At 64.8% G+C, this 57,671-nt stretch carries 53 protein-coding genes and 1 pseudogene (1 of these 54 running past the window's edge); 13 read left to right on the top strand and 41 right to left on the bottom strand.

What is annotated here, in order from left to right:
• The 4 genes in view from whiA to uvrC are tightly spaced (each overlapping or abutting the next) and all read right to left on the bottom strand, a layout consistent with a single transcriptional unit that may run on beyond the window.
• Window positions 1-117 carry the start of a DNA-binding protein WhiA gene (gene whiA / locus MLB1_RS11010; protein ID WP_180750332.1) on the bottom strand. It extends 861 nt beyond the left edge of the window, so only the first 117 of its 978 coding nucleotides appear in the window; its start codon is at window positions 115-117; the stop codon falls past the left edge of the window.
• Complete coding sequence (gene yvcK, locus MLB1_RS11005; RefSeq protein ID WP_180749872.1) at window positions 114-1,190, bottom strand: uridine diphosphate-N-acetylglucosamine-binding protein YvcK; 1,077 nt, start codon at window positions 1,188-1,190, stop codon at window positions 114-116. Before yvcK ends, whiA begins: the two co-directional genes overlap by 4 nt.
• On the bottom strand, window positions 1,187-2,089 hold the full coding sequence (rapZ, locus tag MLB1_RS11000; protein WP_180749871.1) for an RNase adapter RapZ: 903 nt from the start codon (window positions 2,087-2,089) through the stop codon (window positions 1,187-1,189). Before rapZ ends, yvcK begins: the two co-directional genes overlap by 4 nt.
• A complete protein-coding gene (gene uvrC, locus MLB1_RS10995) occupies window positions 2,061-4,178 on the bottom strand; it encodes an excinuclease ABC subunit UvrC (protein WP_180749870.1) in 2,118 nt (705 codons plus the stop codon). The genes rapZ and uvrC overlap by 29 nt, the downstream gene beginning before the upstream one ends.
• Window positions 4,179-4,379: 201 nt before the next feature.
• On the opposite strand from uvrC, the gene MLB1_RS10990 reads away from it, so the two are divergent.
• The 3 genes from MLB1_RS10990 to MLB1_RS10980 are packed head-to-tail and all read left to right on the top strand — an operon-like array spanning window position 4,380 to window position 7,308.
• Window positions 4,380-4,664: a hypothetical protein gene (locus MLB1_RS10990; RefSeq protein WP_180750331.1), complete on the top strand. Its 285-nt coding sequence runs from the start codon at window positions 4,380-4,382 to the stop codon at window positions 4,662-4,664.
• A gap of 18 nt (window positions 4,665-4,682) precedes the next feature.
• Window positions 4,683-5,321 (top strand): hypothetical protein, encoded by a 639-nt coding sequence (locus tag MLB1_RS10985; protein WP_180749869.1) that lies wholly within the window; start codon window positions 4,683-4,685, stop codon window positions 5,319-5,321.
• Window positions 5,322-5,367: 46 nt separating this feature from the next.
• Window positions 5,368-7,308 (top strand): gamma-glutamyltransferase family protein, encoded by a 1,941-nt coding sequence (locus MLB1_RS10980; protein WP_180750330.1) that lies wholly within the window; start codon window positions 5,368-5,370, stop codon window positions 7,306-7,308.
• A 10-nt stretch (window positions 7,309-7,318) separates the two neighbouring features.
• Here the strand turns inward: MLB1_RS10980 and eutC are convergent, their stop codons facing one another.
• The 11 genes from eutC to MLB1_RS10925 all read right to left on the bottom strand — a co-directional run bounded on the left by eutC (window position 7,319) and on the right by MLB1_RS10925 (window position 19,667).
• Window positions 7,319-8,092, bottom strand: a complete 774-nt coding sequence (gene eutC, locus MLB1_RS10975; RefSeq protein WP_180749868.1) for an ethanolamine ammonia-lyase subunit EutC — start codon at window positions 8,090-8,092, stop codon at window positions 7,319-7,321.
• Window positions 8,089-9,504, bottom strand: a complete 1,416-nt coding sequence (locus MLB1_RS10970) for an ethanolamine ammonia-lyase subunit EutB (RefSeq protein WP_180749867.1) — start codon at window positions 9,502-9,504, stop codon at window positions 8,089-8,091. Before MLB1_RS10970 ends, eutC begins: the two co-directional genes overlap by 4 nt.
• The gene (gene eat / locus MLB1_RS10965) at window positions 9,501-10,928 is read right to left on the bottom strand and encodes an ethanolamine permease (protein WP_180749866.1); all 1,428 of its coding nucleotides are present in this window, start codon (window positions 10,926-10,928) and stop codon (window positions 9,501-9,503) included. Before eat ends, MLB1_RS10970 begins: the two co-directional genes overlap by 4 nt.
• A gap of 74 nt (window positions 10,929-11,002) precedes the next feature.
• Window positions 11,003-12,526 carry an aldehyde dehydrogenase family protein gene (locus MLB1_RS10960; RefSeq protein ID WP_180749865.1) on the bottom strand — a complete coding sequence of 508 codons (1,524 nt, stop codon included), beginning with the start codon at window positions 12,524-12,526 and terminating at the stop codon, window positions 11,003-11,005.
• Window positions 12,527-12,630: 104 nt separating this feature from the next.
• On the bottom strand, window positions 12,631-13,923 hold the full coding sequence (locus MLB1_RS10955) for a GAF domain-containing protein (RefSeq protein WP_180749864.1): 1,293 nt from the start codon (window positions 13,921-13,923) through the stop codon (window positions 12,631-12,633).
• Between the two features lie 111 nt (window positions 13,924-14,034).
• Window positions 14,035-16,020 carry an acetate--CoA ligase gene (gene acs, locus MLB1_RS10950; protein WP_371750606.1) on the bottom strand — a complete coding sequence of 662 codons (1,986 nt, stop codon included), beginning with the start codon at window positions 16,018-16,020 and terminating at the stop codon, window positions 14,035-14,037.
• A gap of 162 nt (window positions 16,021-16,182) precedes the next feature.
• Entirely contained in the window at window positions 16,183-16,641 is a 459-nt protein-coding gene (locus tag MLB1_RS10945; protein ID WP_180749862.1) for a PH domain-containing protein, read from the bottom strand.
• Window positions 16,642-16,644: 3 nt separating this feature from the next.
• Entirely contained in the window at window positions 16,645-17,127 is a 483-nt protein-coding gene (ribH, locus tag MLB1_RS10940) for a 6,7-dimethyl-8-ribityllumazine synthase (protein ID WP_180749861.1), read from the bottom strand.
• Window positions 17,124-18,377, bottom strand: a complete 1,254-nt coding sequence (locus tag MLB1_RS10935) for a bifunctional 3,4-dihydroxy-2-butanone-4-phosphate synthase/GTP cyclohydrolase II (RefSeq protein ID WP_180749860.1) — start codon at window positions 18,375-18,377, stop codon at window positions 17,124-17,126. The genes ribH and MLB1_RS10935 overlap by 4 nt, the downstream gene beginning before the upstream one ends.
• A gap of 94 nt (window positions 18,378-18,471) precedes the next feature.
• Window positions 18,472-19,068, bottom strand: a complete 597-nt coding sequence (locus MLB1_RS10930) for a riboflavin synthase (protein WP_180749859.1) — start codon at window positions 19,066-19,068, stop codon at window positions 18,472-18,474.
• 29 nt (window positions 19,069-19,097) lie between these two features.
• Entirely contained in the window at window positions 19,098-19,667 is a 570-nt protein-coding gene (locus tag MLB1_RS10925; protein ID WP_180749858.1) for a hypothetical protein, read from the bottom strand.
• A 449-nt stretch (window positions 19,668-20,116) separates the two neighbouring features.
• On the opposite strand from MLB1_RS10925, the gene MLB1_RS10920 reads away from it, so the two are divergent.
• The 3 genes from MLB1_RS10920 to MLB1_RS10910 all read left to right on the top strand — a co-directional run bounded on the left by MLB1_RS10920 (window position 20,117) and on the right by MLB1_RS10910 (window position 22,303).
• Window positions 20,117-20,794, top strand: a complete 678-nt coding sequence (locus MLB1_RS10920) for an MspA family porin (RefSeq protein WP_180749857.1) — start codon at window positions 20,117-20,119, stop codon at window positions 20,792-20,794.
• 62 nt (window positions 20,795-20,856) lie between these two features.
• Window positions 20,857-21,537 (top strand): MspA family porin, encoded by a 681-nt coding sequence (locus tag MLB1_RS10915; RefSeq protein ID WP_180750329.1) that lies wholly within the window; start codon window positions 20,857-20,859, stop codon window positions 21,535-21,537.
• A 43-nt stretch (window positions 21,538-21,580) separates the two neighbouring features.
• Complete coding sequence (locus tag MLB1_RS10910; RefSeq protein WP_255485822.1) at window positions 21,581-22,303, top strand: hypothetical protein; 723 nt, start codon at window positions 21,581-21,583, stop codon at window positions 22,301-22,303.
• On the opposite strand, the gene MLB1_RS10905 is transcribed toward MLB1_RS10910, so the two are convergent.
• The 4 genes from MLB1_RS10905 to MLB1_RS10890 form a co-directional block, all read right to left on the bottom strand.
• Window positions 22,304-22,966, bottom strand: a complete 663-nt coding sequence (locus tag MLB1_RS10905) for a methionine ABC transporter permease (protein WP_180749856.1) — start codon at window positions 22,964-22,966, stop codon at window positions 22,304-22,306.
• On the bottom strand, window positions 22,963-23,994 hold the full coding sequence (locus MLB1_RS10900; RefSeq protein ID WP_180749855.1) for a methionine ABC transporter ATP-binding protein: 1,032 nt from the start codon (window positions 23,992-23,994) through the stop codon (window positions 22,963-22,965). The genes MLB1_RS10905 and MLB1_RS10900 overlap by 4 nt, the downstream gene beginning before the upstream one ends.
• Window positions 23,991-24,857 (bottom strand): MetQ/NlpA family ABC transporter substrate-binding protein, encoded by an 867-nt coding sequence (locus tag MLB1_RS10895; protein WP_180749854.1) that lies wholly within the window; start codon window positions 24,855-24,857, stop codon window positions 23,991-23,993. The genes MLB1_RS10900 and MLB1_RS10895 overlap by 4 nt, the downstream gene beginning before the upstream one ends.
• A gap of 153 nt (window positions 24,858-25,010) precedes the next feature.
• Window positions 25,011-25,742: a hypothetical protein gene (locus MLB1_RS10890; RefSeq protein ID WP_180750327.1), complete on the bottom strand. Its 732-nt coding sequence runs from the start codon at window positions 25,740-25,742 to the stop codon at window positions 25,011-25,013.
• Window positions 25,743-25,913: 171 nt separating this feature from the next.
• Here MLB1_RS10890 and MLB1_RS10885 point away from each other — a divergent pair, with 171 nt between their 5' ends.
• Both MLB1_RS10885 and MLB1_RS10880 read left to right on the top strand, forming a co-directional pair.
• Window positions 25,914-26,588, top strand: a complete 675-nt coding sequence (locus tag MLB1_RS10885) for an LppX_LprAFG lipoprotein (RefSeq protein ID WP_180749853.1) — start codon at window positions 25,914-25,916, stop codon at window positions 26,586-26,588.
• The gene (locus MLB1_RS10880; protein WP_371750605.1) at window positions 26,585-28,117 is read left to right on the top strand and encodes an MFS transporter; all 1,533 of its coding nucleotides are present in this window, start codon (window positions 26,585-26,587) and stop codon (window positions 28,115-28,117) included. The genes MLB1_RS10885 and MLB1_RS10880 overlap by 4 nt, the downstream gene beginning before the upstream one ends.
• Here the strand turns inward: MLB1_RS10880 and ribD are convergent.
• Genes ribD through fmt form a run of 4 tightly spaced genes read right to left on the bottom strand, consistent with a single transcriptional unit; the run spans window position 28,085 to window position 32,153 of the window.
• Window positions 28,085-29,107: a bifunctional diaminohydroxyphosphoribosylaminopyrimidine deaminase/5-amino-6-(5-phosphoribosylamino)uracil reductase RibD gene (ribD, locus tag MLB1_RS10875; RefSeq protein ID WP_180749852.1), complete on the bottom strand. Its 1,023-nt coding sequence runs from the start codon at window positions 29,105-29,107 to the stop codon at window positions 28,085-28,087. The two genes, MLB1_RS10880 and ribD, sit on opposite strands and share 33 nt — an antisense overlap.
• Window position 29,108: 1 nt before the next feature.
• Entirely contained in the window at window positions 29,109-29,774 is a 666-nt protein-coding gene (gene rpe / locus MLB1_RS10870; RefSeq protein WP_180750325.1) for a ribulose-phosphate 3-epimerase, read from the bottom strand.
• Window positions 29,775-29,820: 46 nt separating this feature from the next.
• Window positions 29,821-31,224, bottom strand: coding sequence for a transcription antitermination factor NusB (locus MLB1_RS10865; protein ID WP_180749851.1), 1,404 nt, complete (start codon window positions 31,222-31,224; stop codon window positions 29,821-29,823).
• Window positions 31,221-32,153: a methionyl-tRNA formyltransferase gene (gene fmt, locus MLB1_RS10860; RefSeq protein WP_180749850.1), complete on the bottom strand. Its 933-nt coding sequence runs from the start codon at window positions 32,151-32,153 to the stop codon at window positions 31,221-31,223. Before fmt ends, MLB1_RS10865 begins: the two co-directional genes overlap by 4 nt.
• 179 nt (window positions 32,154-32,332) lie before the next feature.
• Here fmt and MLB1_RS10855 point away from each other — a divergent pair, with 179 nt between their 5' ends.
• Window positions 32,333-32,899 (top strand): TetR/AcrR family transcriptional regulator, encoded by a 567-nt coding sequence (locus MLB1_RS10855; protein ID WP_180750324.1) that lies wholly within the window; start codon window positions 32,333-32,335, stop codon window positions 32,897-32,899.
• 11 nt (window positions 32,900-32,910) lie between these two features.
• Here the strand turns inward: MLB1_RS10855 and MLB1_RS10850 are convergent, their stop codons facing one another.
• Window positions 32,911-34,914 carry a primosomal protein N' gene (locus tag MLB1_RS10850; RefSeq protein WP_180749849.1) on the bottom strand — a complete coding sequence of 668 codons (2,004 nt, stop codon included), beginning with the start codon at window positions 34,912-34,914 and terminating at the stop codon, window positions 32,911-32,913.
• Between the two features lie 56 nt (window positions 34,915-34,970).
• On the opposite strand from MLB1_RS10850, the gene MLB1_RS10845 reads away from it, so the two are divergent.
• On the top strand, window positions 34,971-35,942 hold the full coding sequence (locus MLB1_RS10845) for an alpha/beta hydrolase (protein ID WP_180749848.1): 972 nt from the start codon (window positions 34,971-34,973) through the stop codon (window positions 35,940-35,942).
• Here the strand turns inward: MLB1_RS10845 and MLB1_RS10840 are convergent.
• The 10 genes from MLB1_RS10840 to mihF form a co-directional block, all read right to left on the bottom strand.
• Complete coding sequence (locus tag MLB1_RS10840; RefSeq protein ID WP_180749847.1) at window positions 35,920-37,371, bottom strand: NCS1 family nucleobase:cation symporter-1; 1,452 nt, start codon at window positions 37,369-37,371, stop codon at window positions 35,920-35,922. The genes MLB1_RS10845 and MLB1_RS10840 overlap by 23 nt on opposite strands.
• 2 nt (window positions 37,372-37,373) lie before the next feature.
• A complete protein-coding gene (locus MLB1_RS10835; RefSeq protein WP_180749846.1) occupies window positions 37,374-38,393 on the bottom strand; it encodes a TIGR03842 family LLM class F420-dependent oxidoreductase in 1,020 nt (339 codons plus the stop codon).
• A 25-nt stretch (window positions 38,394-38,418) separates the two neighbouring features.
• Entirely contained in the window at window positions 38,419-39,840 is a 1,422-nt protein-coding gene (gene hydA / locus MLB1_RS10830; protein WP_180749845.1) for a dihydropyrimidinase, read from the bottom strand.
• 8 nt (window positions 39,841-39,848) lie between these two features.
• Window positions 39,849-40,691, bottom strand: a complete 843-nt coding sequence (locus MLB1_RS10825) for a nitrilase-related carbon-nitrogen hydrolase (protein ID WP_180750323.1) — start codon at window positions 40,689-40,691, stop codon at window positions 39,849-39,851.
• A gap of 88 nt (window positions 40,692-40,779) precedes the next feature.
• Window positions 40,780-41,640, bottom strand: coding sequence for an alpha/beta fold hydrolase (locus MLB1_RS10820; protein ID WP_371750604.1), 861 nt, complete (start codon window positions 41,638-41,640; stop codon window positions 40,780-40,782).
• Between the two features lie 65 nt (window positions 41,641-41,705).
• Entirely contained in the window at window positions 41,706-42,908 is a 1,203-nt protein-coding gene (gene metK, locus MLB1_RS10815; RefSeq protein ID WP_180749844.1) for a methionine adenosyltransferase, read from the bottom strand.
• 76 nt (window positions 42,909-42,984) lie between these two features.
• Window positions 42,985-44,265, bottom strand: coding sequence for a bifunctional phosphopantothenoylcysteine decarboxylase/phosphopantothenate--cysteine ligase CoaBC (gene coaBC / locus MLB1_RS10810; protein ID WP_180749843.1), 1,281 nt, complete (start codon window positions 44,263-44,265; stop codon window positions 42,985-42,987).
• 17 nt (window positions 44,266-44,282) lie between these two features.
• On the bottom strand, window positions 44,283-44,591 hold the full coding sequence (rpoZ, locus tag MLB1_RS10805) for a DNA-directed RNA polymerase subunit omega (protein WP_180749842.1): 309 nt from the start codon (window positions 44,589-44,591) through the stop codon (window positions 44,283-44,285).
• Between the two features lie 68 nt (window positions 44,592-44,659).
• Window positions 44,660-45,229: a guanylate kinase gene (gmk, locus tag MLB1_RS10800; RefSeq protein ID WP_180749841.1), complete on the bottom strand. Its 570-nt coding sequence runs from the start codon at window positions 45,227-45,229 to the stop codon at window positions 44,660-44,662.
• 10 nt (window positions 45,230-45,239) lie between these two features.
• Entirely contained in the window at window positions 45,240-45,557 is a 318-nt protein-coding gene (gene mihF / locus MLB1_RS10795; protein ID WP_180749840.1) for an integration host factor, actinobacterial type, read from the bottom strand.
• Between the two features lie 479 nt (window positions 45,558-46,036).
• Here mihF and MLB1_RS10790 point away from each other — a divergent pair, with 479 nt between their 5' ends.
• Window positions 46,037-47,362, top strand: a complete 1,326-nt coding sequence (locus tag MLB1_RS10790; protein WP_180749839.1) for an acyltransferase — start codon at window positions 46,037-46,039, stop codon at window positions 47,360-47,362.
• Here MLB1_RS10790 and pyrF read toward each other — a convergent pair.
• The 7 genes from pyrF to pyrR form a co-directional block, all read right to left on the bottom strand.
• Window positions 47,344-48,171 carry an orotidine-5'-phosphate decarboxylase gene (gene pyrF, locus MLB1_RS10785; RefSeq protein ID WP_180749838.1) on the bottom strand — a complete coding sequence of 276 codons (828 nt, stop codon included), beginning with the start codon at window positions 48,169-48,171 and terminating at the stop codon, window positions 47,344-47,346. The genes MLB1_RS10790 and pyrF overlap by 19 nt on opposite strands.
• An 85-nt stretch (window positions 48,172-48,256) precedes the next feature.
• A complete protein-coding gene (gene carB, locus MLB1_RS10780; RefSeq protein ID WP_180749837.1) occupies window positions 48,257-51,595 on the bottom strand; it encodes a carbamoyl-phosphate synthase large subunit in 3,339 nt (1,112 codons plus the stop codon).
• Window positions 51,595-52,770, bottom strand: a complete 1,176-nt coding sequence (gene carA, locus MLB1_RS10775; RefSeq protein ID WP_180749836.1) for a glutamine-hydrolyzing carbamoyl-phosphate synthase small subunit — start codon at window positions 52,768-52,770, stop codon at window positions 51,595-51,597. The genes carB and carA overlap by 1 nt, the downstream gene beginning before the upstream one ends.
• A complete protein-coding gene (locus MLB1_RS10770; protein ID WP_180749835.1) occupies window positions 52,767-53,264 on the bottom strand; it encodes a transporter in 498 nt (165 codons plus the stop codon). The genes carA and MLB1_RS10770 overlap by 4 nt, the downstream gene beginning before the upstream one ends.
• A complete protein-coding gene (locus MLB1_RS10765; protein WP_180749834.1) occupies window positions 53,261-54,562 on the bottom strand; it encodes a dihydroorotase in 1,302 nt (433 codons plus the stop codon). Before MLB1_RS10765 ends, MLB1_RS10770 begins: the two co-directional genes overlap by 4 nt.
• Window positions 54,559-55,512 carry an aspartate carbamoyltransferase catalytic subunit gene (locus MLB1_RS10760; protein WP_180749833.1) on the bottom strand — a complete coding sequence of 318 codons (954 nt, stop codon included), beginning with the start codon at window positions 55,510-55,512 and terminating at the stop codon, window positions 54,559-54,561. The genes MLB1_RS10765 and MLB1_RS10760 overlap by 4 nt, the downstream gene beginning before the upstream one ends.
• Window positions 55,509-56,084: a bifunctional pyr operon transcriptional regulator/uracil phosphoribosyltransferase PyrR gene (gene pyrR / locus MLB1_RS10755; protein ID WP_180749832.1), complete on the bottom strand. Its 576-nt coding sequence runs from the start codon at window positions 56,082-56,084 to the stop codon at window positions 55,509-55,511. The genes MLB1_RS10760 and pyrR overlap by 4 nt, the downstream gene beginning before the upstream one ends.
• A gap of 114 nt (window positions 56,085-56,198) precedes the next feature.
• Here pyrR and MLB1_RS10750 point away from each other — a divergent pair, with 114 nt between their 5' ends.
• Both MLB1_RS10750 and MLB1_RS10745 read left to right on the top strand, forming a co-directional pair.
• Window positions 56,199-57,419 carry a serine hydrolase domain-containing protein gene (locus tag MLB1_RS10750; RefSeq protein ID WP_180749831.1) on the top strand — a complete coding sequence of 407 codons (1,221 nt, stop codon included), beginning with the start codon at window positions 56,199-56,201 and terminating at the stop codon, window positions 57,417-57,419.
• A gap of 98 nt (window positions 57,420-57,517) precedes the next feature.
• Window positions 57,518-57,671: pseudogene (locus MLB1_RS10745) on the top strand (acyl-CoA carboxylase subunit beta); the annotation flags it as partial.

Genomic DNA, 57,671 nt, shown 5'->3' with positions numbered 1-57,671 from the left:
GCCGCTGACGATGTGCAGTCCGCCGGCGAATCGCAGCAGCGACGCGACCTCGGCGCGACGGCTACTGACCTGAGTCACCACTAGGCGGCTCAGTTCGTCCTTGACCTCGGCGGTCATCGCCACGTGGCGTCCCCTCTCTGGCTTCCGTGCTGCGTGTGTCCGCCGCCCGTTGTCAGGCGCGCCGTGGATTCGGCATCTACTGCTGCGGCCGGAGCCGCACTACTCGTCCGTATTCGATCCAAGACCGCCGCCAGTTTCGCGGGGTCATGTAAATGTGTACCAGGACGCGCAACATCAGCGAACTGAACCTGCGCATTGAACAAGGCGGCCGCTCTGGTCAAGTGGTCACGCTCGGTGTTGTCCGCTGACGCGGATTCGACGACGATGTCGTGCACGCCGAACTCGGGAGCGTGCTGCGAGAGTACGTGCAAATGGCGCTCGGCGGAAAAGCCCGCCGTCTCCCCCGGCTCCGAGGCAAGGTTCAAGATCAGGGCCTTGCGGGCTCGTGTCTGCTGCAACGCCGCAAAAAGATCGGGCACCAGGACATGCGGGATAACGCTCGTGAACCACGAACCAGGTCCCAGAACCACCAGGTCGGCGGCCATGATCGCCTCCACGGCCTGCCGGGTGGCGGGTGGATCGCCCGGGTACAGACGCACCCGGCGCACCTTGCCCGGCGTAGTCGCCAGGGCCACCTGTCCACGGATCACCCGGCTCATTCGTGGGTCGGACTCCAGGCCCGATACATCTGCCTCGATCTGCAGGGGAATCGGACACATGGGGAGGACGCGCCCGGTGATGCCGAGCATGCGACCCATCTCGTCGAGCGCGGTGACCGGGTCGGCGAGCATGTCGGTGAGCCCGGCCAGGATCAAGTTGCCAATCGGGTGCCCCGCCAACCCACCGCTGCCTCCCAGCCGGTGCTGAATGGCGGTCGCCCACATGCGGCCGCGCGGGCTGTCGGAGGCGAGCGCCGCCAACGCCATGCGCAGATCACCCGGTGGCACGATCCCGAGCTCGGAGCGGATTCTCCCGGACGATCCGCCATCGTCGGACACCGTGACCACGGCGGTGATGTCGTGGGTGAGCCGTCGCGCTGCCGATAACGTCGCGTACAGACCGTGCCCGCCACCGAGGGCAACGATGCTGGGTTCTCGTCGTGCAAACGGCTGATCGATGCCGGGGTTCATTCGCGCCCCAGGTCCCGGTGCAATACACGTACCGACAGGTCTTCGGAAACAAGGAGCCTCGACAGGGCCTCCGAGACAGCGACACTGCGATGCTTGCCGCCGGTACAGCCGACCGCAATTGTCATGTAGCGCTTTCCCTCTCGCCGGTAACCGTCGATCACGAGGTTCAGCAGCCGATGGTAGGTGTCCAAGAACTCGTCCGCACCGGGTTGGCTCAATACGTATTGGCTGACCGACGGATGCTGCCCGGTATGCGGTCGCAGCTCGTCCACCCAATGCGGGTTTGGCAGGAAACGGACATCGACGACCATATCGGCGTCCATCGGCAGCCCGTATTTGAATCCGAAGGATTCCACGGTAACGCTCAGATGCGCCACCGTCTCGGTGCTGAAGGCACGTTCGATGGCGGCGCGCAGCGCGGGCACAGGTAGCGAGGAGGTGTCGATGACCAGATCGGCCGAGGCCCGCAGGGTTGAGAGCAGCGCGCGTTCGGCGGCTATGCCCTCGGCAAGTGTTTGACCGCCCTGTAGGGGGTGGCTACGCCGGTTCTGTTCGTAGCGACGCACCAGGCTTTCGTCGGATGCCTCCAGGAACAGCACACGCGGGTTGATCCCCCGGGTAGCCAGGTCGGCACGCACCGACTCCAGGTCACCGTTGAAACCCCGGGACCGCACGTCCATCACAACCGCCAGCTGGGTGATGCGTGAACCGGCGGCAAGGCCGAGGTCGACCATGCGGGTGATCAGCTCGGGCGGCAGGTTGTCGGCGACGTACCACCCGAGGTCTTCGAGGACCTTGGCGGTGGTGCCTCGTCCCGCGCCGGATAGGCCCGTGACCAGGACGACGTCGATATCGGCGTTCGCGGTCTCGCTAGGGGGATGGAATGTCATCGACTCCATTTTCGACCATGGCGGGCGCCGGCGCTTCGGTTGCACCAGAAGTTGCACGCGAACTTGTCCTGAAACCGGCACCCGAAGCCGCACCTGTGTTGCCGACGAGTGCTTCACGAACTGCGAGCGCGGTAGCGGCGCCGATACCCGGCACCGTCGTGATCTCCTCAACGCTGGCCTTCTTGAGCTGCGCCACGGAGCCGAAGTGGGAGACGAGGGCCGCACGCCGGGCCTCGCCCAAACCCGGTATGCCGTCGAGTACCGAGGCCGTCATCCGCCTGGACCGCTTGCTGCGGTGGAACGTGATGGCGAACCGATGCGCCTCGTCGCGGACTCGCTGCAGCAGGTACAGCGCCTCACTCGTTCGGGGCAGGATCACCGGATCGGGCTCGCCCGGCACCCACACCTCTTCGAGTCGCTTGGCCAGACCGATCACGGCGACGTCGGTGACACCCAATTCGCTCAGTTCCGCGGCGGCAGCATTGACCTGCGGCGCACCGCCGTCGACCACAAAAAGGTTCGGCGGATAAGCGAATTTGCGTGAACGTCCTTCCGGAGCCGCGAAGCCGGCCACGTCCGACCCCGAAGCCGCGAAGCCGGCGACATCCGACGCAGCGGATATTTCCGCACGATCCTGTTGCTGATCCTGGACATGCCGGGCGAATCGTCTCCGGGTGACCTCCGCGATCGAGGCGACGTCGTCGGAGCGACCTTCGCCCGCAGCCTCTTTGATGCTGTAATGGCGATAGTCGGTCCGACGGGACAGTCCATCCTCGAAGACGACCAGCGAGGCCACCACATCGGTGCCCTGGACGTGGCTGATATCGATGCATTCGATGCGCAGCGGTGCCTGCTCAAGGCCCAGTGCATCCTGAAGCTCCTGCAACGCGGCAGATCTCGTGGTCAGATCGCCCGCACGCTTGAGCTTGTGCTGGGACAGGGCCTCTTTCGCGTTGCGCTCTACCGTCTCCGCGAGCGCCTTTTTGTCGCCGCGCTGCGGGACGCGCAGGCTGACCCGTGAACCCCGAAGACCGGTCAGCCAGGAGGTCATACCCTCGGCATCGCGCGGCAGTACCGGCACCAGGACCTCGCGCGGCACCGGCGCCAGGTCCGTGTTGTCCGTGTCCGTGTCGGCAACGTGGGCGAGATCGGCCTGGTCCCCGTAGAACTGGGTGAGGAACTGTTCGACCAGCCCCTTGAGATCGGAATCACCTGGGTCGCCGGATTTTTCGACGATCCAGCCGCGTTGACCACGAACCCGCCCGCCACGAACATGGAACACCTGTACGGCGGCTTCCAGCTCGTCGTCGGCGAAGGCCACCACATCGGCATCGGTGCCATCGCCGAACACCACGGTCTGGCGCTCCAGAGCACGCTGCAGCGCAGAGATGTTGTCCCGCAGTCGCGCGGCCCGCTCAAAATTGAGTTCCTTGGAAGCATGATTCATTTCACGTTCCATGTCGCGGACCAAGCGATCCGTCTTGCCCGCCAGGAAATCACAGAAATCAAGCACGATCTCGCGGTGCTCTTCGGCGCTCACCCGCCCGACACAGGGCGCCGAACACTTCTCGATGTATCCCAGCAGGCAGGGTCGATCAATCTGCTTGTGCCGCTTGAACACTCCGTTGGAGCAGGTACGCGCCGGGAACACCCGGGTGAGCAGATCGAGGGTCTCCCGGATGGCCCAGGCGTGCGAGTACGGACCGAAGTAACGCACCCCCTTGCGTCGGGGTCCGCGATAGACAAACAGCCGCGGATACTCCTCGTTCAACGTGACGGCCAACACCGGATACGACTTGTCGTCGCGGTAGCGGACATTGAAGCGCGGATCGAACTCCTTTATCCAGTTGTATTCCAGCTGCAGAGCTTCGACCTCGGTGCCCACCACGGTCCACTCGACGCTGCCCGCGGTGGTGACCATCTGCCGGGTGCGCGGATGAAGGCTCGCGATATCAGCGAAATACGAGGTAAGCCGGCTGCGAAGGCTCTTGGCCTTACCGACATAGATGACCCGTCCGTGCGGATCGCGGAATCGATAGACCCCCGGCTCGACGGGTATCGAGCCGGGAGCCGGTCGATAGGTCGAGGGATCGGGCACGTATCAAGGCTAGTCCGGCGGTCCGACGCCCAAGCCCACCGACAGATCGGGAAGCACGATCATTCGGTCCCCGATAGACGGACTTCCCTGGAATCTCAAGGAAGTCGCCTGACGTCGATTTCATGATCCGCTAATCTCAGAGAATCCCATCAACGCCGAGGCTAAGGAGCGACAACGGTGCGTAGATTGCCCACGGGAGTCATTCCCGCACTAGCCGCCGCGGCGGCAGTCCTATCCCTGGCCACCGCGATTCACGCCCTGGCCCGGCCGTCCAACGATGCCGATGCCGTCATCAACAGCCTGCAGTCCAGCGGCTATCGCGTGACCGTGACGCGGCTTGGCTCGGGACATCCCGACAATTGTGTCGTCCAATCCGTCAATCAACAGTCGCCGGTCTCCAATGTCGCCAGTGCCCGCGATATGCGAAACAGGCCAACATCGGTTCCCGTCTCCACCAAGGTCGCCCACGTCACGCTGGCGTGCTAACAGATAAGGACGAGTTGGATGAAAATCAGCGTTAGCGCCCTGGCAGTCGCCCTAGTCGCGATGAGCGGAATCGCGGTGTCTCCTGCGATCGCCGCCGCCGCCGACCCCGATACCCCGGCGCCGACACCAGAATCTGAAACCTCCTCTCGGACAGCGATACTCCCGGTCTTCCCACATGAGGGTATCCGCGTCAGGACCGGGAAACCCGGAGAGCTGCTGACGATCCGGCTGCCCGATCAAACTCCCCTGACGCCCGCAGAATGGGGTCCAGACGGGGAGGCGACCTACCGATCGGCGGACACCGACTACACCGTGACGCCTCTTGTCGACGGTGGCGAGTACTTCACCATCGTCAAGAAGAATCCGTCCGACTCGTTCGATTACGACCTGCACCTGGGACTCCCCGCGGGCACGCACTGGGTGCGCCATAACACCACCCTGCTGATCGAATCCGATGGCGCCGGACCGGATCAGCCGGCCCTGCTGATCGGAATGTTCGCATCACCCAAGGTGACCACCGGCAAGGGCGCCGAGATTCCGTTGACCGTCAAGATCGATCCCGAAGGCGAGGTGGAGTTCTCCGCCCAGAGCCCCGAGCTCGTCAACACGCCCGTCGAAATCGGATTCTCTTACCACCCGGTGGATACCGCCCCCTAGCCGCTAACGTCATGGAACTGTGAGGACTCCGACGGGACCATTGGCCTTGCCGCTAGCCCGACCAATAGCACTAGCCGCTGTCGCGCTTCTCGCCGTCGCTGGCTGCTCGACCGATCATGCGACGCGGCCGGGCACCGGATTAGAGCCGTGCAGCATCGTCACCAATGGCACCCCCGTGACGAAAACCGCTGTCGCCGGCACCACGACGGCGCGCAATATCTCCACCAATCCCGAGGTGGCCACCGGTTATCGCCAGGGCATGTCAGCGGTCCGCACCGCGAGCTACGCCGTCGCGACCGCCAACCCGCTGGCCACCCAGGCCGCCTGCCGGGTGTTGCGTGACGGCGGATCGGCCGCCGACGCTCTGATCTCCGCGCAAGCGGTGCTCGGGCTGGTCGAACCGCAATCCTCCGGTATCGGCGGCGGCGGGTTCCTCGTCTACTACGACGCCGCAACGGGCGCTGTCGAGGCATTCGACGGCCGAGAGGTCGCACCCGCCGCGGCCACGGAGAACTATCTACGTTGGATCGACGATGCCAACAGGGCCGAACCCGCACCCGACGCACGATCATCTGGCCGTTCGATCGGCGTGCCCGGAATTCTCCGAATGCTCCACGACGCGCATGCCGAACACGGCACCGTGCCCTGGCGCGACTTGTTCACTCCGGCAGTTCAGTTGGCCGATGAGGGTTTCGAGATCAGTCCACGACTTGCGGCCGCGATCACCGATTCCGCGACCAGCCTTGCCGTCGACCAGGAAGCCGGAACGTACTTTCTCAATTCCGACGGATCGGCGAAATCCGCCGGGACAAAGCTCACCAATCCCGCCTATGCGAAAACCCTTGGCGCCATTGCCACCGACGGACCGGATGCCCTGTACCGGGGTGCGATTGCCGAGGACATCGTCGCCGCGGCAGCGGACACCTCCGCGGGACGCACCCCGAGCCTGATGACGACCGCAGACTTGGCCGGGTATACGGCCAAGAAGCGTGAATCTCTCTGCACCACGTACCGCGACCACCAGATCTGTGGAATGCCGGCGCCCTCTTCGGGCGGTATCGCCGTCGCCGCCACCTTGGGCATCCTGCAGAACTTTCCAATGGCCTCGTACCGACCCACCGATATCGATCTCGACGGCGGAAAGCCGACCGTCGACGGCGTCCACTACATCGCCGAGGCCGAGCGGCTGGCCTACGCGGACCGCGACAAGTACGTCGCCGATACCGATTTTGTTGCACTGCCCGGGAATTCACCAGACGCGCTGCTCAACCCGACCTATTTGGCGGGACGCGCCAAGCTGATCTCCGGCGAGAAGACCATGGGCACAGCGAAGCCCGGTGAATTCGATATCCCGCTGTCCGAAGCAGTCTCCACTCCAGAGCACGGCACCAGCCAGATCACCGTCGTCGATGCACGTGGTAACGCGGCATCGCTCACCACCACAGTCGAATCCGCCTTCGGCTCCTTCCACATGGTCGATGGCTTCATCCTCAACAACCAGCTCACCGATTTCTCGGCCGAGCCGGTGGGTAAGGACGGGCTTCCGATTGCCAACCGCCTGCAACCAGGCAAACGGCCGCGCAGTTCCATGGCCCCTACCCTGGTCTTCGAACGCGCAGAGTCCGGCAAGCGTGGTGCGCTGCTGTTGGCACTCGGATCACCGGGTGGTGCGGTGATCATCCAATTCGTCGCGAAAACCCTGGTTGGCATCCTGGATTGGGGACTCGACCCGCAGCAGGCGGTATCGATGGTGGATTTCGGCGCCAACAACTCCACCAAGACCAATGTCGGCGGTGAGCACCCCGGAGTCGACGCCCGCGACAACGGCGCCGACGATCCACTGGTCCAGGGGCTGCGCACGCGCGGCCATGCCGTTGACGTCTCCGATCAGTCCAGTGGCCTGTCGGCGCTGGTGCGGCGGGGGCCCGGATGGATCGGCGGCGCGGATCCGCGCCGCGAGGGCCTCGTCATGGGCGACACCGGCTAGGAAACCGAAGTCAGCCCAGCTCTCTCTGGCCGGCATCGTCGATCGCGTAGGCGCGCGAGGTGTCCTTGAGCGACACGCCGGAACGGCCTAACCGATGCGCGCCGCTGACCAGGCTCGCCGCGATGTGCGCGGCCTCCCGGTAACTGAGCCCGTCGGGCGGGTGGATGTTGGAGATGCAATTGCGGTCGGCGTCGGTGCACCCCGTACGCGGCAGATGCGTGAGGTAGATACCGAGACTATCGACGACACTGAGTCCGGGCCGCTCGCCGATGATCACAATCAGCGTGCGGTACCTCCCCTGCGCGGCGATGTGGTCGCCCAGCGCTACCCGGGCCTGCGTAGCGATCACCGGAGCAGCCAGGGTGTATGAGTCGGCGAGCTGCGAAACGAGTTCGCGCACGAGCGGGACAGCATGACGCATGAGGGCCGTAGGCGACAGACCATCGGCGAGCACGAATCCGATATCTGGCGCACCGCGCGGCACCGCAGACAAATCGGAGGGCAACCTGCCGAGGTCAGGTCTGCGCAAATACTCTTCGCGAGAGCTCACTTGGCTGGTAACCACCGTGGGCGTCCCCAGCCCGACCCGGCCGACTTCGGCGGCCAAACGCTCCGCGTCCAGGGGCACATGCACAGCATCACGGGCCGCCGCGTGGGCAGCCGCCAAGTCCAGGACGTCCCGAGTGTGCAGCCCATTGCCGGCCCGGTCCAAACCGATCCGGGCTTGGGTGTTCAACCGCAGTTCTTTCCAAAACTTCTGGCGGGCAACATCACCGGTCGTCATTGGGTGCCCGACGTGGTCAGTGCACGCAACGGCGAGCTCGCCACGTCGAAAGGTGTGAGACGGCCGCCCTCGTCGATCATTCCGATATCGTGCAGCCACTGCTCGAACTCTGGTGCCGGACGCAGGCCCAGCGTCCGGCGCGCCTGCAGGACATCGTGAAACGACAGACTCTGATAGCCGAGCATGACATCGTCGGCACCGGGGACGGTGATGACAAACGCCACTCCCGCGGCGGCAAGCAGGATCAGCAATGCATCCATATCGTTCTGGTCGGCCTCGGCGTGGTTGGTGTAGCAGACGTCGACACCCATCGGCAGGCCGAGCAGCTTGCCGCAGAAGTGGTCCTCCAATCCAGCGCGGATGATCTGTTTGCCGTCGTAAAGGTATTCCGGCCCAATGAATCCGACGACGGTGTTAACCAAGAACGGCTCTAGGTCGCGGGCCACGGCGTAGGCGCGGGCCTCTAGTGTCTGCTGGTCCACTGGTTTACCGCCGGTACCCATATGGGCGTGGGAGCTCAACGCCGACCCCTGCCCCGTTTCGAGATACATGACGTTGTCACCGACGGTCCCCCGGCGCAGCGACCTGGTCGCATCGCGGCCTTCACGCAGCAGCGCAATGTTCACTCCGAATGCAGAATTGGCGCCCTCGGTGCCGGCGATCGATTGGAACGTCAAGTCGACCGGCGCTCCCCGTTCGATCAATCCGATCGTCGTGGTGATGTGCGAGAGAACGCACGACTGGGTTGGGATGTCGTAGCGCGATCTGATGGAGTCGAGCAGGTAGAGCAGATCCGATGTGGCGTGCGGTGAATCGGTCGCCGGGTTGATACCGATGACTGCGTCACCGCAACCAAGAAGCAGCCCGTCAAGCACGGCCGCAGCGACTCCGCGGGGGTCGTCGGTGGGGTGATTCGGCTGCAGGCGGGTGGCCAGCGTGCCCTTGCCGCCGACGGTGGTGCGGAAGGCGGCGGTCACCTGGATGGCGGCCCCGACCGCTATCAGATCTTGATTGCGCATGATCTTGCTAACCGCTGCCGCCATCTCAGGGGTTATCCCTGCGGTCACGGCGGCGATCCGCTGGGCACCGTCATCGTGGGAAGCTCTCTCCAACAACCAGTCCCGAAAACCGCCGACGGTCAGATGTGAGATGGCAGCGTAGGCCTGGCGGTCGTGGCCGTCGATGATCAGCCTGGTGACCTCGTCGGTTTCATAGGGCACCACCGTCTCGTTGAGAAAAGTACCGAGTGGCAGGTCCGCGAGAACCCATGCCGCAGCTGCCCGTTCGGCATCGGAGTCCGCCGCGCACCCGGCAAGTTGGTCACCTGAACGCAGCGGAGTGGCCTTGGCCATCACGTCCACGAGCCCGTCGAAGGTGTAGTTCACCCCAGCGACCTGCTGCCGGTATTTCACGTGAGCTCGCTCTCTGCCTCCGCGAGCATCGCGAACTCCTCATCTGGCGAATTCGCCACCAAACGATGGCGGCTATAGAGCGCGAAGTACACCATGAAGGCCGTGAACACGGCGAGGCACAGGCCCGCGGCCACCGGATTGACCAGGAATGTCGCGATAACGGCCAGCACCGCGATGAACAGGGCGAAGCCGGTGGTGACGATGCCACCCGGCGTGCGGTAGGGCCGCGGCATATTCGGTTCGCGCACCCGCAGCACGATGTGGCTGACCATCATCAGTACATAACTCAGGGCAGCACCGAAAACCGCCATGTTCAACAACAGATCGCCGTGCCCGGTCAGCGACAGCGCGAATCCGATGATGCCGGGGACGATCAGCGCCAGCGTCGGCGCTTTCCGGGAGTTGGTTACCGACAGAATCGTCGGGAGATAGCCCGCGCGGGAGAGCGCGAACAGCTGTCGTGAGTATGCGTAGATGATTGAGAAGAAGCTCGCGATGAGCCCGGCCAACCCGATGTAGTTGACCAACTTGGCGGCGGTGCCGTGACCGAGCGCCTCGACGAGTGGATTGCCTGAATCCGAAATCTGTTCCGCACCACCGGCTCCAGTGGTCAGAACCAGCGCCGCCGCACAGGTCACCAGCAGCACGCCGATCGCCGCGATGATCCCGCGCGGCACATTGCGTTCCGGGTTGGCGGTCTCCTCGGCGGCCAGCGGAACGCCCTCGACGGCGAGAAAGAACCAGATCGCGAACGGAATGGCGGCCCAGATGCCCAGGTAGCCATGCGGCAGGATGCTGGAAGCCCCGGCCGCACTTTCGTCCACCGCGATATTGGTCAGGTTGTGGATGTCGAAATGGCCTGCCGCGGCGACCGCGAAGATCAGCAGGCCCACCAGGGCAATCGTGGTGATGGCGAACATCACCTTGAGCGCCTCACCGACACCGGACAGGTGAATCCCGATGAACAGGGCGTAGGCGGCCAGGTAGACCCACCATCCGTTGGTGATGCCGAACAGCCCGAGCGACTGTACGTACGCGCCGATGAAGGTGGCGATGGCGGCCGGGGCGATCGAGTATTCGATGAGAATCGCGGTGCCCGTTGCAAATCCGCCCCACGGGCCAAGCGCGCGGCGCGCGAAGGTGTAGCCGCCGCCCGCTGTCGGGAGCGCCGAAGACAGCTCCGCCATACCCAGTACCAGCGCCAAGTACATGCCGGCGATCACCACGGTGGCGATCGCCAGCCCGCCGAACCCGCCTTGGCCGAGGCCGAAGTTCCAGCCCGAATAGTCGCCGGACACCACATAACTCACCCCGAGGCCGGCCAGCAGCAGCCAGCCCGCACTCCCCGATCTGAGTTGGCGCTTGCGCAGATAGTCCGCGCTCTCCCGATGCTCCTCGACTATGCCGTGCTTGGTGGTCGCCATATCGTTTCCTTGCTCTCTGCAGTTCAATTCAGTGGGGTGACTTCACTTTCGGGGTGATGCCGAGATGGCAATGGTCAGAAGAATCCCTGGGCCTTGGAGCTGTAGGACACCAGCAGGTTCTTGGTCTGCTGGTAGTGGTCGAGCATCATCTTGTGGTTCTCGCGGCCGATGCCTGATCGCTTGTAGCCGCCGAAGGCGGCGTGCGCGGGGTACTGGTGGTAGCAGTTGGTCCACACGCGGCCCGCCTTGATATCTCGCCCGGCGCGGTAGGCGATATTGCCGTTGCGGCTCCACACTCCCGCACCCAGCCCGTACGGGGTGTCGTTGGCGATGGCGATCGCGTCGTCGTAATCGGCGAAGGAGGTCACGGCCAGCACCGGCCCGAAGATCTCCTCCTGGAAGATCCGCATCGAGTTGGTCCCGGCGAAGACCGTCGGTGTGACGTAGTAGCCGCCCGACAGGTCGCCGCCGAGTTCGGCACGCTCGCCGCCGGTAACCAGCCGTGCCCCTTCGGATTTGCCGATCTCGATATAGGACAGGATCTTCTCGAGCTGCTCATGGGAGGCCTGCGCCCCCATCATTGTCTCGGTGTCCAGCGGGTCGCCCTGGCGGATGGCCTTGGTGCGGATGGCGGCCAGCTCCAGGAACTCGTCGAAGATATCGGCCTGTATCACGCTGCGCGAAGGACAGGTGCAGACCTCGCCCTGGTTGAACGCGAACATCGTGAACCCTTCCAGGGCCTTGTCCTGGAAATCGTCACCGGCGGCCATCACATCGGAGAAGAAGAGGTTGGGGCTCTTACCGCCGAGCTCCAGTGTCACCGGGATCAGGTTCTGGCTGGCGTACTGCATGATCAAACGGCCCGTGCTGGTTTCTCCGGTGAACGCGATCTTGGCGATCCGGCTGCTGGATGCCAGCGGCTTGCCCGCCTCCACCCCGAACCCGTTGACGATGTTCACCACACCCGGCGGCAGGAGATCGCCGATGAGCGAGAACAGGTACAGGATCGACGCCGGGGTTTGTTCGGCGGGCTTGAGTACCACCGTGTTTCCTGCGGCGATCGCCGGGGCGAGTTTCCAACTTGCCATCAACAGCGGAAAGTTCCACGGGATGATCTGTCCGATGACACCGAGGGGCTCGTGAAAGTGGTAGGCGACGGTGTCCTCGTCTATTTGCGATAGTGAACCCTCTTGCGCCCGAAGGACACCGGCGAAGTACCGGAAGTGATCGACGGCAAGCGGGATGTCGGCGTTGAGGGTTTCGCGGATGGGCTTGCCGTTGTCCCATGACTCGGCGACGGCGATGGACTCCAGGTTGGACTCCATCCGGTCGGCAATCCTGTTGAGGATCAGTGCCCGATCGGCCGGTGAGGTCTTGGCCCAGCCGGTCGCCGCGGCGTGTGCGGCATCAAGCGCCTTCTCGACATCGGCTTCATCGGAGCGGGGTATCTCGCAGAACACCTGCCCCGTCACCGGGGTGCGGTTCTCGAAGTATCGCCCCTGGGCCGGGGGAACCCATTGCCCACCAATGAAATTCTCGTAGCGGGACGCAAAGGTCATCAGCGATCCCTCTGCACCCGGGCGGGCATAAACAGTCACGGCGGTCTCCTGCCTTCAAGACAACAAATGTGTCGGTGATCACTGAAGGTAGGTTTTGGCCCGTTGCAGCACGGTTGCAACTTTTCGTCCGGAGGCGGCAGTGCTCAGGCGAGATCGGAATCCAGCGCAATGAGGTGGCCGCGGGCTTCCGACCGGATTATCGCGCCCGCACCGTGATGATCGTGCAGTGCCTGCCACCCCTCGCGGTCATCGCGCGCCTCCGGCAGGTCGAGCCAGCGGCGCAGCAAGTGCAGCTCGCCGTCGGCAAGCACGGCGCCACGAAGGCTCGTGCTCAGCTCCAGGCGCAGTCGCGCAATGGCTGGCGCCGCGGAACGCGGTAACAACTGGCCCGAATAGGAGTCCATTGCCCTGGCGATATCACCGGCTCGCAGTGCGGCGAAGGCATCACCCATATCGCTTCCGACATGTTCGAGCAGCCGGTAGGGCCGGGACACGATCAACTCGTCTCCCACGATGCGGCGCAGTCTCGACATTTCCGCGCGGATGGTGACGACGTCCAGATCGTTTTCGTCGAGCAGCATCGCGAGATGATCGGCGCTCAGACCCTCGGGGTGGCGGAGCAACAGTGCCATGATCTCGGCGTGGCGACCGGATAGCCGGTATGCGCGCGTCCCGTGCTCCCCGTCGCCGGTATACAGAATCGGACGGTCAGCGCCGAGCAAGGTCAACCGCGGTTCGGTACCGCGCTCCGGGCGGACCTGCCGCGGGTAGTTCAGGGCGATGAAATGCTCGACGGCAACCGCCGTTGCACGCACCAACGCCAGCGTCTGTGCGGAGGCAACGGCCGAACCGCCCGTCAGGTCGATACTTCCCAGGGGTGTGCCGGTCAGTGGGTCATGTATGGGGACTGCGGTGCACGACCACGGCCGGACGAGCCTGCAGAAGTGCTCGCTGCCGCGGATCTGTACCTCGCGATCCAGCGCGAGGGCAGTACCCGGGGCATTCGTGCCTACCGCCCGTTCGCTCCAGTCGGCACCTGGCACGAAGTTCATCGTGGCCGCCTTGCGGCCGGCTCCGGCGTCACCCTCCACCCAGAGCAGTGCGCCGTCCGCAGCGGTAACCCCCACAAGCACACCCGAATCGGTCGCGTGGTCCACGAGCAGGCGACGGATAACGGGCAGCGCACCGGCGAGTGGATGGCTGCTGCGCAGTTCGGACAGGCAGGTCGCGGCGGCCGCTTCACCCGGCCCGCGGTCGGGATCTACCCCGGTGGCCAGGCTTCGCTGCCAGCTCTCGGTCACGAGACGCGGCAGAGGTATCGACGCAAGATACGAACCGTCTACTTGACCCGCCACGAAGAGGTCGTGCGCGTTACGTACGGACGCCAGCGATGCGCGGGCAGCCGCGCGGCGCGCTGTAGTTCTCGTAGTCGCCACGGTCTCCAAGCTCTCTGCCCTGGCCATTTTCGCAGGCACGGTCGATATTGACACGATACTTGGACATCGACGCCCGGAATGGAAACTGGGTGAGATCGCTGGCCAACCGGGTCACGACGGGCACGCCTGCGCGCGGATTGCATCGAACACGGCCGGGTCGACCAACGCCGTGGTGTCACCAGGATCGCGGCCCTCGGCGATATCCCTGAGCAACCTGCGCATGATCTTGCCGCTACGGGTTTTCGGCAATTCGGGGACCACATACAGATCCCGCGGCCGGGCAATCGGTGATATCTCGCGGGCCACCTCGGCGCGCAATTCGCCGATCACGTCTGCTCTCGGCATGCCGTCGTGCTGAGAATTCAGGATGACGAACGCGCAGATGGCTTGGCCGGATTGGTCATCGGCGACACCTACGACAGCCGCCTCGGCGACTCCGGCGTGCCCCACCAGCGCGGACTCAACTTCCGCCGTCGAGATCCGGTGCCCGGACACGTTCATGACATCGTCTATGCGGCCCAGCAGCCAGATCTCCCCGTCACTGCCGTACCGTGCGCCGTCACCCGCGAAGTACCAACCCTGCTCGGCGAATCGTGACCAGTAGGTCTGTACGAACCGGTCCGGATCACCCCAGATGCCGCGGGCCATCGCCGGCCACGGCTGATCAAGGACCAGATATCCGGTGCCCTGCTCGGACTCACCGGAATCGGCGGACAGCCTGTTCCCGTCGTCATCAACGATGATCGCCGAGATGCCCGGCAATGGCCGCATCGCCGAGCCAGGCTTACATGAGGTGACACCGGGCAGCGGTGAGATCATCGCCGCACCGGTCTCGGTCTGCCACCATGTGTCTACGACCGGCGTGACGTCATTGCCCAATACCGTCCGATACCAACGCCACGCCTCCGGGTTGATGGGCTCCCCCACCGAACCGAGCAACCGCAGGCTCGACAGGTCATGCGCACCCGGGATCTGCCGCCCCCACTTCATGAAGGTGCGAATCAATGTCGGTGCCGTGTAATAGATTGTGACACCGTACTTCTCGATGATCTGGAAGTGTCGGCGCTCGTCGGGCCAAGCGGGTGTCCCCTCGTACACCACCTGGGTGGCGCCGTTGGCCAGCGGACCGTAGACGATATAGGTGTGGCCCGTGATCCACCCGATATCGGCAGTGCACCAGTAGATATCGGTATCCGGCTTGATATCGAAGATGGCGCTGTACGTGAAGGCCGCCTGCGTCAGGTATCCACCGCTGCTGTGCACGATGCCTTTTGGCTGCCCCGTCGTGCCCGAGGTATACAGCAGGAAGAGCGGCTGCTCGGCGTCGAAGGCTTCCGGACGGTGCTCGGCGGAAGCGCGCCCGACGGTCTCGTGCCACCACGAGTCGCGAGTGCCGTTCCAGGCCACGTCGACACCTGTGCGGCGGACAACCAGAACGCGTGCGACGCCCGGCTGGTCGACGATCGCCGCGTCGACGGCATCCTTGAGCGGCGCAGCCTTGCCACGCCGGTACTGACCATCGGCCGTGATGACGATCTTGGCCCCGGCATCGGCGATCCGGGCTCGTAACGCGGATGCGGTAAACCCGGCGAAGACGACCGAGTGCATGACACCGAGCCGCGCGCACGCCAGCATCGCAACTATCGCTTCGGGGACCATGGGCATGTAGATCACCACACGGTCGCCGGCAACGGCCCCCAGCGCGGTGAGGGCATTGGCCGCGCGGCATACCTCGTCCTTCAGCTCGGCATACGTGATGGCACGCGCATCGCCGGCGGGCTCACCCACCCAGTGGATCGCGACCCGGCCGCCATTGCCGGCTTCGACATGTCGGTCGACACAGTTGTAGGCCACGTTCAGGGTGCCACCAGTAAACCAACGCGCGAACGGCGCGCCGGACCAGTCGAGCACCTCGGTGAATTTGGTTTGCCAGGAAAGCCTTTCGGCTTGGCCGGCCCAGAACTCCAGTCTGTCGGACTCTGCCTGGCGATAGAGCTCCTCGGTCGCATTGGCCCGCGCGGTGAACAGTGGCGCCGGCGGATAGTGAATGGCACCCGGGGAGGTATCTGCATGAGGAATAGAGGTTTGCGCGGGCACCGGTTCTCCTTGAGTGTCGCCTCGTTGACAGCACCCGGCAGGAATCGCCATGGCGGCGGCCCGCGGATTATGTCGTTGGTGGCGGCACGTTATCGCCACAAAGGTTGCATCAAGGCTGCACATCACGGTCGCGATGGCCCAGCCGGAGGCCCGCCGTGCCGATTAGGCCGTTGCTTGGTCCGCGTACTTGCCCAACACTGCCCTGAGTGCGTCCATCGCGTCGACGGCCCGCTGCTTGTCGACCGTCTGGATCGCCATCAGTGGCTCATACTCGTAGTCCTCCAGATCCAGCCGCGCCCATTGCGCACCCGAAGGAAACGACACTCCCACCACCTCGGACCACGGAATGAGTTTGGGGCCAAGCACATTGCGCACCTCGATACCTGCCGCACCCGCGCGCACCCGCGGGCGGGCGAACATCAGGACGACGCACGCGATGACAATGCCGACCAGGGCAATACCAATCTGATCCGAGGTCTTGAATATCACCCCGCTGTTGGGCGAGATTTTGAGCAGCACACCCACCGCGATATGCGCGACGGCGATGACGAAGGCGGCCGCGTATACGAAGTACGGCGATAAGTGAGGTTTCAGGACGATGTCCCAGTCAGAGTCGGCCATGCATCACGTCCAGGGTTGACGGAGCCGACGCAGCGTCAGCGCGGTGTCCAGCGCCGCCGCCGCCGCCTGGGCACCCTTGTCTTCGGCAGACCCTGGCAGTCCGGCGCGGTCGAGGGCCTGCTGCTCGTTGTTCACGGTCAGCACCCCGTTGGCCACCGGCGTGCTGGTATCTAGAGAAACGCGGGTCAGCCCGGTGGTCACCGCATCGCAGACATAGGTGAAATGCGGCGTCTGCCCCTGGATTACCACTCCCAGCGCGACGACGGCGTCATGGGTGCGTGCCAGCGCCTGCGCCACCACCGGTATCTCGATGGCACCAAGTACCCGGACCACGGTCGGACGATCGATTCCCGCCTCGGTGGCGACGCGCTGCGCACCCTCCAGCAGTGCGGTACAGATCTGGTCATGCCATGTACTGGCCACGATCGCCAGACTGACACCCGATGCGTCACCGACCTTCAGTGACGGGATTCCATCGCCGCTCACGCGCCATCGGCCTCGGGATGATCATCGAGATCGGCCAGATCGTGCCCCATCCGGTCCCGCTTGGTGCGCAGATAGCGGATGTTCTCCGAGTTGGCGCGCACCGGGAGCGCTACCCGCTCGATGATGTGCAGCCCGTAGCCGTCCAACCCGACGCGCTTGGCGGGGTTATTGGTCAGCAGCCGCATGGACTTAACGCCCAGGTCAACCAAAATCTGTGCGCCCAAACCGTAGTCGCGCGCGTCGGCCGGCAGACCGAGCTTCAGGTTGGCGTCCACGGTGTCCTCGCCGGCGTCCTGCAGCTGATAGGCCTGCAGCTTGTGCATCAACCCGATGCCCCGCCCCTCGTGACCACGCATGTACAGCACGATGCCACGGCCCTCCTTGGCCACCATCTCCATCGCGGCATCCAGCTGCGGACCGCAATCGCAACGGCGCGAACCGAATACGTCGCCGGTCAGACACTCGGAGTGCACACGCACCAGCACATCGTTGCCGCCGTCTTCGGAGCCGGAGATATCCCCGAGCACCAGCGCCACGTGCTCCACATCGTCATAGATGCTCGTATAACCCACTGCACGGAACTCGCCGTGCTGGGTGGGGATACGCGCCTCGGCGATCCGCTCCACATGCTTCTCGTGCTTGCGCCGCCACTCGATCAGGTCAGCGATCGACACCAGTGCCAGGTTGTGTTCGTCGGCGAAGACCCGCAACTCCTCGGTCTGCGCCATGGCGCCCTCGTCCTTCTGGCTGACGATCTCGCAGATCACCGCGGCGGGTCGCAGTCCCGCCAGCTTGGCCAGGTCGACCGATGCTTCGGTGTGGCCGGGACGCCGCAGCACCCCACCTTCCTTGGCGCGCAACGGAACAACGTGCCCGGGCTTGGTGAAGTCGTCTGGGACAGTCGTGCCGTCCGCCAGCAACCGCATGGTCGCCGCGCGATCCGACGCCGAAATCCCGGTTCCAATACCGTTTTTCGCATCGACGGTGACCGTGTATGCAGTGCCGTGCTTGTCCTGATTCACCGCGTACTGGGGTAACAGCCCGAGGCGGTCGCAGTCCTCCCCGGCCAGCGGCACGCAGAGGTATCCCGACGTGTACCGCACCATGAAAGCCACCAATTCAGGGGTGGCCTTCTCCGCAGCGAATATCAGATCGCCTTCGTTCTCCCGATCCTCATCGTCGACAACGACGATGGCCTTACCGGCGGCGATATCGGCGACAGCGCGTTCGATGCTGTCCAACCTGGTCATGGGGACCACTCTCGTTAGGGGCGTGTGGGCAACTCAATTATGAACCACCGGGAATTCAATGATTCGAGCGCTGCTCACCCAGCGGAATCAGAAGCTAAGAACGGTGCTCGAGCAGGCGTTCGACGTACTTGGCGATGACATCCACCTCGAGATTGATCGTCGTCCCCACCGTCGCCGATCCGAGCGTCGTCAGTCCCAGTGTGGTGGGAATCAGCGACACCTCGAACCAGTCCTGGCCCAATCCCGATACCGTCAGCGACACCCCGTCCACGGTGATCGAGCCCTTTTCAACGACATATCTGGCCACCGATCCCGGCAGTGATATGCGCACCACCTCCCAGTTCTCGGACGGTGTGCGGGACAGCACCTCCCCGGTGCCATCTACATGTCCTTGCACGATGTGTCCGCCGAGACGACTGTTGACCGCCGCCGCGCGTTCCAGGTTGACCCTGGTGCCCGTCACGATCTTGTCCAGACTCGATCGCGAGAGTGTTTCTCCCATCACATCCGTGGTGAAAACCCCACCTGGTCGCACATCGACCACCGTCAGGCAGACGCCGTTGACGGCGATCGAATCGCCGTGTTTCGCATCCGATACGACCAGGGGGCCGAGCACGGTGAGACGGGCAGCGTCGCCTAGATCTTCCCTGCCCAGAATCTCGCCGAGCTCCTCAACGATTCCGGTGAACATGGAACAAGAGTAGGACTATCTACGCGGACCTAGGCGTGCGTACCCGCCTGGGCACAGGCCATCTGGGCCTTCTCCGCGTCGGCGTTGAGGTCATTGGCCTTCCCGTTCACACCATCGACCGGGGCCCGGACTCCCATGAGGATCATCAGCTTGTTCGCGTTCGTCGCCCAGGAGCGGATCGGATCGGCGATCGCCGGGTCCAGATCCGGCGTGTTGGCGGCCTCATTCGCGAATTCGGCCGCCTCCCGCAGCGCGCTCCGGCCCGTTCCATTGCTGGACGACACGTAGGCGTCGCTGTAGTTGCCTTCCATACCCGCCAGGTTGTTGGCGAAGTCGGAGTAGTTCGTGGACGCGTAGTCGAGCGCCGTCGCGAACTTCGCGCACGCCTCAATGGCCGCCGGGGTGGCGCCATCCGAGGTCGGCGCGGGTGCGGATACTACGGCGGGGCCGGGCGCCTGAACGGTCTGCTGAACCGCCGGCTGTTCCACTTGATCTTGGCCATCTGGCTCGGCGTATGCCACGGGAAGTGTTGCCAACCCCATGCCGATCGCCAGCAGCGACGGCACCGCCGCCTTCCGACAGAGATGTAATGGCCTCATCGATTCCTCTCCAGATTCTCTGGTGCTGTTCGGCCGTGACCGTACCGGTAATTCCATACGGCGTCGCGTTGTGACAGCACCAATACCTGATAGTGAGTTGCGGAATTGTCACGAGTCTGAACGACCGTTGAACAACTGGTATACGAAGCGAATTCGACTGACCGTTGAAAAGTGTGCTGGATACCCCTACCCGGTAGGCCAAGACCGTCTTGACGACGCGGTAACGACATGAGTGGTTTTCGTCACAATCACCGAGGCAGGAGGCATTTCATGATTCAAATCAGCGCGGTTGGAACGGTGTGTACCGACGTACGAAATGGATAGACATTGGGCGATAACTGTTGTCCGTCCATTCACCCTTTGGAAACACAGCACCCCCAACATTCGTCGGGACAGCTTCCTCACAGAAGTCACGGACATCACCAACAATTGAGAGGCGCTACCGCACCATGCTGAAAAGTCTTATCACTCTGACTGCAGTCTGCGCGCTTACTGCTTCGGCGCCCCTCGCCCTAGCAGAACCCGGTGATGATCCGGCCCCAGTCCAGCCGGTGGCCGACGCACCGCCGCCCCCTCCCGTCGACACTGGCGCGATGCCATCGGCAGAGCCGGGTACCTTGCCCACTCCGGACGGCTGGATCCTCGCCGTCGCTGCTAAGGACGAAAGCCTGCTGCCGGTCGCCCCGCTGACCACCGCGCTGTCCTCACGCGAGTACATCGTCGGTGGCACGTTCATCGGTGGGGTGAAGGGTTCGGGTAAGACCAAGCTGGCCGGTGGAACGCTGGAGGCCGGGTACCAGATCGGCTGCGGTATCACCGGTGGTCCCGTGGAGCTCATGGGCGGCGTCGGCATCTCCCCCTCGCTCAGCATGGCGGGCGTCCCCACCGCCAGCGCCAGCGTCATCGGCCAGATCAAGGTCGGCCTGAAGCCCGGTACCGTGACCATCGTTCCGGTCAACAAGAAGACCTTCGAGGGCACCACCTCGCGCACCACCATCACCGGTTTCCGTATCAAGATCGACGGCTGCGTCGGTCAGTCCTTCATCCGGTCATACGCAACCTTCACCAGCTCAACGGAAAACACCGATGACGTGGTCACCTACATGGGTATCACCAAGGCCGTCTGACGTCGATGCCCCACGCGCTTACAGCCACCCCAATGCCAAAGACCACGAGAGGCCTCACTCCCATGTTCAAGAGTCTCGTCACCCTGACCGCCGCGTGCGCACTCGCCGCATCGGCGCCGCTCGCTCTGGCGGACCCAGACGACCCACCACCCGTGCAGCCCGTGGCAGACGCCCCGCCGCCCGCAGACGGCCCGCCGCCCGACAACGGCGTTGTGGGCTCCGAGGACCCGGGCACCGTTAAGACCCCCGACGGCTGGGTACTCAGCGTGGGCGCCAAGGATGAGACCCAGCTGCCCATCCCGCCGCTGACCACCGCCGCCTCGTCCCGCGAATACCTCGCCGGTGGCACGTTCACCGGCTCGGCGAAGGGCGGCAGCAGCAAGCTGTCCGGTGGAACCCTAGAAGCCGGCTACCAGATTGGTTGCGGCATCAGCCTGAACACCGTCAAGCTGAATGGCTCGATCAGTCTTACTGCCGGCCTCGGCACCGCAGGTCTCACCAGCGTCGGTATGCCCATCCAGGGCCAGATCGAGGTGCACCCCCAGCCCGGTGAGGTCATCAACGTCTCGGTCGACAAGAAGAAGTACAAGGGCAGCGAAGCGCGTATCACCCTCAAGGACGTGCACATCAAGATCGACGGTTGCATCGGACAGTCGTTCCTGCGTTCGTACGCCGTGCTGACCAGCTCGTCGAAGGACAACGACGATATCGTCGCCTACTACGGCGTCACGAAGACCGTCTAGCTAGACCGTCCGAACCGCATTCAGTACAAGAGGAGACGCAGCCATGAGGAACCCCGATCGTCCGTCCATCGTGAAGATCGGGGTGGCTGCGGCCCTTGCCGCCAGTGCGCTGCTCGCCTCGGCGGCCACCGCCGCCGCCGATCCCGGGGAACCAGACCCGGCGCCGGTGCCCGCGGCCGCACCTCCCCCGCCGGGTCCGCCCGGCCCGCCGGAACCACCGCCGGCATCGCAAATCGGCAATCCACTCGCTCTGTCCGGAACCGAGCAGGGTATCGGCGGCTTACCCGGCAACCTCGCCATCGTGGGTAACCCCAACCTGATTGGCCAGAACCCGGTACCGGCGGCACCGGCGGCCAATGCTCCCGTCATCGCTCCGAACACCAGGGCGCTGAACAACCAGTACCTGTTGCCGCAGAACCTCAAGCCCGCAGAGCCCGGCAAGGGCGAGATCTATGGGGTCAACCCCGGAGAAGAGAGCGCCGATATCTCGGGCGGCGACTACCTGGGGCGGCTCGTGCGCGGTGTTCAGGACGGCCAATGGCGAGGTGGCATCGTAGGGCGAGGAACCAAGGAATCGCTTAACCAGCCGTTGCCTGGTACCGCCCCACCTCCCGGCACACGCATCCCCGGCCTGGGTGATGACTCGCAGGGACCGGCCCCGGATCAGTGGCACTGGACCCCGCCCGAGGCACCCGAGGGCGCTCCTCCCACACCCGGCGCACCCCCTGCGCCGGCAGCACCGCCCGTACCGACACCCCCCGCGTAACTATCGCCGAAGCGCCTTGCGCGCCAGATAGTTTCCGAAGAACTGGGCCGCTTGGACCAGCGCGATGATGATGACGGTTGACACGATCGTCACCTGCCAATTGAAGCGCTGGTAGCCCTGCACGATCGCGAAGTCGCCTAGGCCACCGCCGCCCACCAAACCCGCCATCGCGGACATGTCGACGATGCCGATGAGCACAAACGTGTATCCGAGGATCAACGGCCCCAACGCCTCTGGCACCAATAGCGTCGTGATGATGCGCAGCGGGCCTGCACCGACGGCACGCGCGGCCTCGATGACCCCGGGATCGATGGTCACCAGGTTCTGTTCGACAATGCGGGCGATCGCGAACGATGCCGCGACTATCATCACGAAGACCACGGCGGTGGTACCGATCGTCGTCCCCACCACCCCGAGCGTGATCGGCCCGAGGGCTGCGATCAACACCACGAACGGTATGGGCCGGACGATGTTGACCACCACATTGAGCAGCGCATGCAGTGCCCGGTTCTGCAGCAGCCCGCCAGATCTTGTGGTGTACAACAGGACTCCCAACCCCAACCCGATGATGCCGCCCACCACCAGAGTGATCGACACCATGTACAGCGTGTCACCGAAGGCCTCGAACAGCTGCGGTCGCAACCGCTCCCAATTCGTCGTCACCGCGTCACCCGCTGAACCGTCGTCACCGCGGAGAAATCAGAGATAATCTGCGCCACTTGATCATCGGGCCCTTCGAGTTCGAGCGTGAGATTGCCGAAGGAGCGCGACTGCAGGGTGGTGATGCCTCCGTACACCAACTCGAAACGCACCCCAAGCCCCGTCGCGCGTGCCAGCGCCGGGCCGATCTGTACACCCTCGCTGATCTCGACCGAGACGATACTGCCCTTGTGCCGCTGGGTAATTCGCGCGACGTCCTCGACACTCGGGGTGTTCTGCAGCACCGTGCCAACGAAACGCTTCCCGGCCTCACTCTGCGGCGTGGAGAACACATCGAACACGCTTCCCACCTCCACAACCCTCCCATCGGCGAGGACCGCGACGCGATCGGCAACGGTGCGCACCACGTCCATCTCATGGGTGATCACCACGATGGTCACCCCGAACTCGTTGTTGACTGCGCGAAGGAGTCGCAACACGTCGCCGGTGGTTTCGGGGTCCAGGGCACTGGTGGCCTCGTCGGCCAACAGAATCGACGGTGATGTCGCCAGGGCTCGAGCGATGCCCACCCGTTGCTTTTGTCCACCGGAAAGCTGATCCGGATAGCTCTTCGCCTTATCGGCCAGTCCAACGAACTCCAGCAGCTCGGCAACCCGCGCATTGCGCTTCTCGGCGGCCCATCCGGCTACCCGCAGCGGATAAGCGATGTTTCCCGCGACGGTGCGGGACCGGAACAGGTTGAACTGTTGAAAGATCATGCCGACATCGGCACGTAGATGCCGTAATGCGCGCTCCCCCAGTGCACTCACCTCGGCGCCATCCACCACGACGCGACCAGAGGTGGGCCGTTCCAGTCCATTGATGAGCCGTGCGAGCGTGCTCTTACCCGCCCCCGAATAGCCGATCATGGCGAATACCTCACCCGCCGCGATGTCGAGTGACACATCGTCGACCGCGGTGACCGTCTTCTTGCCCACCCGAAAGGTCTTAGTGACGTTCTCGAACCGGATGAGCGGCGCCTCGTCGGTCATTTCTCGGCACGGATCTGCTGTTCGATCCTTGCCAGGATCGCGGCGCAGTCCTGGCCACTCTTTGTCACCGTGAGCTGAGTTCCCTTGCTTTCCTTGGCATATGCCTCGGTGACGGCCGGGGAATGGAAGACCTCCACAAGCCTTTGGTACGTGGGGTTGTCCTTCTCCTCGGCGCGCGACACGATGACGTTGATATATGGCTCCGCGCCCGGGCTCGCCGGATCGTCGGCGTAGAGCGCGCTTTTCGGATCGATATTCGATTGCGCTAGATAGGTGTTGTTGATGACGGCGCCGTCGATCGACTTGAGCGACAACGCCGTCTGCGCCGCGTCTACCAAGGTGACGGTGACCCTGGATGCCCCCTTGTCGATATCGGCGGTGCTCGGTGTCGTGCGTCCACCCTTGAGCACAATGAGCCCGGCCGCCTTCAACACGAACAGAGCTCGCGCCTGATTGGGCGGATCGTTGGGGATGGCGATCTGCCCGCCCTGCGGGATATCCGTGATTGCCTTGTGTTTCTGCGAATAGAGACCGAGTGGCACGATATAGGTGGCACCGACCGGCGTTAGCGTTGCATTGTCAGCGACGTTGTATTCACCCAGGAAACGAAGATGCTGAAATAGATTCACATCGATCTGCTTCTGAGTGAGGGCCACGTTCGGCTGGCTGTAGTCCGTGAAGTTGGTGGTGACGAGCTTGATTCCCGCCTTGCCCGCCTCATCCACCAAGACATCCCAGGACTCCTTCCCGGCCTCCGTTGTGCCGATACGCACGATGTTTCCACCTTGGCCATCGCCAGCAGAGCACGCGACACCGCCCATCGCTGTCGCAAGTACGGCGAGAGCAATAGCAATGCGTTTCATGTCAGCCTTCCAAATTCAGCGTGATCACAATGGTTGACATTGTGGAATTTCTGAAGGCTCAGCAAATTTCTGAATGGCCCCAGAACGGCGCCACAGTACCAGAATGGAAAGCGCAACGCGCTCTATGCGAATGCGAAAATGAGCCGAGGAAGCCTAGGACGCCGCGGGAGCCGCCGACGCGACAGGCACGGCAGGCAGCTCAGGACCGCCATTACCTGGTCCGGCGGCCGGAATCTCGGGTACCAACTGCGATTGCATCTGAGCCGAGATCGCCGACCAAGACATCGCCGCAGGCTTTCCGCCCCATCGCAGCGAGTAGATACCCACCAGCAGCGCCTGGCCGGGCTGAGTGACGGTGTACACCGGACCGCCCGAATCACCGTGTTGCCCACCGACATCCGTCATGGTGAACCAACCGTTGTTGATCGAGTCGACCTTGCCACACGTCTCGCCGGACACCGATCCCATCAGACATACCGGGAGCCCCGGCTCCGGCCCGGCGTTCTGCGCCATCCGCAGCGCAACCCCATTGGGCAAGATGCTGCTCAGCGCCACTCCGGGTGCAAACGAGATGCCCTCGTAGTCCGACACCACATCACCGGGGCCGATGGCCCCGCCGGTTGGCAGGTTACGGCTCATCAACAGCACCTCACCGATACGGTTCCCGCCGAGGTCGGTGACAGCACCGGTCGCATTGCAATGGCCCGCGGTCAGGCCAATTCGGGATGCCGGATCGACGTAGCCGAGGGTGCAACGGCTGTCCCCCTGGACAATCGACATGCCCGGGAAAGCGACAATCTTGGGAGGAGTTTCAGCAGCTGGATCGGCGGCCGAAAGCGCAGGTAAAGCAACAAGAATGCCAGCAGCCGCGGCGACCGCGGACACACCACATGCCAGAGCTCTGCTCACGTTTTTCACAACAACCAGCCCTCGGTTGACAATCCCGCCCTGCAAACGAGCATGGCGCCGGATTGCTGGGGTGTCAATTTCATCACCAGCAACGTCGACGTGTCGCGAGCCTCCCAGGGGTAGCGCTCAGCCTCTACGATCGGACGCATGCGCAACCGCATCCGCCTCGCCCTTATCCCCGTCGCCATCGCCGCCATCGCCCTTGCCGGCTGCTCCAAGACCGAGAAGGCCGACGTCAATTTGCCCGAGGCCGCCACACTCCTTAGTGAGTCAGCAGCCACCACCAAGACACAGACGAGCACACACCTCGTGCTCAAGGTCACCGGCGACAAGCCAACCCTCAAGCTCTCCGAACTCACCGGCGATCTGACCACCACACCGGCAGTGGCCGCCAAGGGCACCGCCAAGACCGGCGGACTGGAGCTGCCTTTCGTCGTGGTCGACGGCGAGTTGTTCGCCCAACTCACCAGCGCCTACACGAGCATGGGACCCGTTAAGGAGGTGTACGACGTCGGGATCATCCTGGATCCCAACAAGGGGTTGGCCAACCTGCTGTCGAACTTCACCGGCGCCAAGTCTGAGAAGACCGAGACCGTCGACGGTGTCGATTCGGTTCTCGTGACCGGGACGGTGGGTAAGGACGCCATCAACACCTTCGCCGGCTCCAAGCTCACCTCCGACATCCCGGGCAAGGCGTGGATCCAGAAGGACGGCAATCACACACTGACCAAGATCAGCGTCGACACGTCCCCGGGCAACACCATTGAGATGTCGTTGTCCGACTGGGGCAAGCCGGTCACGGTCGACAAGCCGGCCTCGTGACCACCACTACCCAGGACACCAGCCTCCCGCTGCGGCATCGCAGCATCGCGATCGGCGCCGGAGGCCTGGCGGTGCTGTTGGGTGCCCTCGACACCTATGTCGTGGTCAGCGTCATCACCGACATCATGACCAGTGTCGGCATCGCGCTGAACAACGTCCAGCAGGTCACTCCCATCGTTACCGGGTACCTCCTGGGCTATATCGCCGCGATGCCGCTGCTGGGTCAGGCCTCCGACCGATTCGGCCGCCGCCTGATCCTGCAAGTGGCTCTCGCAGGTTTCGCGATCGGTTCTGTCGTCACCGCGATGTCCACCGATCTCACGATGCTGGTCGCGGGCCGGGTCATCCAGGGTGTGGCGAGCGGTGCCCTGTTGCCGGTCACCCTGGCTCTGGGTGCCGATCTGTGGGCCAAACGCGATCGTGCGACGGTCCTCGGCGGGATCGGTGCCGCCCAAGAACTCGGCAGCGTCCTGGGGCCGCTATACGGCGTGTTGTGTGTATGGCTGTTCGGCACGTGGACCAGCATCTTCTGGGTCAATGTGCCGCTGGCGATCATCGCCATCGTGCTAGTCCAGTTCAGCGTCCCCGCACACCAGCAGGATCCGAACCGTCCAAAGGTGGACATCGTCGGCGGCGCACTACTGGCCATCGCGTTGGGCCTGCTGGTAGTAGGCCTCTACAGCCCGGACCCCAAGGTGTCCGCGCTACCCACATGGGCACTGCCGGTACTCACAGCATCCGCGGTCGCGTTCCTCGCCTTCATCCTGTGGGAATGGCGCGCCAAGACCCGGCTGATCAGCCCCGAAGGGGTTCGCATCGGCCCGTTCCTAGCGGCACTGGCTGCTTCCCTGGCCGCTGGCGCAGCCCTCATGGTGACGCTGGTCAACGTCGAGCTGCTGGGCCAGGGTGTGCTGGGGATGAACAAGGCCGATGCCGTGTTCCTGCTGTCACGGTTCCTGGTCGCGCTGCCGATCGGTGCGATCGTCGGCGGCTGGCTCGCGACCCGGTTCGGCGACAGGATCATCGCAGTTGGCGGCCTGCTGATCGCCGCGTTCGGGTACCACTTGATATCCGGCTGGCCAGTGGACGTGTTGGCAGCCGTGCACAATTTCGGATTCATCACGTTGCCCCGGCTGGATGTGGACCTGGCTGTCGCCGGTATCGGCCTCGGCCTGGTAATTGGCCCGCTGTCCTCGGCTGCGCTACGCGTGGTGCCGGCCGCACAGCACGGCATCGCGTCGGCGCTCGTGGTGGTGGCACGGATGACAGGCATGCTGATCGGGATGGCGGCCCTCGGAGGCTGGGGTATTCACCGCTTCTACCAGATCTTCGACGAGCTGACCGCCAAGGAACCCAAGCCCGAAAAGCCGAGCCTCCTTGATGTGCAACGGCTCGCCGATAGGTTCGTCCAGGCCTACAGCCTCGAGTACAGCGAGATGTTCCGGGCCACGGCAATCATCTGTCTATTGGGCGCGGTGATCGCGATATTCGTTGGTTCACATCGTAAGTCGGGGAACGAGACTGAGTAGCACATCGGGCCCCATCCGCTCGATATCGTCGTACTCCCAGCGCAGCGCGCGTGACAGGGTGGTGACGCCGATATCCCCGACGGCGGGGACGTTGCCGCCCAACAGCATCGGCGCAAGATAGGCCAAGATCCGGTCCACCAGGCCGGCACGCAGGAAGGCCCCGGCCAATGTCGGCCCGCCTTCCAGGATGATGTCGGTGCGATCCCCCAGTGCCGCAAGCACCTCGGCCGGGTCGTGGGTCCGGATCACCATGGTGTGCGAGTCGTCGTTCAAAACCTTTGCGTCCGAGGAGACCTCACGCATGCCGACGACGACCCGCAGCGGCTGATGCGGAAGTAGCACGTTATCGGGGGTGCGTGCGGTGAGCTGCGGGTCGTCCGCGAATACCGTGCCGGTGCCCACCAGAACGGCATCGGCGAACGCCCTCCTCCGATGCACATCGGCCCGCGACTGCTCGCTGGTGATCCATTGGCTGGTGCCGTCGTTGGCGGCGCTTCGGCCGTCGACACTGGCACCGTACTTCCACGTGACGTGGGGACGCCCGGTGCGCTGTTTGTGCAGCCATTCCCGTAGCGGTCCCACGGCGACACGGTCAGCGCCGACACCGTCGAGGACCTCGACACCCAACGTGCGCAGGCGCTCGGCTCCACCGGATGCTTGCGGATTAGGGTCGGCGACGGCGTAGACAACACGTGAAATACCCGCCACGACAAGCGCATCCACACATGGCCCGGTTCGCCCCTGATGATTGCACGGTTCCAGGGTCACGACGGCGGTACCGCCCGCCGCGGCGTCGCCGGCCCGGGCCAGTGCCACCACCTCGGCATGCTCCTGCCCGGGCGGCCGCGTCCCGCCCACGCCAACGACTGCCCCCGCCCCATCCAGGATCACCGCGCCAACAGGCGGATTCGGGTACGTGCTGCCCTTGACCTCTTCGGCGGCCCGGATCGCGAGATCCATGGCGGCGTCGAGACCGATCGGATCGGTCATATCAGCGAGCCGAATGTGCTGCTGCCCTGGCGGCTTGCTCACGCAGAGCCCGCACCGCCGCTTCGGGGTCCTGCGCACCGTAGACCGCCGAACCCGCGACGAAACAGTCGACACCTGCCTCGGCGGCTTGCTCGATGGTATCGGCGTTGATGCCGCCGTCGATCTCCACGAGCACGGTGAGCTCACCCGAATCGACGAGCTTACGCACCGCACGCACCTTGTCCAGCACGCCTGCGATGAAGGATTGCCCGCCGAATCCGGGTTCGACCGACATCACCAGCAGCGTGTCAAAGTCCTTGAGCACCTCTAGATATGGGTCCAAAGGCGTACCCGGTTTTATGCTGAGGCCGGCCTTGGCGCCCGCGGCGCGGATATCGCGGGCGACGGCGACGGGATTGTCCGTGGCCTCGGCGTGGAACGTCACGTTGTACGCACCGGCCTCGGCATATCCCGGTGCCCAACGATCCGGGTTATCGATCATCAGATGGCAGTCGATGGGGATATCGGTTGCGGCCAGCAGGCTGTCGACAACGGGCAGCCCCAGCGTCAGGTTCGGCACGAAATGCCCATCCATCACGTCCACGTGTAGCCAGTCGGCTCCCGTCACGGCCGCCATCTCGTCGGCGAGACGTGCGAAATCGGCGGACAGGATCGACGGGGCGATCATGGGAGCGCGGAGAGAGTCAGACACAGCTCTCAGCTTATGTGCCGCTTCATGCGTGTTTGCGCAGCAGGGCGGTGAACATGGCATCGGTGCCATGTCGGTGCGGCCACAGCTGCACCGCGTCGGAGCCCCCGAGCCCGTCCACACCGGGGAACACCGCACGGGCGTCTTCGGCGGTCACCGGGTGACGCCGCACCGCATCCGATACCACGCCCACTGTCTCCGCCAGGTGCGGCGAACAGGTGCTGTACACGATAATGCCACCTGGTCGAGTCAATTCGATTGCGCTGAAAAGTAATTCGCGTTGCAGCTTGACCAGCTCCGGGATATCCCCCGGTTGACGACGCCAGCGCGCCTCGGGGCGGCGGCGCAACGCGCCCAGGCCGGTGCACGGCGCGTCCACCAGTACTCGGTCGAAGGACGCGGCAGGCAACCCGCTCTCCCGCCCATCCACGGTGAGCACCGTCACCGGCAAGGATTTCGTGGCAGTGGCCACCAACGCGGCGCGATGCGGGGCGATCTCGATGGCGGTCACCTGGGCACCATGCTCCGCGGCCAGCGCGCCCAGCAGCGCGGTCTTGCCGCCCGGCCCCGCGCACAGGTCGAGCCATTGCGTGTCGGCGCCTTCCAGTGGAGCCAGTGCGGTCGCACGCGCGACCAGCTGGCTGCCTTCGTCCTGCACCTGTGCCAGGCCGTCGCGCACGGACTCCAGCCGGCCCGGGTTTCCACCGGGCAGGTACACCGCATAAGGCGAGTAGCGGCCAACGGTGCCACCCACCTCGTCGGCCAGTGTTAACGCGTCGATATGGCCCGGACGTGCAGCGAGGTGAACGACCGGGCGCTCATCGTCGCTGGCGAGCACCTCGCCGAGCTCCGAACTCGCCGGGCCGAGCGCATCGGAGAACGCTTGAGCGATCCACCGGGGGTGTGCGGTCGCGAAGGCGAGCCGTCCGATACGGTCCGACTCCGGCGGGGCCAACTCGTCCACCCATTCCCGCTCATCGCGACGCGAGATCGTCCGCAGTACCGCATTGACGAAACCGGCTCTGCCCGCCTCGAATTCGACGGCTACGGCGTCCACGGTGGTCGAGAGCGCGGCGTGGGGTTCGACGCGAGTCCGCAGCAGCTGATAGGCGCCCAGCCGCAACGGATCACGTAGTCCCTCATCCACCTGGTCCATCGAGCGTCCCGCGGCCGATGCGATCACCGCATCGAGAAGGCCACTGGCCCTGCATGTTCCGTAGGTGAGCTCGGTGGCGAAGGCTGCGTCGCGACCGGTGATGCCGCGCTCACGCAACAGCGCGGGCAGCGCCAGATTGGCGTACGCGTCGTCACGCGCCACCGCGCGCAGCACGTCGAGCGCGGCCTGACGTGCTGGGTCGAGCCGCTGGCGGGTGCGCTCACTCGGGCGTGAATCCTGGTCGGGCCGTCGGCGCGGCGGGCGTGTGCTCACAGCGCGCGAACCTCCGCGTCGAGTCGGGCCCCGCGAGCCCAATCCACCGCATTCATCAGCTTCTTTCCTTGAGGCTGCACCTCGTTGAGGGCTACGGCCGTGGTACCGGTGCCGACCAACACGTCGCGCTTGCGCACCACGACAGCGCCCGGATCCAGATGCTCACTGTGCTCGTCAATATCCATGCGGATCGGTCCAACCTTCACTCGAGTCTCCCCAATGGTTGTCCAGGCGCCGGGTTCGGGGGTCATGGCCCGAACATGGCGGTCGATCGCATGGGAGGGAAGCTCCCAGCGGATACGCGCCTGCTCGACGGTGATCTTCGACGCGCTGCTCACTCCGTCGGCCACCTGCCGAACCGCCACCAATGCCCCGTCCCCAATCCCGTCCATCGTCGATTCGAGGAGACCCGCACCGGATTCGGCGAGCCTGCCCAACAGCGCACCGGCGGTGTCGGCGGCGCGGATTCGTTCGGTAACCACCCCGTAGACGGGGCCACTGTCCAATGCGGGCTCGATGAGAAACGTGGTAGCACCCGTGATCTCATCTCCGGCCGCGATGGCCGCCTGTACGGGTGCCGCACCGCGCCACGCCGGAAGAAGCGAGAAGTGCAGATTCACCCAACCGTGCCTGGGCACCGCGAGCAACTCAGGTTTCAGCAAGGCGCCATAGGCGACCACGGCGCAGCACTCGGGATCGAGCTCGGCGAGCTCACCGATGAATTCAGGGTCATTGGGGCGCGATGGCGCGAGCACCGGCAGCCCGTGTTCGCGCGCCAGCTCTGCGACCGGCGAGGCCGCCGACGCTCGTCCTCTCCCCGCACGCGCGTCGGGCCGCGTCAACACCGCGACCACCTCATGACGGGAGGCCAACAGCCTTCGCAGCGACGGCAACGCCGGGGCCGGAGTACCGGCGAACACTATGCGCACCGCGTCAGTCTATGAAAGGTGTGTCGTCCGCATCGAATCCCGGCTGGACCTGAGGGCGGTCAGTCGCGTGCCGAGCTTCGCCGAGGATAGTGCCAAGCAGTCTGGATACATCCGATAGCATGATTTCGATGGCTACCAGAGGACGAGGCCGGCCGAGTGGCGCGCCCTACGATCGCAGACTGCGCACAGAGGAACTGCTCGACGCCGCCGAACGTGCGATTCGCAAGAGTGGGGGCGCCGTCTCCATCGCCGAAGTGGCGCGGGAGGCCGGGTTCGCCCGATCCGCGTGCTACGCGATATTTCCCACCAAGGCCGACCTGCTTCGCGCATTGAGCCGGCGCCACGCCGACCGTGTGATCACCAGGTCCTGGCAAGAGGGCATGGTCGGCAAAACCCGCAATCAGCTCCGCGCATTCGCCAACTTGGTGATCGATTGGATCACTGCGGAGCCCGAGCTCTACATCGCTCTGGACCGTGACCTGACGGCCAAGGAGCGCCTCGATCACGGCATATTTGACCTGATCGCCGAGGTAACCGAAGAACACCTGCGCGCCATCTTCCCGGCGGAGCAGATGACGTGCATCGCACCCATCTGGTCACGACTGGCGACCGGCGGAATTCTGATGGTGATCAATTGGTGGACCAGCACCCGCCACATGACCCGCGATGAGCTCGTCGGCTACATCGTGGAGACATTCGCGACGGGAGTTACCAACGCGCCGCGTCTCGCCGCCGCAAATGGTTGAAATTCGCCAGATCAGCCCACGTGTAGCGGATCGATCTGAACTCTGACGGGTTCGGTTTCGCGCCGGGCGCTCAGCGTCGCCACCCCGCGGCGCAAAGCCGCGGCCATCTCCAGCCCCGCGGCACGTTCGACCCGGACGAGCATGCGCACCACCTCCGCACCCTCGGATATCCCCGCCGGGCGACGTGCCCCGACCGGCAGATCGACCGGCCCCAGTAGCTCCGCACCCTCCGGGAGATCAGCGGAATCGACGAGGGCGGCGACCCCTTCGGCGAGTCCGTCGATGGCCGCGATGTGCATCTGCGGCGGCAGCCCCACCTCGGCGCGTGCCGCCAGTTCGGCGGCGGCGTGTCCCACCGGATCCCAGCGGATGAGTGCCTGCACCGTGGGCAGGGCGGCGTCGGCGACGACAACCACCGTTCCACCTTCCTCACGCCCGCGCACCAGGGCGGCTGCGGCCATCCATCGCCGCAGGGTGTCTTCTGTGGCGCGTAGGTCCTGACGGCCTAGCAATGCCCAGGCGTCCAGAAGTAACGCGGCACCATACCCGTTGGGTGTCAAGGGTTCTGCCCCCGGCGTGCACACCACCAGGGTCGGCGGTCCAGCGACCATGGCATGCACCTCGCCGCCGCCGGACGTCACCACCGGAACTCCGGGTAGCGCCCTGCCCAGCTCCTCGGCCGTCCGGCGGGCGCCCACCACCACGGCACGCACCGCGGTCGCGCCGCAGCGACCGCATCGCAGGTCGGCATCGACCCGCCCACACCAACGACAGCTGGGGCTCGAGGTGTGACTTGGGCCGTCCAGTGCCAGTGGGCCGGTGCAGTGGCGGCACCGCGCGACCGTCCGGCATTTCGTGCACGCCAATGCCGGCACGTATCCCCGGCGCGGCACCTGCACGAGCACCGAGTGTCCGCGTTTCAGCGCCTCTCGAGCCGCGTTCAGCGCGATCGTGGGGAGGCGTGCCGACCGCGCCGCGGGATCGCGTTCCTGCGCGTACCCGCTGTCGTCGAGAGCACTGATGCGGGCGGCGGCCTTCCGCACCACCGGACGGGCAGCAACCAGGTCATGTGCCCAGCCGCTCTCGACGAGCGCCTGAGACTCGGCGGTACGCGCATATCCACCGATCACCGCAGCGCATCGCAGCTGGTGCGCACGCAGCATGGCCACATCGCGGGCATGCGGATACGGAGAGCGCGGTTCGGAGAGGTTGTCATCGCCGTCGTCCCACACCATCACCAGGCCCAGGTTGGCCACCGGCGCGAACACCGCGGCCCTGGTCCCGATCACCACGGTCGCGTCACCGCGCAGAATGGCCAGCCAGCGCCGGTACCGCTCGGCAGGGCCCAGTTCCGCCGAGAGAGCAATGACGCGTTGTGGACCAATGTGTTCCACGCACTCGGCGGCCAGCGCATCGATATCGCGCTGGTCCGGAACAACCGCTAGGACTCCCCTGCCGGTGCCCGCCGCCGCCACCGCGGCCTCGGCCAGGCGGGTTGTCCAGGCCTCCCCGGGCAGCGCCTGCCACACCGCACGCGCGGCCCGGTCCTGCGACAGCGCCTCGAGGAATCGCTCGCCGCGCTGATACCGGGCCCAACCCGAACCGTCGATTGCCGGTGCCACGAAATCATCGGCCGCCGGGCGGGTTTCCCGCTCTGCCCGCGCGTGGCGGGGCGGCAGGGCCAGCCGCAGCACGTCTGCACGGGTTCCGGCGTAGCGGGCCGCCACCGCATCCACCAGCCTGCGCACATCCGGCGTCAGCACTCGAGTCGGAGACACGACACGGTCCAGCCAACCGAGCTTCCCGGGATGGTCGCTTTCGGAACGGCGTTCGAGCAGGATTGCGTCCACCAGCCTGCCGTGGAACCGGATCCGCACCCGAACCCCCGGCTGGGCATCATCGGACTGCTCCGCCGACACCAGATAGTCGAACTCGCGGTCTAGATGCGGCACGGTGAGCAACGGCAGCACCCGAGCAACGGGCTCATGCTCGGCCACTACCCGCGTCGCAGTCACCTGGTGGTTCTAGCAGACGCACCCGACGTCGCTGAGGGTGCCGCTAGGGTAAGGCCATGACCGATTCTGTCGCTCTTCACGCAAGCGGCTCATCGCACACCGAACCGAGCATCGATCCGATTATCCTCAAGATTCTGAAAGCTGTTCCGATTCAACTTGTTTCGCCGGACGGTCCGCAGGCGTCCAGAGACGCGTATCGGGCCGTCGCCACGGCACGCCCGCCGTGGATCGAAGTGGCCAAGATCGAAGACCGTACGATCCCCGGCCCTGCGGGCGAGATACCGGTACGCATCTATTCACCGGCTGAGGGCGGCGTGCGTCCCGTCTTCATGTTGATCCACGGCGGCGGCTGGGTTATCGGCGACCTGGACACCCATGATGCAGTTGCCCGCGCCGCAGCAGTGCAGGCCGATGCCGTGGTGGTGTCAGTGGACTACCGGCTGGCGCCGGAGCACCCGTACCCGGCCGCGGTCGAAGACTGCTGGGCTGCACTGCAGTGGGTGCACGCGCATGCCGCCGAGATCGGTGGCGACCCGGACCGCCTTGCTGTGGGCGGCGATTCGGCCGGCGGAAATCTGTCGGCGGTGATGGCGCAGCTGGCACGCGATAATGACATTCCATTGGTCTTCCAGGTGCTGTGGTACCCGGCCACCACCTTCGACACGACGCTGCCGTCAATGATCGAGAACGCAGAGGCGCCCGTCCTGGACTTCAAGACCGTCGCGGGGCTGAGCAAGTGGTATCTCGGGGACACCAATCCCGCCACCGCGGGCCCGACACTGGTCCCGGCCCGGGCCGAGAGCTTCGAAGGTTTGGCGCCGGCGTTCATCGGTACGGCACAGTTCGATCCGCTCCGCGATGACGGCGCCAAGTACGCCGAACTGCTGGGCGGCGCCGGCGTGCCGGTCGAGCTTCACAACGCCCCGACGATGATCCACGGCTACCTCGGCTACGCCGATATCGTGCCCGCGGCCACCGAGGAGCGCGACAGGTCACTGGCCGCGCTCAAGAAGGCGCTGCACGGCTAGTCCGACGCGGCCGCAGACTCAGCGCGTACATGAGCGCGCCTCCCAGCAGCGCGCCTACCGGCCAGGAAACTGCGGTCAGGCTCTGTGACGAGGGCACCAGCGCGATGGCGATCGCCGCCGCACCAGAAACACCCAACGCGATCAGTGCCGCCGGGTTGAACCCGCGGGTGTAGAAGTAGGCACCGGCGGTGGATTCCGAGTACAGGTCGGCGGTGTTCGTGCGTTGGCCGCGCAGCAGGTAGTAGTCCACGACAAGGATCCCGAACACCGGTCCCATCAAGGCGCCCACCCCGCCGAGGAAGTACACGATGGCGGCCTCGTTCCCCCAGATTTTCCAGGGCAACACCGCGATCGACAGGACCGCGGTGATGATGCCCCCCGTGCGAAATGAGATGTATTTCGGGGCGACATTGGAGATGTCGTAGGAGGGTGAGACGAAATTGAGCACCACGTTGATACCCACGGTCGCGATCGCGAAGAAGATCGCAGCGACGATCACGATGGCATCCGAATCGATATCCGCGACCAGCTTCACCGGGTCGATCATCGCGCTGCCGTACTTCTTCAGCGCGGCAAGCGAAATGACGATCGAGATCACCACGAATGCGGTCTCGTTGAACGGAATACCCAACGCGTTACCCCGCAGGATCGCCTGCCTGCTCGGTGCGAAACGGGCGAAGTCCGCGTAGTTGACCAAGGGGCCCGCCATGAAGGCGACCATCAAGAATGCCACTCCGGTGAATGCCAGCACCGTGGCTCCGGATGTCAGCGGGACACCGGCGCGGGCACCGAAATCGATGCTCCAGCCCACACTGGCCAGCATCCATATCGCCAGGGCGATCATCCCGATCCAGACCACCGGGCCCGCCACATCGGACGCCTTGCGCACGATCTCCATGCCGTAATTGAGGATCAGCAGCTGCACGGTCCACAGGGTCAGGAAGGCGGCCCACCCCAAGGCGTGTAGGCCCAGGAAGGTCGGTTCCGTCCACGACCGCAACCCCGGATCCAGCCGCAGGAGCAGCACGATGACCGCCGTCGACGCCAGGTAGGTCTGGATCCCGTACCAGAAGATCGCGACCAGCCCGCGCAGCAATGCCGGCACGTTGGCTCCGAAGACCCCGAATGTGGCGCGCGCGAAAACCGGGAAGGGCACCCCCAGCCGCTGGCCGGCTATCCCGATCAGGTTGCTCCCGAACCAGAGCATCAACACCCCGGCGAAGAGTGCGAGCATGGTCTGCCAACCCGTCAGCCCCAGCGCCAGCATGCCCACGGCGAAGCCGTAGCTGCCCAGGCTGTGCGCCGAGGTCATCCACAGGCAGAAGAGGTCCCAGGTGCGCCAGGTCGCCTGGGCCGCGGTGGTCGGCGCCAGGTCTTCGTTGCTCAACCTGCCCGATGTCGTCACCGGCACAAGCCGCCTCTCGGCCATCGTCAGCGACTCTTCGCCGTGATGTGTTGCGACAGTGCGGGAATGACCGTTTCCCCGTATACCCGCAGGGTCTCTTCCTTGTTATCGTGTTGGAGGTACCCGGCGAACTGGTCCACCCCGAGCGCCTTGAGCTCTGACAGCTTGGCGACGTGATCCTCGGCTGTGCCGAGCACACAGAAGCGATCCACGATATCGTCGCTCACGAATTCCGCGTGGGTATTGCCCGCCCGGCCGTGCTGGTTGTAGTCATATCCCTCACGCCCGGCAATGTAGTCGGTAAGTGATTGCGGCACTTGCCCGTTGGGGCCATACCTGGCCACAATATCGGCGATGTGATTGCCCACCATCCCGCCGAACCACCGGCATTGATCGCGCATATGCGCCCAGTCCGATCCCACATACATGGGTGCGGCCACGCAGATCCGCACTGCGGCAGGATCACGTCCGGCCGCCACCGCGGCGTCCCGCACTGCCCCGATCATCCACCGTGCGATATCGATATCGGCAAGCTGCAAGATGAACCCGTCTGCGAACTCACCGGTCAGAGCCAGGGCTTTGGGTCCGTAGGCCGCCACCCACACCTCCAGCTCGGAATTCCGGCTCCACGGGAACTGCAGTGTGGCGCCCTGGTATTCGACGGGCCGCGAGTTCGCGAGCTCCCTGATGACATGGATGGATTCGCGCAGTGTGGCCAGGGTCGTCGGTGCGCCACCGGTCACCCGCACCGCCGAATCGCCCCGGCCGATACCGCAGATCGTGCGGTTGCCATACATATCGTTCAAGGTCGCGTACAACGACGCCGTGACGGTCCAGTCCCGCGTTGCCGGATTGGTGACCATGGGCCCCACGACAATCCGCCTCGTCTCGTGCAGAATCTGGCTGTAAAGCACATAGGGCTCCTGCCACAGCAGGTGTGAATCGAAGGTCCACAGATGACTGAAGCCGTGGGCCTCCGCGAGTTTCGCCAGCTGCACAGTTCGTACCGCCGGTGGATCACACTGCAGGACAACTCCGAAGTCCATCGCGGGCCCTCCCTATCGATCCGGGTCAGATCAGGTATTGACACAGGTCGCGGCGCAGGAACGCGCCGTCTCCCTTGCTGCCGAGATACTCGTCGCCGTCGACGATCACCTTTCCGCGGGAGAGCACGGTGTCGACGTGCCCGTCGATCTCGTATCCCTCCCACGCCGAGTGGTCCATGTTCATGTGGTGGGTCTTGCCCAACCCGATTGAGGTGTGCCCGTTGGGGTTATAGACAACGATGTCCGCGTCGGCACCCGGGGCGATCACACCCTTGCGCCCGTAGAGCCCGAACATCCGTGCCGGGGTGGTCGAGGTGATCTCGACCCAACGCTCCACGGTGATCCGGCCGTCGACGACTCCTTGGAATAGCAAGTCCATCCGATGTTCGATCGAGCCGATCCCGTTGGGAATCTTCGAGAAGTCACCGATGCCCACGTCCTTCTGTCCCTTCATGCAGAACGGGCAATGGTCGGTCGACACCATCTGGATGTCGTTGGTGCGCAACGCGCGCCACATCTCGTCCTGGTGGTGCTCGTGTTTGGAGCGCAGCGGTGTCGAGCAGACCCACTTGGCCCCCTCGAAACCGGGCGCACCCAGGTTTTCCTCCAGGGACAGGTACAGATATTGAGGGCAGGTCTCCCCGTACACGTTCTGGCCCGCGTCACGTGCGGCGGCCAGCTGCGCGACGGCCTGTTTCGCCGAGACGTGTACGACGTACAGCGGCGCACCCGTCAGATTCGACAGCATGATGGCGCGGTGTGTGGCCTCTTCCTCCAGCTGCCAGGCCCGGGCGATCCCGTGGTAGTAGGGTTCGGTCTTCCCCGCAGCGAGCAGCTGTGCCACCAGAACGTCTATGGCAGGGCCATTCTCGGCGTGCATCATCGTCATCAGCCCGGTGTCGGCGCCGACCTGCATGGCCCGCAGAATCTGCGCGTCATCGCTGTAGAACACCCCGGGGTACGCCATGAACATCTTGTAGCTGGTGATGCCCTCGTCGGCCAGGCGACGCAGTGCTGTCAACGATGCGTCGTTGACATCGCCCACGATCTGATGGAAGGAGTAATCGACCGCGCATTGGCCCGCGGCCATCTGGTGCCACGTCTGCAGTGAATCCTCCAGCCGTTCACCGAATTTCTGCACCGCGAAGTCGATGATGGTGGTGGTGCCGCCCCAGGCGGCCGCCCGGGTCCCGGTTTCGAAGTCATCGGAGGCGGTGGTCCCGCCGAAGGGCATCGACATATGGGTGTGGGCATCGATACCGCCCGGGATGACATACTTGCCGCCTGCCTCGATCACCGTGTCGACGGTCCCGGCCAGGTCTACTCCGAGCACCGTGCTGCCCGGCAGCAGAACCGCCGCGATCTTCTCGCCATCGACCAGGACATCCGCGTCGCCACGGCCGGTCGCCGTTACCACGGTGCCGCCTCGAATCAATGTCGTTGCCATCGCGCCTCCTACGGTGCGACGATCGGGCCGTAGGTGTCTGGCCGGCGATCCCGGTAGAACTGCCAGTCACCCCGTACTTCTCGGACCACGGACAGGTCCAGGTCTCGAATCACGATCTCTTCATCACTCTCGGAGGCGATCTCGCCAACATAGTTGCCGCGCGGGTCGACGAAGTAGGAACTGCCGTAGAACGTGACGGCCTGATCCCCGAATTCGCCTCTCTCGCTGCCTATCCGGTTGTTGGCCCCGACGAAATACTGGTTGGCCGCTGCCGCTGCGGGTTGTTCCAGCTCCCAAAGCCTATTGGAAAGACCGGGTTTGGTGGCCGAAGGGTTGAAGACCAACTCGGCCCCAGCAAGGCCGTAATTGCGCCAGCCCTCGGGAAAATGCCGGTCGTAACAGATGTAGACGCCGATTCTTCCCACCGCGGTGTCGAACACCGGGTAACCGAGATTGCCTGGGCGGAAGTAGAACTTCTCCCAGAACCGATCGAGGTGCGGTATGTGGTGCTTGCGATATTTGCCGAGGTAACTGCCATCGGCGTCGATGACTGCCGCGGTGTTGTAGAGGACGCCCGGCTGCTCCTCCTCGTACACCGGAAGCACCATGACCATGCGGTGTTCTCTGGCGAGCGCCGCGAACCGCTCGGTGACGGGACCGGGCACGGATTCGGCGTAGTCGTAGTACTTCTTGTCCTGCACGACGCCGAAATAGGGGCCGTAGAACAACTCCTGGAAGCAGATCACCTGAGCACCCTTGGATGCCGCCTCGGCGACAAAACGTTCGTGCTTGGCGAGCATGGATTCCTTGTCGCCGGTCCACGTGGCCTGCGTGAGCGCGGCCCTGATCACCGATGAGCCGCTCGCGCGAAGAGCATCAGACACCGTCATCGATTGACCTTATTCGCACCGGGCCTGGCGCGCGCGGCAATGGAGGCAGCTAGCCCGGGAGGAATTCGAGTGTCGCCTCGAGGAATTCGCGAGGTTGCTCGACGTTCGACAGATGCACCACTGGCAACGTCACCAACCTGGCCCCGGGGACGGCGGATGCGATGAACTCGCCGTGAGCAAGTGTCGTCACCGTGTCGAATTCCCCCGCGACAACAAGGGTCGGTCTCGTGATCAGGGCACCGGTAGCGCGCAGATCCGTGTCGCGGACCGCCGCGTAGCAGCCGGCCAGCCCGAACGGATTCATTGCCAGCAGCCCGGCCTGGAAAGGAATGACTGCCTCATCGAGTGGGTCGAGCATATTCGCGGGAAACCAGTTGCGCAGGAAGCTATTAGCGATCTCGGTCAGATCGCCGGCCGCCAGCACATCGGCAATACGCCCGTCCCAGAACGATCTTGGTTCCAGATGTGCCGCAGTGTTGGCAAGGATCAAGTGATCGATCCTGCTCGGCTGCCGGTAGCCCAGCCATTGCCCGATGAATCCGCCCAGGGACAGACCGCAGAAGTGCACACGGTCGAGGCCCAGCGCATCGAGCAGTTCGACGACGTCGTATCCGAGGCGGTCCAGGGAGTAGGGCCCGGCCGGTGCGCCCGAGGCACCGTGGCCCCGGGTGTCGTAACGCAGTACCCGAAAGGACTGGGACAACGCCGCGAGCTGAGCATCCCACATGCCCATGGTGGTGCCTATCGAATTGGACAGCACCAAGACCGGCGCCGCCGGCGGGCCGTCGATCCGGTAAGCCACCGTGCAGCCGTCACCTGTCGTGAACACCGATAGCTCATCACGCGCCATGTCCTGACAAACGCCACCGGCCAGGTACCGCATCCCCTGGGCATCGCCGGGTCTGAGCACCAACGCGACAAAAACGCCGGGTGTGAGCAGTAGCGCTCACTCCCGGCGTTTTTGCGCACGAAGAGCTAAACGGCAGCCTTCAAGGCGTCGACTCGATCGGTCCGCTCCCACGGCAGATCGATATCGGTGCGCCCGAAGTGGCCGTACGCGGCGGTCTGCGCGTAAATCGGCCGCAGCAGGTCCAGGTCACGGATGATGGCGCCCGGCCGCAGGTCGAACACCTCGTTGATGGCCTTCTCGATCTTGGCCTGGTCCACCTTGTTGGTGCCGAAGGTGTCGATGAACAGTCCCACGGGTGCGGCCTTACCGATCGCGTAGGCGACCTGAACCTCAACCCGGTCCGCCAGCTCGGCGGCCACCACGTTCTTGGCCACCCAGCGCATCGCATAGGCAGCGGAGCGGTCAACCTTCGACGGATCCTTACCGGAGAACGCGCCACCGCCGTGACGGGCCCAGCCCCCGTAGGTGTCGACGATGATCTTGCGGCCGGTCAGGCCCGCGTCACCCATCGGGCCACCGAGCACGAACTTGCCCGTCGGGTTGACCAGCAGCCGGTAGTCGGAGATATCCAGCGATTCCTGCTCGAGCTCGTCCAGGACGGTGTTGACGACCTTTTCGCGGATATCCGGGGTCAGCAGATTGTCCAGGTCGATATCGGCGGCATGCTGCGTCGAGAGCACCACCGTGTCGAGCCGGACGGCTTTGTCGCCGTCGTACTCGATGGTGACCTGGGTCTTGCCATCAGGACGCAGGTACGGCAGCAAGCCGTCCTTGCGGACCTCGGTCAGTCGGCGCGCGAGGCGGTGCGCCAGCGCGATGGGCAGCGGCATCAACTCCGGGGTGTCGTTGATGGCATACCCGAACATCAGCCCCTGGTCGCCGGCGCCCTGGGCGTCCAGCGGATCCGCCGCGCCCTCGACGCGGGCCTCATGGGCGGTGTCCACACCCTGAGCGATATCCGGCGACTGGGCGCCGATGGCGATGTTCACCCCGCAGGAGTGCCCGTCGAAGCCCTTGGATGACGAGTCGTAGCCGATTTCCAGAACGCGATCGCGCACGATCTTTGGGATGTCGGCGTACGCGGACGTGGTGACCTCGCCGGCGACGTGAACTTGGCCGGTGGTCACCAGCGTCTCCACCGCGACCCGGGACTTGGGGTCCTGTGCGAGCAGCGCATCGAGGATCGAATCGCTGATGGCATCACAGATCTTGTCCGGGTGCCCCTCGGTTACCGATTCACTGGTGAAAAGCCGTCCCGCTGAGCTCACAGCGCAGCCCCTTTCAGATCGTTACGTGTACTAAGCATTATGGCCGACGAACAGAGACTGAGGCCGTGCCCGGTTGTCAGGTTCGCTGACAAAGCCCGGTAACGGCATCCACAATACGGCTTGCCATCAGAACTTTGGTGCCGTGCTCCAAGACAACTTCAGTGACCTCGCCGCTGCTTTGGGTGGACAGCAGCCAACCGTCGTTACTGTCCACCTCGAAGGCCCGTCCCTCGCCAACAGCGTTGACTACCAACAGATCACAGCCCTTGCGCTTCAGCTTGGAACGCGCATGGAAGAGCACATCGCCATTGGCATCGCCGGTTTCGGCGGCAAACCCGACGATGGCCCGCATGTTGGGCAGCTGCCCGTCGGTGCGCGCACGCACGACTCCGGCCAGCACATCGGCATTGCGCAGCAATTCGATGGGCGCATCGACGGGGCCCTCGACTGGGTTTGTCCCCACGGGGGGATGGCTCTTTTTGATCTTGTTGGTCGCAACGTGCGCGGGGCGGAAGTCGGCCACGGCGGCCGCCATGATCAGCACCTCCGCCTCGGATGCGTGTTTGGTGACCGCGTCCTGCAGTTGCGCCGCGGAGCTGATGTGGACCACGTTGACCCCGGCTGGGTCGGGCAGCCCGACGGTGTGGCCGGCGATGAGCGTGACCTCTGCGCCGCGCTGGGCGGCGACCCGCGCTATCGCGTATCCCTGCTTCCCGGAACTGCGGTTCCCGATGAAGCGCACGGGGTCCAGGGGCTCGCGGGTTCCGCCGGCGGTCACCAGGACGCGTACACCGGCCAGATCGTGCGGTAGCGCGTCGGCTCGCGCCAGGAGCAGTTGGGCCAGGGTGCTGATCTCCTCGGCCTCGGGAAGGCGGCCTGGGCCGCTGTCGGCGCCGGTAAGCCGACCCGAGGCGGGCTCCAGGACCACGGCGCCGCGTTCGCGCAGCGTCGACACGTTGTGCTGAGTGGCGGCATGCAGCCACATCTCTGTGTGCATCGCGGGGGCGAAGAGCACCGGACAACGTGCGGTCAGCAGCGTCGCGGTCAGCAGGTCGTCGGCACGACCCGTGGCGGCACGCGCCAATAGGTCCGCGGTTGCAGGCGCGACCACCACGAGGTCTGCGTCCTGCCCCAACCGCACATGTGGGACCTGGGGAACATCCTCGAACACCCCGGTCCTGACCGACTCACCCGAGAGTGCCTCGAATGTCGCGGCGCCCACGAATTGCAGGGCGGACTCGGTAGGAATAACCCGGACGCTGTGCCCAGCCTCGGTGAGCTGGCGCACCACGGTGCAGGCCTTGTAGGCGGCGATTCCCCCGCCCACTCCGACGATGATCCGCTTGCGGTCGGCCATGACCGTCGTCCTGGTTTCTACTCGCCTTCGGTGTGCTCGAGCAGATCGCCATGGATCTCGCGCAGCGCGATCGACAGCGGCTTTTCCTGCAGACCCGGCTCGACGAGCGGCCCCACGTATTCGAGGATGCCGTCACCTAGCTGGTTGTAGTAGTCGTTGATCTGGCGAGCACGCTTGGCTGCGTAGATCACCAGCGCGTACTTGCTCGATGCCCGTGCCAGCAGCTCGTCGATCGGTGGGTTGGTGATACCCAGCGGCGTGTCGAGGGCTGCGTCGTAGCTTTCGGTGCCCGGTTCGACGATGACGTCGGTCTGGGGAGTGCTCACTAAAGAATCTCCTGGCTTTGTATGTGGCGCTGAAGATGGCTGACGCGGTACTCGCGATGCGCTGCCGGTTAACGTCCGACCAACAACGATACCAACTTTGCGCAGGCATTTTCCAACTGGTCGTTGACGACGACGACATCAAAGTCGGTTTGAGCCGCCATTTCCACCTCGGCTGTTTCCAATCGTCGGGCGATCACAGCCTCGGATTCGGTCCCGCGGCCGGTAAGCCGCTGCACCAGCGCGTCCCAGCTCGGTGGGGCCAGGAAGACGGTGAGGGCCTGCGGGAGCGCGGCCTTGATGGCCCGGGCACCGGCCAGGTCGACCTCGATAAGCGTGGGACGACCGGCCTCCATTGCCTCGCGAATGGGCGCGGCAGGAGTTCCCGAACGCTGCAATCCGCCGTGGATATCGGCCCATTCCAGCAGCGCCCCGGTGTCGATCAGCCGCTGAAACTCCTCGGTGGTGACAAAACGGTAGTCAACGCCATCCACCTCACCCGGCCTAGGGGCCCTGGTGGTGGCAGAGACGCTGAAGAATAGGTCGTCCAGGTCATCGCGTAGCCGATGCACCACGGTGGACTTACCGACGGCTGAGGGGCCGGATAGGACTACTACCCGGCCCCTCATCGAAGCTGTCATCTGGAGAAGATCAGGAAAAGTCGAACCGCTCCAGCAGCGCCTTGCGCTGACGATCACCGAGACCGCGCAGACGGCGGGTCGGGGCGATCTCCAGTTCGGTCATGATTTCCTGCGCCTTGACCTTGCCGACCTTCGGCAGGGCCTCCAGCAGAGCCGAAACCTTCATCTTGCCGAGGACCTCATCGGTCTCGGCGTCCTTGAGCACCTGCTTGAGATTGGTGCCGCCTTTCTTGAGCTTCTCCTTGAGCTCGGCGCGGATGCGGCGGGCGGCAGCCGCCTTCGCCAACGCGGCGGCGCGCTGCTCGTCAGTCAACTGTGGAAGGGCCACGATTCCTCCGTCTCATACGAAACTCTTCGGTTTTTCTGTTCGGCTGGAAACACAACCAGCCAGCGACAGCGACCGTACCCACGCCAGCCGACAAATGTGAACCCCACCCCCTGTTAGTCGGTGAAAATCGCCTGCTAGAGGCGCCGCGGGCGATCATGTCGAGCAACTATCGCGCCCGCGCCGTATCACCCGACATTTCTCCAGGTCGGAAATGAAAGATACTGCTGCTCAACGTATTTCGCTCCCGATTCGCTACCTCTACAGTTCTTATACTCGAACCGGAGACAAGCAAACCGTGATTGCCATGAGGGCAAACTGAAAATCTTGTGTGAATCTCGTGTTGCGCGTGTCGCGACCCGGCCACGTCCAGTTGAAGAGACGGCCGCGTCCAGTTGAAGAGACGCAGGTGAGGACGCCGTCGATAGGCGTCCGTGAAGTTGCTTAGCAAGGCGCAACAGTTGCTGGGTAGGGTGCGACATATGGGTGACCAGGTGCACCCATCACGTGAGCGTGATCGGGTATTGGACGCCGCGAGGCTCGTGTCGCTGGCCACGGTCGTGGCCTACCACGTCCTCGCGGGTAGCCCTACCCTCGTCAAGGGCAAACCCGCCATGTCAGCGAACTACGGCGTGCATTGGCTGTTTTGGCTGATCCCGCTGATGCCGCTGTTCTTCTTCGCTGGCGCCGCAGCAAATCTTCATTCCTGGGAAGCCGGTAAATCCTGGGGGCAATTCCTGATGAGCCGTGCCACGCGGCTCTTCCGCCCGGTGTTCTATTTCCTCGCCTTCGTCGCGCTGGTGACCACCTTGCTGCACTTCATACTCGGCAACACTCGCGAGCTCCTCTATCTCGAAAAAAGGCATATCGAGCTGCTTTGGTACGTGGGGGCCTACCTGCTGACACTGGCGTTCCTGCCGTGGCTGGCCCGCATCCGCACCGGATGCCACCTGAGCTGGTTCGTCGCGATGATGTGCCTGCTCACCGCACTGGTCGACACGATCAGCGTCATCACGAACACATGGCACGCGACCGGCTGGATCAACATGATCTTCATGTGGCTCGTCCCCGCCGCATTGGGAATCGGGTATCAACGCAAGCTCATCCCCCGCCAAGTGGCGTGGGGAGGCGCGACGGCCGCCCTGGCCGCGACCGTGGCGCTCGCCATCCTGGGACCGTATCCGTCGGGGCTGATCGCCAACATGCCGCCGACCTTGTTACTCGCAGCGAGTGCAATCGTTCAATGCCTGGTGGTGATCGCGTTCGCGCCGGCCATCAATCGTTGGGCGCAGGGCGCGCGGACGTGGCGGTTCCTCGAACTGTGCAACAGCGGCAGCATGACGATCTACCTGTGGCACTGGGTGATCACCTTCCTGCTGTCCTACGGGATCTACCTTGCCCTTCGCATCGGGCTGGTGAGCCCGCACAGCGCCTGGTACTGGCCGGGGAACATGCTGCGACTGTCCATCGTGTGCGCCATCGTGGCCATCCTTTTCGTGCCGCTGCGGGCGACCGAGCGCAGAGCACTGCCGTGGTGGGACCGCCCCGTGCCCCCCATGAACAAAAGCCGCGATATCGCTGTCGGCGTTCTTGTGCTGATCGGCGCGATATTGACGCTCGTGTACACCCGGATCTACGTCATCGATCCGGCTTGGGGTGGGTTCACCCCACTAGGACGGTGGATCGTGATCGCCTCACTCATACCGCTGGCCGTCGCGCGAATGTTGAGCCGAAAATCATTGCCTTGCAACATTGTTAGGCCATCAGACGATCGGCCGATCGTCACCGTTCACTCGGCCAGCAGGTAAGCGACGCTGTCACGTAACCGGTCGACGGCTGCACGGAGCGCCGCCACATCCGGCCCGGCACGCAGCACTTCGCGCGAGACCGCGGGAAGCAGCAGCCGGCCCGGAGCGCCACCCAGACCACGCAAATCCTCGGGCCTGCCCCCCTGGGCTCCGAGCCCGGGAACAAGCACAGGACCACCGATCGACGAGAGGTCCGGCGGATCGGTGACGGTTACGCCCACCACAACACCCACCGATCCGGGACCGTCGGCGGCGGCATTGAGAGCTGCCACCTGATCCACCATCGACTGTGCGACGGTCGAACCCGAGGCATGGGCACGCTGCACCGGCGGCGCTTCCGGGTTGGATGTCGCCGCGAGAACGAAGACACCGCGCTCGCGCTCGTGCGCAAGGTCCAGCAGCGGCGACAGGGACCCAAATCCTAGATACGGCGAGGCGGTCACCGCATCGGAGCTCAACGGCGAGCTTCCTAGCCACGCCTGCGCGTACGCCGCCATGGTCGATCCGATATCTCCGCGTTTGGCGTCCGAGAGCACCAGCACGCCGGCCTCACGCAGTCCCGCAATGGTCTGCTCAAGGACCGAATAACCGGCCGCCCCATAGGTTTCGAAGAACGCCACCTGTGGTTTGACGATCGCCACCTCGCGGAAGGCTTCGACGCAGACATCGCTGAATCTGGCCAGGCCGTCGGAATCGGCCTCCAATCCCCAGGAACGCAGTAGCTCCGGATGCGGGTCGATGCCGACACACAACGGGCCACGGGCGGCGGTGGCGGCCTGCAGCCGTGCGCCGAAGCTCACCGGCCCCACCGCTCTTCGCGCAAGCGGCTCATCGGGACCTGACCCTCTTCGCGCAAGCGGCTCATCGGGACCTGACTCTCTTCGCGCAAGCGGCTCATCGCAAGCCCGCGTGGAGTTCCTGAAGTGACCGCACTCCGATATCGCCGCGGATACCGGCCTCGATTCCCTGCACCGCGGCCGACGCGCCCTGCACCGTGGTGATGCATGGGATGTTCATCGATACGGCAGCGGAACGGATTTCGTAGCCGTCAATACGAGGGCCGGAGTTCCCGTACGGGGTGTTGATAACCATCGCGACCTCGCCGGACTTGATGACGTCCACTGCCGACTTCGCGGGCCGCCCCTCCCCGACGCTCTCGTAGTGCTTGCGAACCTCTTCGCATGGTATTCCGTTGCGACGCAGCATCTCTGCCGTGCCTTCGGTCGCCAGCACCTTGAATCCCAGATCTGCCAGTCTCTTTACCGGGAACACCAGCGAGCGCTTGTCACGGTTGGCCACCGAAACGAAGATGGTGCCTTCCTTGGGAAGCGACCCGTACGCCGCGGTCTGACTCTTGGCGAATGCACTGCCGAAATCGGCGTCGATACCCATGACCTCGCCGGTGGACTTCATCTCGGGACCCAACAGGGAATCGACTTGGCTGCCATCAGCCTTGCGGAACCGGTGGAACGGCAGCACGGCCTCCTTGACCGCCACCGGGGCACCGCTAGGGATGGTGGCGCCGTCGCCCTTGGCGGGCAGTAAGCCTTCCTCCCGCAGTCCGGCGATGGTGGCGCCCAACATGATCCGCGCGCATGCCTTCGCAAGCGGCACCGCTGTCGCCTTCGAGACAAAGGGCACGGTGCGGCTCGCCCGAGGGTTGGCCTCCAAGACGTAGAGCACATCGTCCTTGAGCGCGTACTGCACGTTGAGCAAGCCAACGACGCCGATACCGTGTGCGATGGATTCTGTCGCACTTCGCACTTTTTCAATATCGCTGCGGCCCAGGGTGACCGGTGGCAGCGCACAGGCCGAGTCGCCGGAGTGGATACCGGCTTCCTCGATGTGCTCCATGACCCCGCCGAGGTACACCTCGGTGCCATCGCATAGCGCGTCGACGTCGATCTCGATGGCGTCTTCCAAGAAGCGGTCTACCAGCACCGGGTGCTCGGGCGAGAGCTGAGTGGCGCGGGTGATATAGCCCTGCAGCGTGTCCTCGTCGTAGACGATCTCCATGCCCCGGCCGCCCAGCACGTAGGACGGCCGCACCAGCACCGGGTATCCGATGTCGGCGGCGATCTGCCTGGCCTGCTCGAATGTCGTTGCGGTGCCGAAACGCGGGGCGGGCAGCCCAGCGGATACCAGCAGCTCGCCGAACACACCGCGATCCTCGGCGCGGTCGATCGCGGCCGGGCTGGTGCCCACCACCGGAACACCCGCGTCGGCCAGGCGCTTGGCCAGCCCCAGCGGCGTCTGCCCCCCGAGCTGCACGATGACGCCGACGACGCCTGGTCCGCCCCGTCCGGATTCCGACTCGGCGTGGTAAACCTCGAGCACGTCCTCAAAGGTCAGCGGCTCGAAGTAGAGGCGGTCGGCGGTGTCGTAATCGGTGGACACCGTCTCCGGGTTGCAGTTGACCATGATGGTCTCGAAACCGGCCTCCGACAGCGTGGTTGCCGCATGCACGCAGCTGTAGTCGAACTCGATGCCCTGCCCGATGCGGTTGGGGCCCGATCCGAGGATGAGCACCTTGGGCCGCTCAGTCTGCGGGGCCACCTCGGATTCCGCGGCAGGATCCAACTCGTAGCTCGAGTAGTGATACGGAGTCTTCGCCTCGAATTCGGCGGCGCAGGTGTCGACGGTCTTGTACACCGGCCGGATGCCCATCCGGTGCCGCAGCGACCGAACCCCGTTCTCCCCCGCCAATTCCGGGCGGAGCGCCGCGATCTGGCGATCGGACAACCCGTAGTGCTTGGCGCGTCGCAGCAGCTCCTCGTCGAGGATGGGTGCCTCGCGCAGTTCGGTGCCGAGGTTGTCGATCTGGGCGATCTCCTCCACGAACCAGGGGTCCACGCCGGTGACCTCGGCCAGCCGCTCGACGCTGGCGCCCGCGGCCAGCGCGCGTTGAATGCCGTAAAGCCGCCCCTCGCGCGGTACCCGCAGCTCCCGCAGGAACGCATCCATATCCTCCACGGGGCCCGCGTTATCGGTCCAGAACCCGGCCTCCGCGGTCTCCAACGAGCGCATCACCTTGCCGAGCGCTTCAGAGAAGTTGCGGCCCAGGGACATCGCCTCGCCCACCGATTTCATGGTGGTGGTCAACGTGGCGTCGGCGCCCGGGAACTTCTCGAAGGCGAACCGGGGTGCCTTGACCACCACGTAGTCGAGGGTCGGCTCGAAACAGGCCGGCGTCTCCTTGGTGATGTCGTTGACGATCTCGTCGAGCCTGTATCCGATCGCCAGCTTCGCGGCGATCTTCGCGATGGGGAACCCGGTCGCCTTGGAGGCCAACGCACTCGATCGGGACACACGGGGATTCATCTCGATGACAATGAGGCGCCCGTCGTGGGGGTCGATCGCGAACTGGATATTGCACCCGCCGGTATCGACACCCACCTCGCGCAGGATCGCGATTCCCAGATCGCGCATCTTCTGGTACTCGCGGTCCGTCAGCGTCATTGCGGGTGCCACGGTCACCGAGTCCCCGGTGTGCACACCCATCGGGTCGACGTTCTCGATCGAGCAGACGACGACCACGTTGTCGCGGCTATCACGCATCAGCTCAAGCTCGAATTCCTTCCAGCCGTAGATCGATTCCTCGATGAGCACATTGGCCGACGGGGAGGCCGCAAGACCCTCTCCTGCTATCCGCTCAACTTCCTCGGCGGTGTGCGCCATGCCGGAGCCCAGCCCACCCATGGTGAAGGAGGGGCGCACGACAACCGGCAGGCCGAGGTCGGCAACCGTTTCCCGGACCTCTTCCATGGTGAAACAGACGCGGGACTTCGCCGACTCTCCACCAACTTTGGCGACGATATCCTTGAATTGCTGGCGGTCCTCGCCGCGCTGGATGGCCTCGAAATTAGCGCCGATGAGCTCGACTCCGTACCGCTCCAGCGCGCCGTTTTCGTACAGCGCGACCGCGGTGTTCAACGCAGTCTGACCGCCCAGTGTGGGCAGCAGGGCGTCAATCTTGTTGCCCTTCTCGGCTTGTGCGGCAAGAACTTTCTCGACGAACTCAGCGGTGATGGGCTCGACATAGGTGTTATCGGCGTACTCGGGGTCGGTCATGATCGTGGCTGGGTTGGAGTTGACGAGGCTGACCTGCAGTCCCTCGGCGCGCAGCACGCGACAGGCCTGGGTGCCCGAGTAGTCGAACTCACAGGCCTGGCCGATCACGATGGGGCCGGACCCGATGACCAGGATGTGGTTGAGGTCTGTGCGACGTGGCATCAGCGGTTACCCCGGCCTTCCAAGCTTGTTTCCAATGCGGATACGAATTGGTCGAAGAGGTATTCAGCGTCATGAGGCCCGGCCGCCGCCTCGGGGTGGTACTGCACCGAGAACGCCGACCCGTCCAACAGCCGGATCCCTTCCACGACGCCGTCGTTGGCGCAGGTGTGGCTGACCTCGGCCCGCCCGAAGGGCGTGTCGAACTGCTCGCCCGCCTCGCCTTCCAGCGCGAACCCGTGGTTCTGGGCGGTGATCGCGACCCGGCCCGTGGTGTGGTCGATGACCGGGACATTGATACCGCGGTGCCCGAACGTCATCTTGTAGGTGGACCGCCCCAGTGCCCTGCCCAGCAGCTGATTGCCGAAGCAGATGCCGAACAACGGGATTCGCCGCTCCAGCACTGCTTGCGTCACTGCGACCACATGGTCCGCGGTGGCCGGATCTCCCGGCCCGTTGGAGAGGAAGACGCCGTCGGGCGCGAGTGCGAGCAGCTCGTCGGGACTGATGGACGACGGCACCACCTGCACGCGAATACCGCGCGCCGCGAAATTACGCGGGGTGTTGGTCTTGATGCCCAGATCCAGAGCCGCCACGGTGAACCGGTGCGCACCATCGGGTTCCACGGTATACGTGCTGGCCGTACTTACTTCGCCGGCCAGATCCGCGCCCAGCATGCTGGGTTGGCCGTTGACGCGCGAGAGCAGGAAGTCGGTGGGTGCGTCTGCCACGGTCCCGCTGAAGATGCCCGCCTTCATCGATCCACGGGTGCGCAGGTGGCGGACCACGGCGCGGGTGTCGATTCCCGCGATACCGACGATGTGCTGCCCCTTGAGCGCGTCGTCGAGGGAACCGTTGGCACGCCAATTCGATACCCGGTTCGATGGATCGCGCACCGCGTAGCCGGCGACCCAGATCTTGCCGCCGCGGCTCTCGTCGTCCTCGTCATTCCACCCGGTGTTACCGATCTGCGGCGCGGTGGCCACCACGATCTGCCGGTGGTAACTCGGGTCGGTCAGGGTCTCCTGGTAACCCGACATGGCCGTGCAGAAGACCGCCTCGCCAAGGGTTTCCCCCACCGCGCCGAACGGCTTTCCGGTGAATACCCGCCCGTCTTCGAGAACGAGCACCGCCTTGTCGCGACCGTATCCTCTTCGCGCCAGCGGCTCATCGATCATGACGCTACCTTCCATTCTTGATATTCACTTCGCGGTCGGGCCAGAAAACCGGTGTCGATCTCGGTGCCCGAGGGCAACCGCCACCGAATGGCGAGAATGCCGTCGTGGGTAAGTACCTTGCCCGCCAGCGCCTTGGCGGTGCGGATCTCGGTGATGACGTCCGCGGGTATCCAGATGTCTCCGGTTCCGCTGCGTTCCAACAGGATTCCGGCGGTATACCGGGTCAGCGTCGCGCTCGTTCGGTAGCCCAAATCCCCTACGGCGATGCGGTCTTGCCAGTCCGGCGCGATGGTGCTGCCGACGTAGAGCCCCTCCACGGGTTCGATGACGACCTCACCGCGCTCATCGGGTGCAGCCGGGAGCACCCCGACGACGTCGGCCTGCCGCTGTGCGCGTGCATGCCAGCCCCGCCACATCAAGCGGATGAGCAGCACGGTCAAGGTCAGCGAGGCGCCCGCCATGATCAGCGCACCGACGAAGTCCCCGTGGTTCATGCGGTTACCTTCCCGTCCCGTGCGGTGACACGACCCCGCAGCAGCGTGGCGGTCACCGTGGCGGGCAATGTCATCGATTCGAACGGCGTGTTGGCCGACTTGCTGGCCAACCCGTCACCGCGCACGGTCCAGGTGGCATCGGGGTCGACGATGGTCAGGTTCGCGGGCTCCCCGACCGCCAGCGGACGTCCCTGATCGGGCAGACCGACGATCTGCGCCGGGCGCTCGCTCATTACCCGCGCGATATCGCGCCAGGTAAGCAGCCCCGGTTTCACCATGGTCTCCACGACCACCGATAGCGCGGTCTGCAATCCGAGCATCCCGGGTCTGGCCGCGGCGAACTCGCAGCACTTCTCGTGATCGGCGTGCGGCGCGTGATCGGTTGCCACACAATCGATCACCCCATCCGCGAGGGCCTGTCGCAATGCTTCGGCGTCGGTGGACTCACGCAGCGGCGGATTCACCCGATATACGCCGTCATACGAGGCCAGTCGACTGTCATCGAGCAGCAGGTGATGCGGCGTCACCTCGGCAGTGATGGAAATCCCTTGCCCCTTCGCCCATTTAAGCAACTCGACGGTGCCCGCGGTAGAGGCATGGCAGATGTGCACGGGCGCGCCGGTGTCGCGGGACAAGATGGCGTCACGCGCGACAATGGACTCTTCGGCGGCACGAGGCCATCCGGTTAAGCCCAACCGAGCCGCGTGGGCACCCTCGTGCGCCACCGAGCCGACGGTGAGCCGCGGCTCCTCGGCATGCTGGGCGATGAGCACCCCCAAACCCTTGGCGTACTCCAGCGCACGTCGCATCACCAGCGGATCGTGCACGCACTTGCCGTCATCGGAGAACATCCGCACCCGGCCCGCGCCGCGGGCCATCATCCCCATCTCGGTGAGCTGCTTGCCCTCCAGCCCGACCGTCACGGCGCCCACGGGATGCACATCGACCAACCCCACCTGCTGGCCGCGCTGCCACACGTGATCGGTCACCACGGGGCTGTCGGCCACCGGGTTGGTGTTGGCCATCGCGAAGACCGCGGTGTACCCGCCCAGAGCGGCTGCCGCCGAACCGGAGTCGATGGTCTCGGTGTCCTCACGGCCTGGCTCACGCAGGTGTGTGTGCAAGTCGACGAACCCGGGCAGTAGCACCTGACCGGGGGCTTCGATGGCCGTGTGGACCTCGGTTTCGATACCCGGCCCAATACCGGCCTCGATACGGGTGATCTGCCCGTCCTCAACCAGGACGTCAACCTGCTCGCCCTCGCCGTAGAGACGCACACCTTTGATCAACACGCTCATGCGGGCACCGCCTCATCGGAACCGACCAGCAGGTGGAACAGCACTGCCATGCGGATATGCACTCCATTCGATACCTGTTGCAGGACGGCCGATTGCGAGGAATCCGCAACTGATGATGCGATCTCCATACCGCGCAGCATGGGACCGGGGTGCAGCACCACCGCGCGCTCGGCGAGGAGCTGCTGGCGGGCCGCTGACATGCCGTACAGCACCGAATACTCACGCGCCGAGGGGAAGAACCCGCCGGTCATGCGTTCCGCCTGCACCCGCAGCATCAAAACGGCATCGGCACCCGGCAGCTCGGCGTCCAGGTCGTGGGTCACTGTCACCGGCCAGGTCTCGACACCGACCGGCAGCAGCGTTGGTGGTGCCACTAGCACCACCTCGGCACCGAAAGTGTTGAGCAGCAGGGCATTCGATCGAGCAACCCGGCTGTGCAGGATGTCCCCGACGATGACGACGCGGCGCCCTTCGAGGCTGCCGAGCCGCTGTCGGATGGTCAGCGCGTCGAGCAGCGCCTGCGTGGGGTGCTCGTGGGTGCCGTCTCCCGCGTTGATGACAGCGGGTCCACTCAGGCCGTCAGCCCCCTCGGCGGTCCACTGCGCGAGCTGCGCGGCGACGCCGGAGGCCGGATGGCGCACGATGAGCGCATCGGCACCAATCGCGCGCAGCGTCAACGCGGTATCGCGCAGCGACTCCCCCTTGGACACCGAGGACCCCGAGGCGCTGACATTGATGACGTCGGCACTCATCCACTTGCCCGCGACCTCAAAGGAAACCCTTGTCCGCGTGGAATTTTCGTAGAACATCGTGATAATGGTCCGCCCGCGCAGCGTCGGCAGCTTCTTGACCTCGCGCCCCGCAAGGGCCTGTAGGAACCGGTCGGCGTCATCCAGGATGGCGGTGGCCTCGTCGCGGGTGAGGTCGGCAGCGGACAACAGATGTCTCATGAGGCCGCCCCTTGTCCGCCCTTGATCACAACCGCGTCGCAGCCGTCGTGTTCGGCCAACAGCACCTTGACGTCCTCACTGCGCGCGGTTGGCACGTTCTTGCCGACGTAATCGGCGCGCAGCGGCAGCTCACGGTGCCCACGGTCGACCAGGACCGCGAGCTGAACCGCCCGGGGCCGGCCGAGGTCACGCAGCGCGTCGAGCGCCGAGCGCACGGTGCGGCCGGAGAACAACACGTCGTCGACAAGGATCACCAGAGCTCCATCCACCCCGCCCTCGGGAATCGAGGTGCGTTCGAGCGGGCGGTGGGGTTTGTTACGAAGATCGTCGCGATAGAGGGTGATGTCCAGGAATCCGGCGGGCACCTCGACACCGGAGAACTCGGTGATGTGGGCGGCCAGTCGTTTGGCGAGGGTGGCGCCGCGCGTGGGGATGCCGACCAGTACGACGCGAGGTGCGTCGGTGGAATCGGAAAGCGCGGTCTTCTCGATGATTTGATGCGCAATACGCGCGATGGTCCTGCCGACATCTGCGGCGGACAACAATTCGCGTCCTTCTACTGCTTCGCCCACGCTTACGCGAGACCTCCTTCTCCGCCTCACTGGACGGATCGTTAAAGGATGTCACTTACCGCGAGCGAGCTTAGCATCCGGGCACCTGCCAGCCTCGACTGACAGTATGGGGTCATGCCCGAATTCGAGTCCACATTCGACGCAGCTCTCGCCCCGATCCGAGCGGCGGTAAATGACCGCATTCTGGCCGGAGCGGTGACGTTGGTGTGGCAGGGCGGGCAGCTCAGGCACCTGGGCGCCGTGGGTCATCGCGACGTCGACGCGGGTCTGCGGATGGCCGACAACACCATTTTCCGCATCGCGTCCATGACAAAACCGGTGATCAGCGCGGCGGCCATGGCTCTTGTCGACGACGGCACAATCCGCTTGAACGACCCGATCACCACCTGGCTGCCGGAGTTCGCCCAGATGCGGGTGCTCGCAGACCCGGGCGGCTCGCTGGATGACACGTTCCGGGCGCCACGCACCATCACGGTCGAGGATCTGTTGACTCACCGCAGTGGGCTGACCTACGACTTCATCTCGACCGGACCAATAGCGAAGGCCTACCAGCCGCTGCACACGGCTGCGTTCACCGAACCCGACGAGTGGATCGCGGCGATCGCCGCGCTGCCGCTGGTATACCCGCCCGGAGAGCGCTTCCACTACAGCCATTCCACCGATGTGCTCGGCTTGCTCATCGCGCGCGCGGCCGCGCGGCCACTGAATGAGCTGCTGCGTCAACGAATCCTGGATCCGCTCGGCATGTCCGATACCGACTTCTTCGTTCCCGAACACAAGGCGAGCCGATTGGCGCGCCTGTATGGCCTCGGAGATGACGAACAAATTGTGGTGGCCGACCGCGGCTATCTCACTTCGATGCCCACCTCAGCACCGGCACTGTGCCGCGGCGGCGGCGCACTCGCGAGCACCGCGCACGACTACCTCGCCTTCGCGCGAGCACTCCTGGGTGGCGGCGAGGCCGACGGAGTGCGCATCCTGTCCCCCGAATCGACGGCCGCGCTGCGCACCAACCGCCTCACCCCTGCACAGCGCAAACTGCCGTCCTTCGGCCTGCCCTACTGGACCGGACGCGGATTCGGCCTTGGCCTGTCGGTCGTCCTCGATCCGAACGAGGCCGCATTGTTCGGTCCGGGCGGCGCCGGCACCTTCGGCTGGCCGGGAGCATTCGGCACCTGGTGGCATGCCGACCCGAAGGCCGACGCGATTCTCATGTTCCTGCCGCAGTGGCGCATGCCCGACCTGGACCCCAAGGCCGCGCTGGCGAGCACATCCACGCTACGACTGCAGCTGTTGCATATTCAGTTCGCGCAAGCGGTGTACGCGGCGCTCTAGATACGCGCCGGGACAGCTCTTTAGGCGTTCTTGAGCCGGGGGTATCAACATTCAGACAGCTCTGTTCGTGCCGCCAACGCCAACCAGAGAGGCCGCAGATGACGATCTTTGCTCCTGAGGCGATTGATGAATCGCTTGATCCGCGTGATCCGCTGTTGCGGCTGAGCACCTTTTTTGATGACGGCAGCCTCGAGCTGCTCCACGAGCGTGACCGCTCAGGTGTGTTGGCTGCTGCGGGCACCGTCAACGGAG

Source organism: Mycobacteroides sp. LB1 (assembly GCF_013449725.1).
Taxonomy (GTDB): Bacteria; Actinomycetota; Actinomycetes; order Mycobacteriales; family Mycobacteriaceae; genus Mycobacterium.
This window is presented reverse-complemented; position numbering and strand designations above follow the sequence as displayed.

What these genes read in the sequence shown, in the direction of transcription:
- MLB1_RS10885 (WP_180749853.1), top strand. Translation starts at nt 25,914, where the DNA reads ATGCGCAACCGCATCCGCCTCGCCCTTATCCCCGTCGCCATCGCCGCC.
- MLB1_RS10750 (WP_180749831.1), top strand. Translation starts at nt 56,199, where the DNA reads ATGCCCGAATTCGAGTCCACATTCGACGCAGCTCTCGCCCCGATCCGA.
- eutC (WP_180749868.1), bottom strand. Translation starts at nt 8,092, where the DNA reads ATGACGACCGGTGATGTTGCCCGCCAGAAGTTTTGGAAAGAACTGCGG.
- coaBC (WP_180749843.1), bottom strand. Translation starts at nt 44,265, where the DNA reads ATGGCCGACCGCAAGCGGATCATCGTCGGAGTGGGCGGGGGAATCGCC.
- MLB1_RS10920 (WP_180749857.1), top strand. Translation starts at nt 20,117, where the DNA reads ATGCTGAAAAGTCTTATCACTCTGACTGCAGTCTGCGCGCTTACTGCT.
- MLB1_RS10915 (WP_180750329.1), top strand. Translation starts at nt 20,857, where the DNA reads ATGTTCAAGAGTCTCGTCACCCTGACCGCCGCGTGCGCACTCGCCGCA.
- MLB1_RS10895 (WP_180749854.1), bottom strand. Translation starts at nt 24,857, where the DNA reads ATGAAACGCATTGCTATTGCTCTCGCCGTACTTGCGACAGCGATGGGC.
- MLB1_RS10840 (WP_180749847.1), bottom strand. Translation starts at nt 37,371, where the DNA reads ATGGCCGAGAGGCGGCTTGTGCCGGTGACGACATCGGGCAGGTTGAGC.
- MLB1_RS10765 (WP_180749834.1), bottom strand. Translation starts at nt 54,562, where the DNA reads ATGAGCGTGTTGATCAAAGGTGTGCGTCTCTACGGCGAGGGCGAGCAG.
- rapZ (WP_180749871.1), bottom strand. Translation starts at nt 2,089, where the DNA reads ATGGAGTCGATGACATTCCATCCCCCTAGCGAGACCGCGAACGCCGAT.
- MLB1_RS10945 (WP_180749862.1), bottom strand. Translation starts at nt 16,641, where the DNA reads ATGGCCGACTCTGACTGGGACATCGTCCTGAAACCTCACTTATCGCCG.
- MLB1_RS10760 (WP_180749833.1), bottom strand. Translation starts at nt 55,512, where the DNA reads ATGAGACATCTGTTGTCCGCTGCCGACCTCACCCGCGACGAGGCCACC.
- MLB1_RS10910 (WP_255485822.1), top strand. Translation starts at nt 21,581, where the DNA reads ATGAGGAACCCCGATCGTCCGTCCATCGTGAAGATCGGGGTGGCTGCG.
- MLB1_RS10985 (WP_180749869.1), top strand. Translation starts at nt 4,683, where the DNA reads ATGAAAATCAGCGTTAGCGCCCTGGCAGTCGCCCTAGTCGCGATGAGC.
- yvcK (WP_180749872.1), bottom strand. Translation starts at nt 1,190, where the DNA reads ATGAACCCCGGCATCGATCAGCCGTTTGCACGACGAGAACCCAGCATC.
- MLB1_RS10930 (WP_180749859.1), bottom strand. Translation starts at nt 19,068, where the DNA reads ATGTTCACCGGAATCGTTGAGGAGCTCGGCGAGATTCTGGGCAGGGAA.
- eat (WP_180749866.1), bottom strand. Translation starts at nt 10,928, where the DNA reads ATGGCGACCACCAAGCACGGCATAGTCGAGGAGCATCGGGAGAGCGCG.
- MLB1_RS10770 (WP_180749835.1), bottom strand. Translation starts at nt 53,264, where the DNA reads ATGAACCACGGGGACTTCGTCGGTGCGCTGATCATGGCGGGCGCCTCG.
- MLB1_RS10790 (WP_180749839.1), top strand. Translation starts at nt 46,037, where the DNA reads ATGGGTGACCAGGTGCACCCATCACGTGAGCGTGATCGGGTATTGGAC.
- carA (WP_180749836.1), bottom strand. Translation starts at nt 52,770, where the DNA reads ATGATCGATGAGCCGCTGGCGCGAAGAGGATACGGTCGCGACAAGGCG.
- MLB1_RS10835 (WP_180749846.1), bottom strand. Translation starts at nt 38,393, where the DNA reads ATGGACTTCGGAGTTGTCCTGCAGTGTGATCCACCGGCGGTACGAACT.
- rpe (WP_180750325.1), bottom strand. Translation starts at nt 29,774, where the DNA reads ATGATCGCCCCGTCGATCCTGTCCGCCGATTTCGCACGTCTCGCCGAC.
- hydA (WP_180749845.1), bottom strand. Translation starts at nt 39,840, where the DNA reads ATGGCAACGACATTGATTCGAGGCGGCACCGTGGTAACGGCGACCGGC.
- MLB1_RS10925 (WP_180749858.1), bottom strand. Translation starts at nt 19,667, where the DNA reads ATGAGGCCATTACATCTCTGTCGGAAGGCGGCGGTGCCGTCGCTGCTG.
- carB (WP_180749837.1), bottom strand. Translation starts at nt 51,595, where the DNA reads ATGCCACGTCGCACAGACCTCAACCACATCCTGGTCATCGGGTCCGGC.
- MLB1_RS10935 (WP_180749860.1), bottom strand. Translation starts at nt 18,377, where the DNA reads ATGACCAGGTTGGACAGCATCGAACGCGCTGTCGCCGATATCGCCGCC.
- gmk (WP_180749841.1), bottom strand. Translation starts at nt 45,229, where the DNA reads ATGACAGCTTCGATGAGGGGCCGGGTAGTAGTCCTATCCGGCCCCTCA.
- ribD (WP_180749852.1), bottom strand. Translation starts at nt 29,107, where the DNA reads ATGACCGATCCGATCGGTCTCGACGCCGCCATGGATCTCGCGATCCGG.
- MLB1_RS10845 (WP_180749848.1), top strand. Translation starts at nt 34,971, where the DNA reads ATGACCGATTCTGTCGCTCTTCACGCAAGCGGCTCATCGCACACCGAA.
- MLB1_RS10900 (WP_180749855.1), bottom strand. Translation starts at nt 23,994, where the DNA reads ATGACCGACGAGGCGCCGCTCATCCGGTTCGAGAACGTCACTAAGACC.